The sequence below is a fragment of the Clostridium sulfidigenes genome (assembly GCF_000732635.1).
Classification (GTDB): domain Bacteria; phylum Bacillota; class Clostridia; order Clostridiales; family Clostridiaceae; genus Clostridium_J; species Clostridium_J sulfidigenes.
Genome location: NZ_JPMD01000023.1, coordinates 57,672 through 103,639, shown reverse-complemented (window position 1 = coordinate 103,639; position 45,968 = coordinate 57,672). Strand labels below are relative to the sequence as shown.

42 protein-coding genes (1 of these 42 only partly in view) are annotated in these 45,968 nt (G+C 31.5%); 1 reads left to right on the top strand and 41 read right to left on the bottom strand.

Annotation, left to right across the window (positions count from 1 at the left end; translation table 11 throughout):
- Nucleotides 1-39: 39 nt before the first annotated feature.
- The 30 genes from rimO to IO99_RS09495 form a co-directional block, all read right to left on the bottom strand.
- Nucleotides 40-1,359 carry a 30S ribosomal protein S12 methylthiotransferase RimO gene (rimO, locus tag IO99_RS09640; protein WP_035132820.1) on the bottom strand — a complete coding sequence of 440 codons (1,320 nt, stop codon included), beginning with the start codon at nt 1,357-1,359 and terminating at the stop codon, nt 40-42.
- A 75-nt stretch (nt 1,360-1,434) separates the two neighbouring features.
- Nucleotides 1,435-3,744 carry an FtsK/SpoIIIE family DNA translocase gene (locus IO99_RS09635; protein WP_035132819.1) on the bottom strand — a complete coding sequence of 770 codons (2,310 nt, stop codon included), beginning with the start codon at nt 3,742-3,744 and terminating at the stop codon, nt 1,435-1,437.
- A gap of 153 nt (nt 3,745-3,897) precedes the next feature.
- Nucleotides 3,898-4,740, bottom strand: a complete 843-nt coding sequence (locus IO99_RS09630) for a ClpP family protease (RefSeq protein WP_084178140.1) — start codon at nt 4,738-4,740, stop codon at nt 3,898-3,900.
- 53 nt (nt 4,741-4,793) lie between these two features.
- Nucleotides 4,794-5,981 carry an aspartate kinase gene (dapG, locus tag IO99_RS09625; RefSeq protein WP_035132818.1) on the bottom strand — a complete coding sequence of 396 codons (1,188 nt, stop codon included), beginning with the start codon at nt 5,979-5,981 and terminating at the stop codon, nt 4,794-4,796.
- 13 nt (nt 5,982-5,994) lie between these two features.
- The gene (locus IO99_RS09620; protein WP_035132817.1) at nt 5,995-6,270 is read right to left on the bottom strand and encodes a YlmC/YmxH family sporulation protein; all 276 of its coding nucleotides are present in this window, start codon (nt 6,268-6,270) and stop codon (nt 5,995-5,997) included.
- A gap of 188 nt (nt 6,271-6,458) precedes the next feature.
- On the bottom strand, nt 6,459-8,567 hold the full coding sequence (locus tag IO99_RS09615; RefSeq protein WP_035132816.1) for a polyribonucleotide nucleotidyltransferase: 2,109 nt from the start codon (nt 8,565-8,567) through the stop codon (nt 6,459-6,461).
- 109 nt (nt 8,568-8,676) lie between these two features.
- Entirely contained in the window at nt 8,677-8,940 is a 264-nt protein-coding gene (rpsO, locus tag IO99_RS09610) for a 30S ribosomal protein S15 (RefSeq protein WP_035132815.1), read from the bottom strand.
- Between the two features lie 146 nt (nt 8,941-9,086).
- Entirely contained in the window at nt 9,087-10,052 is a 966-nt protein-coding gene (locus tag IO99_RS09605) for a bifunctional riboflavin kinase/FAD synthetase (protein WP_035132814.1), read from the bottom strand.
- 11 nt (nt 10,053-10,063) lie between these two features.
- Complete coding sequence (gene truB / locus IO99_RS09600) at nt 10,064-10,951, bottom strand: tRNA pseudouridine(55) synthase TruB (RefSeq protein WP_035132813.1); 888 nt, start codon at nt 10,949-10,951, stop codon at nt 10,064-10,066.
- A complete protein-coding gene (locus tag IO99_RS09595) occupies nt 10,938-11,912 on the bottom strand; it encodes a DHH family phosphoesterase (RefSeq protein ID WP_035132811.1) in 975 nt (324 codons plus the stop codon). The genes truB and IO99_RS09595 overlap by 14 nt, the downstream gene beginning before the upstream one ends.
- Entirely contained in the window at nt 11,902-12,264 is a 363-nt protein-coding gene (gene rbfA, locus IO99_RS09590) for a 30S ribosome-binding factor RbfA (protein WP_035132809.1), read from the bottom strand. Before rbfA ends, IO99_RS09595 begins: the two co-directional genes overlap by 11 nt.
- A gap of 18 nt (nt 12,265-12,282) precedes the next feature.
- Nucleotides 12,283-14,367 carry a translation initiation factor IF-2 gene (gene infB, locus IO99_RS09585; protein ID WP_035132806.1) on the bottom strand — a complete coding sequence of 695 codons (2,085 nt, stop codon included), beginning with the start codon at nt 14,365-14,367 and terminating at the stop codon, nt 12,283-12,285.
- Between the two features lie 17 nt (nt 14,368-14,384).
- Nucleotides 14,385-14,699 carry a ribosomal L7Ae/L30e/S12e/Gadd45 family protein gene (locus IO99_RS09580; protein ID WP_035132804.1) on the bottom strand — a complete coding sequence of 105 codons (315 nt, stop codon included), beginning with the start codon at nt 14,697-14,699 and terminating at the stop codon, nt 14,385-14,387.
- Complete coding sequence (rnpM, locus tag IO99_RS09575) at nt 14,689-14,958, bottom strand: RNase P modulator RnpM (RefSeq protein WP_035132803.1); 270 nt, start codon at nt 14,956-14,958, stop codon at nt 14,689-14,691. Before rnpM ends, IO99_RS09580 begins: the two co-directional genes overlap by 11 nt.
- A gap of 16 nt (nt 14,959-14,974) precedes the next feature.
- Nucleotides 14,975-16,060, bottom strand: a complete 1,086-nt coding sequence (nusA, locus tag IO99_RS09570; RefSeq protein WP_035132801.1) for a transcription termination factor NusA — start codon at nt 16,058-16,060, stop codon at nt 14,975-14,977.
- 16 nt (nt 16,061-16,076) lie between these two features.
- The gene (gene rimP, locus IO99_RS09565; protein WP_035132799.1) at nt 16,077-16,538 is read right to left on the bottom strand and encodes a ribosome maturation factor RimP; all 462 of its coding nucleotides are present in this window, start codon (nt 16,536-16,538) and stop codon (nt 16,077-16,079) included.
- A 524-nt stretch (nt 16,539-17,062) separates the two neighbouring features.
- Complete coding sequence (locus IO99_RS09560) at nt 17,063-21,394, bottom strand: PolC-type DNA polymerase III (RefSeq protein ID WP_035132797.1); 4,332 nt, start codon at nt 21,392-21,394, stop codon at nt 17,063-17,065.
- A gap of 15 nt (nt 21,395-21,409) precedes the next feature.
- Nucleotides 21,410-22,459 (bottom strand): flavodoxin-dependent (E)-4-hydroxy-3-methylbut-2-enyl-diphosphate synthase, encoded by a 1,050-nt coding sequence (ispG, locus tag IO99_RS09555; RefSeq protein WP_035132795.1) that lies wholly within the window; start codon nt 22,457-22,459, stop codon nt 21,410-21,412.
- Nucleotides 22,460-22,468: 9 nt separating this feature from the next.
- Nucleotides 22,469-23,470, bottom strand: coding sequence for an RIP metalloprotease RseP (gene rseP, locus IO99_RS09550; RefSeq protein ID WP_035132841.1), 1,002 nt, complete (start codon nt 23,468-23,470; stop codon nt 22,469-22,471).
- A gap of 64 nt (nt 23,471-23,534) precedes the next feature.
- A complete protein-coding gene (locus tag IO99_RS09545; RefSeq protein WP_035132793.1) occupies nt 23,535-24,689 on the bottom strand; it encodes a 1-deoxy-D-xylulose-5-phosphate reductoisomerase in 1,155 nt (384 codons plus the stop codon).
- Between the two features lie 260 nt (nt 24,690-24,949).
- Nucleotides 24,950-25,744 (bottom strand): phosphatidate cytidylyltransferase, encoded by a 795-nt coding sequence (locus IO99_RS09540; RefSeq protein WP_035132790.1) that lies wholly within the window; start codon nt 25,742-25,744, stop codon nt 24,950-24,952.
- 15 nt (nt 25,745-25,759) lie between these two features.
- Nucleotides 25,760-26,518 carry an isoprenyl transferase gene (locus IO99_RS09535; protein ID WP_035132839.1) on the bottom strand — a complete coding sequence of 253 codons (759 nt, stop codon included), beginning with the start codon at nt 26,516-26,518 and terminating at the stop codon, nt 25,760-25,762.
- 90 nt (nt 26,519-26,608) lie between these two features.
- A complete protein-coding gene (frr, locus tag IO99_RS09530; RefSeq protein ID WP_035132788.1) occupies nt 26,609-27,166 on the bottom strand; it encodes a ribosome recycling factor in 558 nt (185 codons plus the stop codon).
- A gap of 17 nt (nt 27,167-27,183) precedes the next feature.
- Complete coding sequence (gene pyrH, locus IO99_RS09525) at nt 27,184-27,906, bottom strand: UMP kinase (RefSeq protein WP_035132786.1); 723 nt, start codon at nt 27,904-27,906, stop codon at nt 27,184-27,186.
- 192 nt (nt 27,907-28,098) lie between these two features.
- Nucleotides 28,099-29,019 (bottom strand): translation elongation factor Ts, encoded by a 921-nt coding sequence (gene tsf / locus IO99_RS09520; RefSeq protein WP_035132784.1) that lies wholly within the window; start codon nt 29,017-29,019, stop codon nt 28,099-28,101.
- A 128-nt stretch (nt 29,020-29,147) separates the two neighbouring features.
- Entirely contained in the window at nt 29,148-29,849 is a 702-nt protein-coding gene (gene rpsB, locus IO99_RS09515; protein WP_035132782.1) for a 30S ribosomal protein S2, read from the bottom strand.
- Nucleotides 29,850-30,460: 611 nt separating this feature from the next.
- Nucleotides 30,461-31,237, bottom strand: coding sequence for a GTP-sensing pleiotropic transcriptional regulator CodY (gene codY, locus IO99_RS09510; protein WP_035132780.1), 777 nt, complete (start codon nt 31,235-31,237; stop codon nt 30,461-30,463).
- Between the two features lie 232 nt (nt 31,238-31,469).
- Nucleotides 31,470-33,554, bottom strand: coding sequence for a type I DNA topoisomerase (topA, locus tag IO99_RS09505; protein WP_035132778.1), 2,085 nt, complete (start codon nt 33,552-33,554; stop codon nt 31,470-31,472).
- Nucleotides 33,555-33,735: 181 nt separating this feature from the next.
- A complete protein-coding gene (gene dprA, locus IO99_RS09500) occupies nt 33,736-34,815 on the bottom strand; it encodes a DNA-processing protein DprA (protein ID WP_035132775.1) in 1,080 nt (359 codons plus the stop codon).
- A gap of 18 nt (nt 34,816-34,833) precedes the next feature.
- Complete coding sequence (locus tag IO99_RS09495) at nt 34,834-36,357, bottom strand: YifB family Mg chelatase-like AAA ATPase (protein ID WP_035132773.1); 1,524 nt, start codon at nt 36,355-36,357, stop codon at nt 34,834-34,836.
- Between the two features lie 164 nt (nt 36,358-36,521).
- Between IO99_RS09495 and IO99_RS09490 the strand changes: the two genes are divergently transcribed.
- Nucleotides 36,522-36,884: a YraN family protein gene (locus tag IO99_RS09490; RefSeq protein ID WP_035132772.1), complete on the top strand. Its 363-nt coding sequence runs from the start codon at nt 36,522-36,524 to the stop codon at nt 36,882-36,884.
- A 67-nt stretch (nt 36,885-36,951) separates the two neighbouring features.
- Here IO99_RS09490 and IO99_RS09485 read toward each other — a convergent pair whose 3' ends face one another.
- The 11 genes from IO99_RS09485 to smc all read right to left on the bottom strand — a co-directional run.
- The gene (locus IO99_RS09485) at nt 36,952-37,698 is read right to left on the bottom strand and encodes a ribonuclease HII (protein WP_423219423.1); all 747 of its coding nucleotides are present in this window, start codon (nt 37,696-37,698) and stop codon (nt 36,952-36,954) included.
- Nucleotides 37,699-37,765: 67 nt separating this feature from the next.
- Complete coding sequence (gene ylqF, locus IO99_RS09480; RefSeq protein WP_035132769.1) at nt 37,766-38,629, bottom strand: ribosome biogenesis GTPase YlqF; 864 nt, start codon at nt 38,627-38,629, stop codon at nt 37,766-37,768.
- Nucleotides 38,630-38,751: 122 nt separating this feature from the next.
- Entirely contained in the window at nt 38,752-39,096 is a 345-nt protein-coding gene (rplS, locus tag IO99_RS09475; RefSeq protein WP_035132767.1) for a 50S ribosomal protein L19, read from the bottom strand.
- 112 nt (nt 39,097-39,208) lie between these two features.
- Nucleotides 39,209-39,934 carry a tRNA (guanosine(37)-N1)-methyltransferase TrmD gene (gene trmD / locus IO99_RS09470; protein ID WP_035132765.1) on the bottom strand — a complete coding sequence of 242 codons (726 nt, stop codon included), beginning with the start codon at nt 39,932-39,934 and terminating at the stop codon, nt 39,209-39,211.
- Nucleotides 39,934-40,431 carry a ribosome maturation factor RimM gene (gene rimM / locus IO99_RS09465; RefSeq protein WP_035132763.1) on the bottom strand — a complete coding sequence of 166 codons (498 nt, stop codon included), beginning with the start codon at nt 40,429-40,431 and terminating at the stop codon, nt 39,934-39,936. Before rimM ends, trmD begins: the two co-directional genes overlap by 1 nt.
- A gap of 259 nt (nt 40,432-40,690) precedes the next feature.
- Nucleotides 40,691-40,918, bottom strand: a complete 228-nt coding sequence (locus IO99_RS09460; RefSeq protein ID WP_035132761.1) for a KH domain-containing protein — start codon at nt 40,916-40,918, stop codon at nt 40,691-40,693.
- Between the two features lie 29 nt (nt 40,919-40,947).
- Nucleotides 40,948-41,190, bottom strand: a complete 243-nt coding sequence (rpsP, locus tag IO99_RS09455; RefSeq protein ID WP_035132758.1) for a 30S ribosomal protein S16 — start codon at nt 41,188-41,190, stop codon at nt 40,948-40,950.
- A 39-nt stretch (nt 41,191-41,229) separates the two neighbouring features.
- Nucleotides 41,230-42,591, bottom strand: a complete 1,362-nt coding sequence (gene ffh / locus IO99_RS09450) for a signal recognition particle protein (RefSeq protein WP_035132755.1) — start codon at nt 42,589-42,591, stop codon at nt 41,230-41,232.
- Between the two features lie 11 nt (nt 42,592-42,602).
- Nucleotides 42,603-42,950, bottom strand: a complete 348-nt coding sequence (locus tag IO99_RS09445) for a putative DNA-binding protein (RefSeq protein ID WP_035132753.1) — start codon at nt 42,948-42,950, stop codon at nt 42,603-42,605.
- Between the two features lie 70 nt (nt 42,951-43,020).
- The gene (gene ftsY / locus IO99_RS09440; protein WP_035132751.1) at nt 43,021-43,932 is read right to left on the bottom strand and encodes a signal recognition particle-docking protein FtsY; all 912 of its coding nucleotides are present in this window, start codon (nt 43,930-43,932) and stop codon (nt 43,021-43,023) included.
- Nucleotides 43,933-43,943: 11 nt separating this feature from the next.
- Nucleotides 43,944-45,968: the 3' portion of a chromosome segregation protein SMC gene (smc, locus tag IO99_RS09435; protein ID WP_035132749.1), read on the bottom strand. 1,533 nt of this gene lie beyond the right edge of the window; 2,025 of the gene's 3,558 nt are visible here — the last part of the coding sequence; the start codon falls outside the window, past its right edge; it ends in the stop codon at nt 43,944-43,946.

Below are 45,968 nucleotides of genomic sequence, written 5' to 3'. Positions count from 1 at the left end.
ATTAATATTTTTTTTATTATAAATATATAAATCTAAAAATTATTTAAGGATTTCTCCTATTAAATCATACTCTAGTGCATCTTTTATTTTTACCTTAACAAAATCACCTATACTTAATTTATTAGACTTTACATAAACTTCTCCGTCAATTTCTGGAGCCATTTCATAACTTCTTCCACAATATGTTCCTTTTTCTTTACTTTCAATCAACACATCATAGGTTCTGCCTATTTTATTTTTATTTATTTCTGTTGATATAGTTTGTTGAGCCATCATTATAGAGTGAAGTCTTTCTTCTTTAATATTTTCTTCTATTTGACCTTCCATTTCTGCAGCCAAAGTACCTTCCTCTTGAGAGTAAGTAAATACTCCTAACTTATCAAATTTAGTTTCTTTGACAAAATTTAATAATTCTAAGAAGTTCTCTTCTGTTTCTCCTGGAAATCCTACTATAAGAGTAGTTCTTATAGTTATATTAGGAACTGCATCTCTAAGCTTTTTAATATTTTCAGTGATTATTTTCTTTCTTCCTTTTCTTCTCATAGCCTTTAAAACATCATCACTGATATGTTGTATAGGAATATCTATATACTTACACACCTTATCATTGATAGCTATTTCATTTATAACTTCATCAGTTAGCTCTTCTGCATAACAATAAAGAAGTCTTATCCATTTTATACTTTTAATTTTACCTAGCTCTCTTAAAAGAATATGTAAAGTTTTTTCTCCATATATATCTACCCCATAATTAGTAGTATCTTGAGCTACTATAATTAACTCCTTATATCCATTTAAAGCTAACTCTTTAGCTTCTTTAAGGATATCTTCCATATCCCTACTTCTGTATCTTCCTCTTATTTTAGGAATTGCACAGTAGGCACAAATATTGTTACACCCTTCAGATATTCTTATATAAGCAGTACTTCCTCCTGTTGTAACCTGTCTCTTACCAATATTTATATTGGTATCACTATAAGTTGTAATACAGCTCTTTTCTCCAGTTTTCATAGATTTTTCAATACATTCATGCAATTTATCATAATCATTTACACCTAAAATTATATCTAGTTCCGGCATAAGTTCTAAAAGCTCACTACCATATCTCTGAGTTAAGCACCCAGTAGCTATGAGCACCTTGCATTTATCTTTCTTATATTTTGCCATTTCTAATATGGTATCAATAGATTCTTGCTTTGAAGTTTCTATAAATCCACAGGTGTTAACTAGCAATATGTCTGCCTGCCTTTCATCTGTCACCGCTTCATATCTACTCTTCAAACTACTTATTATAATTTCTGCATCTATTCTATTCTTGTCACAACCTAAATTTATTACTCCAAATTTTAATTTTTCCACCTTTATCCTCCTAAGTGATCTCTATATTATTTAAAACCTCTTCTTTTGTGTTGTAATGAAAGTTTCATTAAGAAGTTATTGTCTCATGGTATCATCTCTTCCAAAAACCTGTCTTGGCTTGCTTCCATTACGACCAGAGATAATCCCTTCAGCTTCCATTTCATCTATAATTCTAGCCGCTCTATTATACCCTATTTTTAGCCTTCTCTGCAACAAGGATGTTGAAGCTTGCCCTTCTTCTAATACAATTTTAATAGCTTCATCTATTAATTCATCACAATCTTCTCCACCCTTAGATTTTGAAACACTATTTTCTATTTCATCCATGATTTCTTTTTTATACTCTAATTCCTTTAATCCATTACGAATAAATTCTACTACAGTCTCTACTTCTTCCTCAGACACAAAGGCTCCTTGAATTCTAAGTGGCTTAGATTCACCTACAGGATAATATAGCATATCCCCTTTACCTAAAAGCTTCTCTGCTCCAGAAGAGTCTAGTATAGTTCTTGAGTCTATTTGACTTGAAACAGCAAAGGATATCCTAGATGGTATATTAGCTTTAATTACCCCTGTAATTACATCTACAGATGGTCTTTGTGTTGCTATTACTAAGTGCATTCCTGCCGCCCTAGCCATTTGAGCAAGTCTACCTATATATTCCTCAACATCATTTGGACATACCATCATTAAGTCTGCTAATTCATCGATTATGATTACAATCCATGGAAGCTTTTCTTCTATTATTCCCTTTTCTACAAAGTCGTTATATCCTTCAATATTTCTTACGTTATTATCTGCAAAGAGTTTATATCTTCTAGTCATTTCATTAACTGCCCAATTTAATGCTCCTGCAGCTTTTTTAGGTTCTGTAACTACTGGAATTAATAGGTGTGGTATTCCATTGTATATATTAAGTTCTACCACTTTAGGATCTATTAACAGTAATTTAACCTCTTGAGGTGTATATTTATATAATAAGCTTATTAAAAGAGTATTAATACATACACTTTTTCCTGAACCTGTAGCTCCTGCAATCAAAAGGTGAGGCATCTTAGATAAATCTCCCACTACACAATTACCTGCAATATCCTTTCCAAGGGCAAAGGCTAAATTTTTCTTAGCAAGTGTAAACTCGTCACTTTCTATTACCTCTCTTAAAAATACTGCTGATAAGTCTTTATTAGGTACTTCAATACCCACTGCTGCCTTTCCTGGGATTGGAGCCTCTATCCTAACTCCTGAAGCTGCTAAGTTTAGAGCTATATCATCTGCTAGATTAACTATCTTACTAACCTTAACTCCTACATGGGGTTGTAATTCAAACCTGGTTACAGATGGACCTTTTGTAACCTGTATTACCTTAGCTTCAACTCCAAAACTTTCTAAAGTTTCTTGAAGTTTATTAGCACTATTAAGAAGGTCTTTTTTATCACTATTTTTACCTAAACTACTTAAATTTTTATGAAGGAGTTCTGGTGCAGGATGCTCATAAGCATATATTTTATTTCCATCACCAAAGGAAATGTCAATATCTATATCATCTATATTATTTCTATTTTCCTTTGACTTATTAGGTTGTTCTATACTTGCTTCTGTTTTTCCTTCAAATCTATTCTCTTCTTCATCCATCTTCATAAAATCTATAATTTTAATCTTCGACTCTTCACTACTTCCATTATCTCTAGCATTCCCATCTGCTGATACATATTCCATAGCTTCATCAATTGCAATATTCGTTTGCTTCAAATCCTTTGACTTTTCTTTACTTTTTACTTTTTCAAAGGTAAATAACTCTTTTATAGTAATATTATTAATTAAAACTAAAGATATTATATATAAAGCAAATAAAACTATATAACTACCTACCTTTCCTAAAAGTGAACTTATAGGAACAGTAATTATTAAAGATATAATACCTCCATGAAGTACAGACTTAGATTTAAATTGATCTATAATAGCACTTGCCATATTTCCTTTTACATAGTAAGCAGGTAATACTATAAGCTCAACAAAAATCATGGTAGTAACTATAAATATTAAAATTCCAAGGGATTTTTTTGTTACCCTTAAATATTTATCTATTTTTATGTAACTTACTCCCATGTATATAAGCACAAAAGGTAAAACATAGGCACCAATTCCAAGAAGTCCTATAAAAATTCTATTAATAAATACTCCCATAGAACCTGCCAAAGATGTTGGGTCTGAAAACATAACTGATAGTAAAGCTAAAAATATTAAAACTCCTATGGTTATCAGTATAATTCCATTAAAATCAAAAAGTTTATCCTTTTTTGCTCTCTTAGCTTTTGAACTATTATTTTTAACAGTGCTCTTCTTACTACTGTTTTTCTTTTTTAAAGGCTCTTTTCCTTTAGTCATAGTATCTCCTCCAAAACTCTTCCTAAGATTCATGAAAATAATTTCCATTTATCCATCTCAATATATTGTACATTGAAATCCACCTATATTTCAAATTTTTTTACAAATAAAAAGTTGCCAACATGATTTTGCTGACAACTCAATGGTGAATTGTTAAATTTTATCTATTTCTTCACTAATATTTTCTTCTGAACTTATTTCTAGTTGATTTTTTTCACCTTCACTTATTAACTCTTCTAATTTATCTAAGGCTTCTCTAATTCCACCTACTTCATCAATAAGACCACATTCTACGGCTTGATCCCCTATCAATATAGTTCCTATATCATTTAGTAATTCATCTGTTTGACTCATAAGCCTTCTAAAATCGTCTGAATCAATTTTTGAAGTTCTAACTACAAACTCAACTATTCGCTCCTGCATCTTTCTAAAATATTCAAAGGTTTGAGGCACACCTATAACAAATCCATTCATTCTTACAGGGTGCACTATCATTGTAGCTGAAGGAGTTATAAAGGAATAATCTGATGCTGTAGCTAATGGAACTCCTATAGAGTGTCCTCCACCTATGACTATGGATACTGTAGGCTTACTAAGACTAGTTATCATTTCTGCAATGGCTAAGCCTGCTTCTACATCCCCTCCTGCAGTATTCAATACTATGAGTATACCTTTTACATTACTATCTCTCTCAATAGCTATTAACTGGGGAATAATTAACTCATATTTAGTAGACTTAGTTTGATTACCAGAAATATTATGACCTTCAACCTGACCTATTATAGGTATAACTTGAATCCTGTCATCAGCCTTTGCTACAGACATGACCCCTACTTCTTTTAAGTTTGCAACTTCCTTACTTACCCCTTTAGAATTGTCATCTTCATTTTGTTCATCATCATTTTCTTCATTTATTATAACTTTACTTTTATTATTTTTTTTGTGTTTAGTATCTTTATCTTCCTTATGTTTTTTATTTTCCGCTTCATTAATCATGGAAAAACACCTCCTAATGTTTCTTATTCTGTGCATTAAGAGGTGTTTATATACTATCCTAATTTAAATTCATTATGAAGTAAATTTATAGCATCTTTAACTTTATTACTTTCTACAAGACACCAAATAGTTGTATGTGAATCAGCAGTTTGAAGAATATCTATATTACCTTCTTCTAAAGCCTTTAGAATTCTAGACATAACTCCAGGTATTCCTCTCATCTTTGAACCTATTATAGATATTTTGCTACAATTTTCTGTATACTTATAATCAATTTCATAATTAGCTGCTATATTTTTAAACTTATCTAAGTCTACTTCACTTATAGTAAATATTTTATCATTTATAAATACACTTATCAAATCAATACTTATTTCATTTTCAGCTAAAATATGAAATATATTATTGCAGTGTTCCTTTGAGCCTCCATTAATTCTTATTTGAACTCTATTACTCATATGAGTAATTCCAGTGATAATTCTTTCAATGTCCTCCCCATAAGAAGAAATAGTAGTCCCTTCACAATCACTAAGAGTATTTTTAATTACTAATGGAATATTATATTTTCTAGATATTTCAACAGCTCTAGGATGTATTACTTTAGCTCCTTGATCAGCAAATTGGAATACTTCATCATAGCTTATACTCTCAATTAATGAAGCCTTAGAAACTATTCTTGGATCTGCTGTCATTATACCATCAACATCTGTATATATTTGAACTTCCTTTGCCTTTAGTGCTGCTCCTAAAATTGCCCCTGTAACGTCACTTCCACCTCTACCTATGGTAGTGATGCTACCCTCTTCACTTATACCTTGAAAACCTGCTACTACAGGTACTTTTCCCTGCTCTAATACCTTTAGTACATTTTTCGGATTAACATCTAAAATAGATGCATTATTAAAATTATTATCAGTCCTTATACCAGCTTCTCCACCCATAAGCGGAACTGCCTCTACACCTTCTCTTAATAAATCATTACACATTACCACTGTACTTAAAGTTTCACCACAGGACAAAAGTAAGTCTAAGGCCCTTGGATTATTTATCTTAAATTCTTCACTAACTAAAGATAATAATGTATCTGTTGCATAAGGAGATCCTTTTCTCCCCATAGCTGATACTACTACTACAGGTTTATATCCATCCTTTATAGCTTTTTTTATCTTTTTTGTAACTAATATTCTATTATTTTCACTAGATACTGATGTACCACCAAATTTCTGAACAACTATATCCATACTTACCTCCATATTATATATGGGATTTTCTTAGTGTTTCCCCATCAACATCGATGATTATAGTTTTAGAGCCTATCTTCTTTACATAATCCCATGAAACTTCCAGCATCTCATTATTTCTAAAAAACATCTTACTAGACTTTCCATCTCCAAGTAATAGTAGCTTTAGCTCACCATTTTCATTTATAACTATATCATTATTGCCCAGGACACTATACTTATCTCCATCATTAATGTTTATTATCTCATATCGTTCCATTTCACTTAAATATCTATATTTTTCTTCCATCACATATCACCTCATACATAATTATATAAATTACTATGATTAATATGTTTTCTATTATATATTTATGAGTAAATTAACGAAACTTAATACAATTATAATATAATTTATGAAATTATACACTAGTATGTTCTTATGTTTTATAATAAAAAAAATAAAAAGGTATTTTACCTTTTTATTTTAACTTCTATTTACTCTTCTGTTTTAGACTCTTCACTATCTTTTAATGCATCTTTTCTTGAAAGATTTACTCTTCCTTGAGAATCGATTTCTGTTACTTTTACAAGTATTTCATCACCTATAGCTACTACATCTTCCACTTTATTTACTCTTTCGTTAGCTAATTTAGATATGTGTACTAAACCTTCTTTACCTGGAAGTACCTCTACAAAAGCACCAAAAGCCATAATCTTAGTAACTTTACCTAAGTATATTTCTCCAACTTCTACTTCTTTAGTGATTTCCTTTATAATTCTTAATGCTTCATTAGCACTTTCACTATCAGTAGACATTATAACTATCTTACCATCATCATTAGTATCAATTTTAACACCTGTATCTGCTATTATTTTCTTAATAGTTTTTCCACCAGGTCCTATTATATCTCTAATTTTGTCTGGTTTTATATTTATAGTGTACATTCTTGGAGCATATTGAGATAGCTCTGCTCTTGGCTCAGCTATACATTCATTTATCTTATCTAAGATATATAATCTAGCTGTTCTAGCATCTTCTATAGCTGTTCTTATACAATACTTAGATAATCCTTTTATTTTTGTATCAACTTGAATTGAAGTTATTCCTTTTTCTGTACCAGCAACTTTAAAGTCCATGTCTCCAAAGAAGTCTTCGATTCCTTGAATATCTGTAATTACAGCCTCTTCACTTAAATCTTCACTAGTTATAAGTCCCATGGCAATTCCTGCTGCTGGTCTCTTTATTGGAACTCCAGCATCAAGTAATGCTAATGTACTTCCACATACACTGGCTTGAGATGTAGATCCGTTAGAGCTTAAAACTTCTGAAACAAGTCTTATAGCATATGGGAATTCCTCTATAGAAGGAATTAGTGGTTCTAAGGCTCTTTCAGCTAAAGCACCGTGTCCTATTTCTCTTCTTCCTGGTCCTCTAAGTGGTCTTACTTCTCCAACACTGTATGCTGGGAAATTGTAGTGATGCATATATCTCTTGAAGTCTTCTTCTCCAATACCATCTATGATTTGAACATCACCTAAAGCTCCCAATGTAGCTACAGTCATTACTTGAGTTAATCCTCTTGTAAATAATCCTGTACCATGAGTTCTTGGAAGGAGTCCAGTTTCACAAGATATAGATCTAATTTGATTAAATTCTCTTCCATCTGGTCTTCTCTTATCTCTAAGTAACATGTTTCTTACAATTTCCTTTTGAATATTGTAAACAACTTCTCCTATGTCACTTCCGCCCTCTGGATACTTCTCAGAAAATTCTTCATTTATTTTAGCTTTAATTTCACTTACTTTAAGATTTCTTTCATCTTTATCAGTGATATACATAGCTTCTTTTAACATATCAAAAGCAAAGTTTCTTACTTCACCTTGGATTTCTTCATTTACTTTGTATAGTACTGGCTCAGGTTTAACCTTTCCAAATTTAGCTCTAGCCTCTTCCTGGAACGCTATAATAGATTGACACTGATTAAATCCAAAGTCTATAGCTTCAATCATAGTTTCTTCTGGGATTTCATCTCCACCAGCTTCTATCATCATAACTCTGTCTTTAGTAGCACATACAGTTAATTGCATTGAGCTTAATTCTCTTTCTTTAGATGTAGGGTTAACTACAAACTTTCCATCGATTAATCCAATTGATACTGTAGCTACTGCATCAGTAAATGGTATACTTGATAAAAGTAATGCTATTGAAGCTGCATTCATAGCTAATATTTCTGGAGAATTATCTTGGTCTACAGATAATACCGTACAAACCACTTGAACATCATTTCTATATCCTTTTGGGAATAGAGGTCTTATAGGTCTATCTATAGCTCTACAATTTAGTATAGCTTTTTCTGATGGTCTTCCCTCTCTCTTTAAAAATCCCCCTGGAATTTTACCTACTGCATATAGTCTTTCTTCATATTCTACACTTAGTGGAAAAAAATCTATTCCTTGTCTTGGTTCTTCAGACGCATTTACATTTACAAGGATTACAGTCTCTCCATAACTAATAAACATAGCACAATCAGATAACTTTCCAATTTTACCAATTTCTATCTTCATTTCTCTTCCTGCTACAGAAGTACTTAACGTATTTGTCATTTAATCTCCTCCTTTCGGTTATTAAAAAAATATATATATAGATATATACTTATTATTATCTTTTTTTTGCTATTTAATTAAAATAATAGAGCGGCTTTGCCGCTCTTAATTATTTTCTAATTCCTAATTTAGCAATTATAGCACGGTATCTTTCGATATCTTGCTTCTTTAAGTAGCTTAAAAGTCCTTTTCTTTGTCCAACCATCATTAAAAGACCTCTTCTTGAGTGGTGGTCTTTTTTGTGAACTTTTAAATGCTCAGTTAATTCTTTAATTCTTTCTGTTAATAATGCTATTTGTACTTCTGGAGAACCTGTATCTCCTTCTGTTCTTGCAAATTGTTGCATTATTTCTTGTTTTCTTGCCTTTTCCATATTGTATGCACCTCCAATAGTTAAATCGCCATATGCCATGTACCCCGTTGGCATTCAGAATACATAGCATAAGGTTCATATGAAATTATATCAAACTAAATTTATTTTGTAAATAGAAAAACTAATTAAAAATTTGTAAAAATTAGTTATTTAGGAATTTTATCTATATATATAGAATAATTCTTGCCATTTACATAATTTTTATCCTTGGATAGTTGATTCTTCAGTTCATCAATGGATCCAAATCTTTTTTCTTCTCTTATTTTCTCTATAAAATATAGTTTAATTTCTTCTCCATATATATTTTTATCAAAATTTAAAATATTAGTTTCAATACTTAATTTACTACCTTCTAGGGTCGGATTGTATCCAATATTAGTTATGGCTTTATAAAAGCAGTTTTTATACTCTACAATAGTTCCATAAACTCCACCCTTAGGTACTACGAATTTTTTATCATAATTTAAGTTTACAGTAGGGAATCCCATAGTTCTACCTATCTGCTTACCCTTAATTATATTTCCACTTAACATAAATGGTCTACCAAGAAACTTATTAGCTCTTTCTATATTTCCTTCTTGAAGATTATGTCTAATGGCAGAGCTACTTACCACTTCTCCATCTGAAGTTATGGGCTCTACTACAAAAAGTTCATAGTCTAATATTTCACTATATTTTTTAAGAATCCCTACATCACCTAAATTTTTATATCCAAAACGATAATTAAAGCCAACTACTATACCTTTAGCATTATAATGCTTCTTTAAACTATTAATAAATTGTTCTGGTGAAATTGACATGAATTCCTTATTAAATTCCATAAAATTTAATATATTCACTTGAAGTTTTTCAAATAAAATAGCTTTCTCTTCATTGCTCATTATTAGTTTTGGACAAATCTCTTTATTAACAACAGACAAAGGATGATTTTTAAAGGTACATACCATGACCTCTACATCTTCTATCTTTTTAGTTAATTTAATCTTCTCTGCTAATTCCTTAGCACTATTAATTAATTCTCTATGACCACTATGTATACCATCAAAACTTCCCAGAACAATTATACTAGGAGTTTCAATGACTTCATTAAAATTATCTTGTATAATTTTCATAAATATATCCCCTAAAGAAAAAGTTTTATTAATTTAAATCCTGAATCGCTTTCTGCTCCAATTCCTATAAGCTTATTTGAATTGTTGTATACTGCATATTTGCAAAACTTTTCAATTCTATTTAAAAGAGTTCTATCATTTATGGTTACACCATTTAATATTAACCTTTCAAACTTTTCATTAACTACAAGTTTAGGAAACTTACTAAATACTTCATCTAAGGAAATAATATAATTATTTATATTATCCTCTGTTAAATCTTTTAGTTCCACACTCCTATCTATAGTAAAAGGACCAGTAGCTGTTCTCTCTAGCTCCCACATCATAGCTCCACAACCAAGTTCTTCTCCTATATCATAGCATAAACTTCTTATGTAAGTTCCTTTAGAACATCTAACTTTTATGTGGATTATAGGGCTATCTATGGATAATATATCAATACTATGGATAGTAACTGTCCTTGGCTCTCTATAGACTTCTTTTCCTTCTCTAGCTAACTCATAAAGTTTTTTGCCATTTTGTTTAAGAGCAGAATACATAGGTGGAACTTGAGCAATAGTTCCTACAAATTTATTTATAACCTTAGTAATTTCTTCTTCTGTAGAATCTACCTTACTCTCACGAAGTACTTTTCCTTCTCTATCGTAAGTATCTGTTACAACTCCTAACTTAACCTTTGCTATATATTCTTTCTCGCCTTCCATGATAAAGTCTATGGCCTTTGTTGCTCTTCCTATACATACTGGAAGCACACCACAAGCTTCGGGATCTAAGGTACCCCCATGTCCGACCTTTTTCTCTTTAGCTAGCTTTTTTATTTTTCTCACTACGTCAAAGGAACTAATGCCAAGAGGTTTATTTATATTTAAAACTCCAAAGGGTTTATTATTTTCTATCATAAGATATCAACTCTTCTTCTAATATTTTGTATATTTTATCCTTTACTTCAATGATGGAACCCTCACAAAAAAGACCAGAAGCTCTTTTATGACCTCCACCATTAAAATTTTCTGCTACTTTACTAACGTCAACTATTTCTTTAGACCTTAAGCTTACTTTTATTCCACCCTTACTTTCTTTAAATAAAGCTACTACTTCTACTCCACTTATCATAGTTCCAAAGTGAATAACCTCGGATGAATCCATGGATTCTAAGCCTACTTCATTAAGCATAGCATCATTAATCTCCATAAATACAACTTTATTATTAAGGTGTAATGTCAAAGTATCGATGACTTTCCCAAAGAACTTAACTTTATTAAATTCTTTATTTTCAAAGACTTGTCTTTGAATTTTATTAAAGTTAACTCCAGTTTTAATAATTTCCCCAGCTATCTCATGAGTTCTGCTTGTAGTATTAGAATGCTTAAAGGAACTTGTATCTGTTAAAATAGAAGTATAAATTGATTTACCTATATTCTTTGTAATATCTACTTTTAACTGATTTAATAGGTCATATATTATTTCTCCAACTGCTGAAGAATTTATATCCACATAATTAAAATCACCATACTTTTCATTACTTAGATGGTGATCTATATTTACAAGCTTATATTGCCTATTCTCCGCATCTAAATTAGCATTTATTCTCTTGAAATCTCCACAATCTAGTACAATTATTAAATCTGTACCATCCTTTACCTGTTGAAGTAATCCTGTGATTTCCTCACTACAAGGCAAATACTCAAAAGTATCTGAAATTTTCTCCTTTGAAAGTATATATGCTTCTTTATTAAGTGCCCTCAGCCCTTGAAGTAGGGCTGTGGCACTTCCTAGAGAATCACCATCTGGTGATTGATGAAAAGTAATTCCTATGGAATTACTTTTCTCTATGATATCTACTATATTCCTAGTTATCATTAGAATCATTCTCCTTTATCTTTCTAAATAAAGACTCTAAATGATTAGCTTTATCTAAAGTTGTGTCTAACTCTATGATAACTTCTGGAACATGTCTTAACTTAACATTTTTTCCTATCTCTTTTCTTATAAAGCCTGTTGAGCTTTTAAGAATTTTAAGAGCATCTGTCTTTTGATCCTCTGTACCAAATATACTAACAAATACTTTAGCATAGCTTAAGTCTCTTGTTACTTCTACATCTGTTACACTTACCATTGCTGTAAGTCTAGGATCCTTTATTTTGTTTTGAATAGTGTTGCTAACATCTTTTTTTATCTCTTCATTGATTCTGCCGCCTCTATAGTTAGCCATGGAGATCACTCCTTCCTATTACAATTGTTTTGGTTTAATTTCTTCCATGATATAGCCTTCTATAATGTCTCCTTCTTTTATATCATTGAATTTCTCAATGCTAAGTCCACATTCGTATCCAGCTGCTGCCTCTTTAACGTCATCTTTAAATCTCTTTAAAGATGCAAGAGTAGATTCTGTAATTACTATACCATCTCTTAGTACTCTAACTTTACAGTTTCTTGTTATCTTTCCATTAAGAACATAACATCCTGCTATAGTCCCAACGTTAGAAATTTTATATACCTGTCTTGCTTCACAACGTCCAGTGATAACTTCTTTGTATTCAGGTTCAAGCATACCAATCATTGCTGATTTAATATCATCCAAAGCATCATAGATAATTCTATAAGTTTTAATTTCTACATTATCTCTTTCTGCAACTGTAATAGCATTATTGTCTGGTCTTACGTTGAAACCAATAATAATAGCATTAGAAGCATAAGCTAGAGATACGTCTGTTTCAGTTATAGCTCCAACTGCTCCGTGGATAACTCTAACTTTTACGTTATCTGTAGAAAGCTTTTCTATGGATTGTTTAACAGCTTCTGCTGAACCTTGAACATCAGCCTTAACTATTACGCTTAATTCTTTAACCTTACCTTCTTGGATTTGGTTATATAGATTTTCCATAGACACTCTATTAGAGGTTTGGAAATGATCTTGTCTAATCTTTTCTTTTCTTGATTCTGCCATTATTCTAGCTGTCTTTTCATCTCTAACAACAGTAAATCTATCTCCTGCTGCTGGAACTTCTGAAAGTCCTAATATTTCTACTGGCATAGAAGGGCCAGCTGCTTTTGTAGTTTTACCTTTATCATCAATCATTGCTCTGATTCTACCATAAGTAGTTCCAACTATTATAGAATCTCCTGATTTTAAAGTTCCATTTTGAACTAGTATACTAGCTACAGGTCCTCTACCTTTATCTAATTTAGCTTCTATAACTGTTCCTTTAGCTCTTCTGTTAGCATCAGCTTTTAATTCTAACATTTCAGCATTTATTGTAATCATTTCAAGAAGATTATCTAAGCCTTCCTTAGTGTGAGCAGATACTGGTACACATATAGTATCTCCACCCCAATCTTCAGATACTAATCCATATTCTGTTAACTCTTGCTTAACCCTATCTGGATTTGCACTTTCTTTATCCATTTTATTTATAGCTATAATCATAGGTACTTCTGCAGCTTTACAGTGATTTATAGCTTCAACAGTTTGTGGCATAATTCCATCATCTGCTGCTACTACTAATATAACTATATCTGTAACTTGAGCTCCTCTAGCTCTCATAGAAGTAAAAGCTTCGTGACCTGGAGTATCAAGGAAGGTAATTCTCTCACCATTTACATCTACAGTATAAGCACCTATGTGTTGAGTAATTCCACCAGCTTCTGTTGCTGTAACTTTAGATTTCTTTATTGCATCTAGTAATGATGTCTTACCGTGGTCAACGTGACCCATTACTGTAACTATTGGTGGTCTTTTAGTTTCTTTTGCTTCTGATGCCTCGTCTTCTATCTCATCAATCTCATCCTCTTGTTCTTTAGCAATGTCACCAACATTTTGCTCTTTTAATACTGCAATAGATCCAAAGCTATCTACAAGCTTTTCAGCTGTGTTAAAGTCAATCTCTTGGTTTACACTTGCCATAACTCCTTGGAATATTAAAGCTCTTATAACTTCTACCACTGGTTTTTTTAGCTTATCAGCTAAGTCTTTTACAACGATAGTTTCTTCCATTTCGATTACTTCATCTGGAGTTTCATCAACTTTTTCTTCGTTTCTCTTATTTCCGCCTTTTCTCATTTTGCTATTTTTTCTTTGCTGCTTACTTATATCTTCATTGATTTTTGATTCATATTCCTCAATGATTTCTTTCTTTTCAGCTGCTTCTTTTTTCTGTTCTTCATATAGCTCTTTTATAAGATCAGCATCCTCTTCATCGATGACACTCATGTGATTCTTAGCTTCCACACCGAACTCTTCCATTAATACACTTATAAGTTCCTTGTTTGTAACTTCTAATTCTTTAGCTAACTCATATATTCTTATTTTCGACAAAACTTTCACCCCCGAATTTACATTCCGTAATTCTCTTTCCATAACTTTATTAAATTTTCACAAATTTTTTCATCTCTTACTGCTAACACATTGATTTCTTCTCTACCTATGGCCATACCCAATTCATTTTTAGGTATATTTCCTATTACAGGCACTCTTCTGTCATCACAGTATTTTTCAAATTTTTTCTTAGTGTTTTCTGAACACTCTAAGGATAAAATACATAGATGGATTTTATTTCTTTTTATCTCTTCTTCACATCCATTATATCCTTCTACTAAGTTTCTAGATTTTTTTGCAATTCCTAGAAAACTTAAAAATTTATTCTGCATTAACTATCTCTTCCTTTAGTTTATCATATATTTCATCATTTATCTTAGTTTCTAGATTTCTTTCTAGTCTTTTAGTCTTTACGGCTTTTTCTAAACATTGAATATTTCTGCAGATATAGGCTCCACGACCAGGTTTTTTACCATGTAAATCTATAGATATCTCATTTTCCTTATTTTTAACAACTCTTATAAGTTCCTTCTTAGGTTTCATTTCCATGCATCCTGTGCACATTCTTTGAGGTATCTTTTTTACCTTCATAAAATATCACCTACCTTTAAAGGTTACTTTCTTCGTTTTGTAAGCTTTCAGCTTGACTCTTACTCTTAATATCTATTTTCCATCCAGTAAGTCTTGCTGCTAATCTAACATTTTGACCTTCCTTACCTATGGCTAATGATAATTGATTATCATCTACTACAACCTTAGCACTCTTTCCATCCTCATCTACATCAACTGATAGAACTTTAGCTGGACTTAGCGCATGAGCAATATACTCTTCTGGTAACTTACTCCACTTTATTATATCAATCTTTTCATTTCTAAGTTCATTTACTATGTTTTGAACTCTAATTCCTTTAGGTCCAACACAAGCTCCCATAGGATCTACTTCTTCATCATTAGACCATACAGCTATTTTAGTTCTTGAACCTGCTTCTCTAGCTATACTTTTTATTTCTACAATTCCACTGTATATTTCCGGAACTTCTAACTCAAATAATCTTTTTACAAGGCCTGGGTGTGTTCTTGAAACTACAATTTGTGGTCCCTTAGAACTTTTCTTTACTTCTACTATATATAGCTTTAATTTCTCATTAAATATATAAGATTCTCCTGGCATTTGCTCATTTGGGCCTAATACAGCTTCTAGTTTACCTAGATCTATAAATACATTTCCTCTATCTTTTCTTAGAACTATACCTGTTATTATGTCAAATTCCTTAGTTATAAATTCATTATATATAAGAGTTCTTTCAGCTTCCTTAATTCTTTGAATAACAACTTGCTTCGCAGCTTGAGCGGCAACTCTTCCAAAATCTCTTGGAGTAACTTCAATTTCCGCAATATCTTCTAAGTTATATTTGGCACTGATTTCTCTAGCATCCTCTAAGGATATTTCTATTACATCATCATATACTTCTTCTACAACTTCTTTTAATGAGTATACATGAGTTTCTCCTGTATCTCTATTAACCCATACTCTTACGTTTTGCTCCTTGGCATGAGACTTTGCAAAATTTTTCTTATATGCTGCTACTAAAGCATCCTCTATAGTAGTAAAAAGCATTTCCTCACTAATTCCTTTTTCAACAACTAGTTGTTTTACAGCATCTATAAATTCTTCCTTAAATCCGGTGCTCATTATATTTATATCCTCCTTATAAAGTTGGGTTTAACGTAACTAAAGAAACCTTTGACATTGGTATTGCAACTTCATTGTCATTGATTTCTAACATTAAGTTTTCGCTATCAAACCCCTTCAATATCCCTTCATATTTTTTCTTTCCTTCAAATAATGCTGAAAGTTTTACAGCTACATCATGATTTATATACTTATTAAAATGTTCTTTTGTATATAAGGTTCTAAATATACCTGGAGATGATACTTCTAAATTATATTCTTCTGTTATAGGCTCTTCTTTATCTAGCATTTCTCCAACAGCCTTACTTACTTCTACACAGTTATCCAACGCAACGCCTTTTTCATTATCTATAAAAACTCTTAAAATATTTTGTCCGCCTTCACGTACATATTCTAAGTGATAAAGTTCAAATCCGAGTTTTTCTACTATATTAGTAATTTTACTATGGAGTTTTTCCACAACACCGCTACTGTTCATAATACATTTCCTCCTTTTTATTATATTTACTTTAAATCTTTAGTAATAAACTTAATATTTTTTATTGCTACACAACTTCCATCTTTTTATGAAGTTGAAAGTATTTGGTCAAATAGTCATGGGATAATATTTACATTACCACAGTACCCTTTAAGGTATGAGTTCAACTAGCTTTAGTGAGATGTAAAGCCTTAGTTCAAACTAAGGTTCACTTTATAATTAAAACGCAACTTGGGGTTGCGTTTTAATAAATAGAGAGTAGGCATAAATCCTACTCTCCCTCAAAGATTATCATAATAACTAGCTCATTAAGTACAATTATATCATAGCTATTTTCATTATGCAATGGTTTTAGCTCCTTTGAGGTATTTATACCGATGACTACCATCTCTAATACTCCCATTTTATTTAAAATTGGAGTAAAGAGCTGCTACGTCCCTGGATAACGATTTCTAAGCTTCAAAGAAGCTAAGAACTCTGTTAATGAAATGGCACCTAACTTAAATTATTTAAATAAACAGTTGTTAAAAAAGACTTAATTGATTTGTTTCTGGTAAATCCCCTATGGCTCCGTGATTTGCCAAAGCTTCTACTACAGTCTTTGTAGCTTTACTTCTTATACGAAGATCTTCCTTAGATATAAATTCTCCATGATTTCTAGCTTCTGCTATAGCCTTTGCTGCATTTTCCCCTACTCCAGTAAGTCCACTTAAAGGAATTCTTATATTATCTCCTTCTATTGTAAATTTTACAGCCTCTGATTTATATACATCTACGGGTAGAAATTTTATACCTCTTTTGTACATTTCATAACAAAGTTCTAAGGTGGTAAGAAGACCTTTTTCTTTCGTACCTATATTGTTCCCCAAAGCATTTAATTCATCCATAGTATCTTTCATTGCTTCTTCACCCTTTATAACTAAATCACCATCAAAATCGTCTGCTCTAACAGTAAAATAAGTTGCATAGTAAGCCTTTGGGTGATGAACCTTAAAATAAGCTATTCTCATAGCCATCATTACATAGGCAACGGCATGACCTTTAGGAAACATATATTTAATTTTTTTACAGGACTCTATATACCAATCTGGAACATTATGTTCTCTCATTATGGCTTCAAACTCTTCTGATACACCCTTTCCTTTCCTAACCTTCTCCATGATGGTAAACGCAGTCTTGGGCGGAAGTCCTTTATATATAAGATAAACCATAATATCATCTCTGGTAGATATACAATCTTTAAGGGTAGTATATCCTTCTTTTATATAATATTGAGCATTATTAAGCCATACGTCAGTACCATGAGAAAGACCAGAAATTCTAACTAGGTCAGAAAATGTTTGTGGTTTTGTATCTAATAGCATCTGTCTAACAAATTTAGTTCCAAACTCTGGAACACCATAACATCCAACTTCACAACCCAGCTCTTCAGGAGTTATGCCAAGAGCTTCTGTCCCTGTGAAAAGACTCAAAACCTTTGGGTCAGATAAAGGTACACTTTGAGGACTTATTCCAGTTAAATCTTGAAGCATCCTAAGCATAGTAGGATCGTCATGGCCTAGTATATCAAGTTTTAAAAGTCTACCACTAATAGAGTGATAATCAAAGTGAGTTGTTATTATATCTGATTTTGGATCATCTGCAGGATGTTGTATTGGGCAAAAATTAAATATTTCATTATCACTAGGTACAACCATAATTCCTCCTGGGTGTTGCCCTGAAGTTCTCTTTACCCCAGTACATCCAATAGTTAATCTTTCTATTTCTGCATTAGTAGTATTTATATCTCTTTCATCTAAATACTTTTTAACATATCCATAGGCAGTCTTATCTGCAATAGTTCCTATGGTTCCTGCTTTAAAGGTATGACCTTTTCCAAAAAGAACTTCTGTATATCTATGAATATCACCTTGGTTATCCCCTGAGAAATTTAAGTCTATATCTGGTTCCTTATCTCCCTCAAAGCCTAAGAAAGTTTCAAAAGGAATATCGTGACCATCTTTTATATACGGAGTTCCACATTTTTCGCAGTTTTTATCTGGTAAGTCAACTCCCGAACCTATGGATCCATCTAAAATGAATTCACTATTTTTACAATTAGGACATACATAATGGGGTGGAAGCCCATTAACCTCTGTTATATCTGACATGGTAGCTACAAAGGAAGATCCAACAGATCCCCTAGATCCAACTAGATATCCATCACTGATAGACTTTGCCACTAATTTTTGTGCTATAAGATAAAGCACCGCATATCCGTTATTTATAATAGAGTTTAATTCCTTATCAAGTCTTTTCTGAATAACTTCTGGAAGATTATCTCCATATATGGATTTTACTTTATTTAAAGTCATGTTTCTAATGTCATCCTCTGCACCCTCTATTTTAGGAGCATAGGTTTCATCTGGAATTGGTTTAACCTCCCCAACTAAGTTTTGTATATACTCAGGGTTTTCCACCACAATTTCCATGGCCTTTTCTTCACCTAAATATGAAAACTCTCTTAACATTTCTGTAGTGGTTTTGAAATATAGCGGAGGTTGATTATCAGCATCATCAAACCCTTTTCCAGCCATTAAAATTCTTCTAAAGACTTCATCTCGTGGTTCTAAAAAGTGTACATCACCTGTGGCAACTACTTTTTTATTATAGAAATCTCCAAGTTCACATACCCTTCTATTGAGATCCCTAAGTCCTTCTTCATCCTTAACCATGTTCTTCTTTATTAAAAATTCATTATTCCCAATAGGCTGTACTTCTAAATAATCATAAAACTCCACTATATGTTCCATGTCCTCTAGGGACCTTCCTGCTAGAACTCCCTTAAATATCTCTCCAGCCTCACAGGCAGAACCAATAATAAGTCCCTCTCTATATTCTTCTATTAGACTCTTAGGAAGCCTTGGTCGTCTTTGATAATAGTCTAAGTTAGAAAAGGAGATTAGCTTATATAGATTTTTTAATCCACTCTGGTTTTTGGCTAAAATTATTACATGGTATGTAGGAGCTTTTTTTACATCAAAGGATTTTAAATATTCCTTATTAACTCCATCTAAATTATTAAAACCCTTCTCTCTTAACATATCAAAGGATTTTAAAAGAATATCTCCAGTAGCCTTAGCATCATCCACAGCTCTATGATGGTTTTCTAAGGATATCTTTAAGTGTTCACATATTACATTAAGCTTATGCTTTTTAAGTTGTGGAAATAAAAATCTAGCTAAAGGTAATGTATCTATAATTCCATTTTTAAATTGCAACCCAAGATTCCTGCACTTAGACTTAATAAATCCTGTATCAAACTCCGCATTGTGAGCTACTACTACAGAACTCCCTACAAAGTCTAAAAACCTAGGAAGAACATCTTCTATGGTTTTACAGCCCTTCACCATATCATTACTTATACCTGTAAGCTCTGTTATTTTATATGGAATCCTCATCTCTGGATTTATAAGTTCATTAAAGCTATCAATAACATGTCCATTCTCTATTTTAACAGCTCCTATTTCTATAATGCGATCTTGGTGACTTGAAAATCCTGTAGTTTCAATATCAAATACTACAAAGGAACTATTAAAATCTATTCCTCTACACCCGGTAGCTATACCTACTCCATCATTAACTAAATATCCCTCTATTCCATATATAATTTTTATATTATGTTTCTTCCCTGCATCCATGGCCTCTGGAAAGGCTTGAGCTACTCCATGATCTGTTATAGCAATTGCCTTATGTCCCCATTTAGCAGCTTTAGCAATAAGATTTGAAGGTGTAACCACTGCATCCATGGAGCTCATGGTAGTATGAGCATGAAGCTCTATCCTCTTAACTTCACAACCATCCATTCTTTCACTAGGTTTCAACTTTACAATAGACTTTGCATTAAGCACTAAATCTTTAGAAAATCTATCAATTTCTACTTCCCCATAAACCTTGCAACATACCCCTGGTTTTAACTCTTCTAGTAGCTTCTCTACTTCTTCATTACTTCTTGGATATATTTTTATAGTTATAGAGCTAGTGTAGTCTGTAATATATAAAGAAGGATATATTTTTCCACTTTTAGCTTCAAATATATTCACCTTAAATACATCTCCAGCCACAGCTACTCTCCCAGAACCCATATTTAATTCACACATTTCTGTGGTTTCTTCATTTATATTTCTATTACCATATACCACATTGTCATCTAAAGGCTCTTTACTTTTCCTATAATTTTCTTTCCAAGGACTAGCTTTTTTATCCCCCTTAGTTTCTTTAGGCTTTTCTTTAGCTTTATCACTAGATCTACTAGAAATCTTAGGACTATTTGCTATAATATCACTTACTATTCTCTTTTCTTCAATTTGCTTTTCTAGAATATAATCTTCTTCAATAGCCGATTCATCATAGTATATTTTTACTTCTACTTTAATGTTGAACATATTATAAATTTCGCTTTGTATTAATCTATCTATATTCTTATGACAGAGCATCTTAGATATAAATTCATTGGATATACCTATATTAATTCTGTCATTTTCTAGCTTTTTAACTGCTTTTAGTAAACTAGTCTTAGCAGAAGGAAAAGATGAGGCAAGAGAGTTAATGACATCTATCCAATACTCCCCCACCACATCTTCTAAAGCAACATGTTCTACATCTCTATACCACAAGATATCTATAGTACCTAAATCACAAAGTTTATCCTTAATAAGATTACATATATTCTCCTTCATAGGATCATCTAAGGGACTCTTATGTTTTAATACTACCTTAACCATCTCGCTTTGTTTTAGATATTGAACTTTATTTATGATGATATCTTCATAAATAGGCAATCTACTATCATATCCTAGTAGTTCTGACAATGTCATTTAGATTCCTCCTATCTATAAACTTTCAATCTCCTTAATCAATTCATCCAGTAAATCTTCTTCTTTTACTTTTCTTACAATCTCACCTTTTCTAAAGATAAGACCTTCTCCATTACCACCAGCTATTCCTACATCTGCTTCTCTAGCTTCTCCTGGCCCATTAACTACGCATCCCATAATAGCTACTTTTATATTTTTATTTATGTGACTTAATCTTTTTTCGGCTTCTTCTGCTATACTAATAAGATCTATTTGAGTTCTTCCGCAGGTTGGGCAAGATACAAATTTTATTCCATCCTCTAACATGCCAAGGGATTTTAATATTTCTCTTCCCACCTTAACTTCTTCAACCACATCTCCTGTAAGGGAAATTCTTAATGTATCTCCTATGCCCTGTGCTAAAAGTGCTCCTACACCTACGCTGGATTTAACAGTGCCTCTCCATGTGGTACCTGCCTCTGTAACTCCAATATGCAACGGATAATTAACCTTACTAGAAACTATATTATAGGCCTCTATCATTTGAACTACGTCAGAAGATTTTATAGATATGATTATATCTTCAAAATTTACTGCTTCTAGAATTTTCACATGATTAAGAGCACTTTCTGCTAAAGCCTCACTACACACTCTACCGTATTTATTTAAAACTTCTTTTTCTAGAGATCCAGAGTTAACCCCAATCCTTATTGGTATATTTCTTTCTTTTGCAGCTTTCGCCACCATCTCAACTCTACTTATGTCGCCTATATTTCCTGGATTAATTCTAAGTTTAGAAACTCCATTTTCTATAGACTTTAATGCTAATCTATAATCAAAGTGTATATCTGCAACTAAAGGAATGTGAATTTGTTTTACGATTTCCTTTATAGCTTCTGCAGCCTCCATATCGGGAACTGCACATCTTACTATATCACAACCACTTTCTTCAAGTCTTAAAATTTGCTCTACTGTGGAGGATACATCTCTTGTATCTGTATTAGTCATGGATTGTACTGTAATTCTAGAATCTCCTCCAATGTATATATCTCCAACTTTAACTTTTCTTGTTTCTTTTCTCTCCATAATTTCCTCCTAAAACTGAATAGGATTTATAATATCTTTTAGCAATACCAAAACCATAAGAGACATCAATGCTAAAAATCCATAGTAATTAATTGTTGCAACCTTTTCTTTATTTACTTCCTTACCAGTTATGATCTGGAATAGTAATAGAAATATCCATCCACCGTCTAAGGCAGGGAAGGGAATTACATTAAATATTGCTAGTTGAACACTGAATAAAGCCATAATATTTAATAAGGTAAGAATTCCTTGCTGAGCAGCTCTTCCTGAAATTTTCATAATGCTTATAGGACCTCCTACATCATCAGCAGAAACATTTCCTTTAAACAGTTGACCAAAAAAACCAAAGGTCTGTCTTATGGTGCTTCCCGTTTGATTAAGTCCATATTTTATAGATTCAATAAAGTTAGGCTTTACAACCTTAGAATATATCCCAACTTGAAATCTTTCTTCTCCTTCATTATAGGATGGTACTAAATCAAATTTTATTTTTTGTCCAGCTCTCTCTATTTCCATATTAACGGGCTTTCCTTCTCCTGTAAAAATCTCAGTAAGAAATTCTTCCCAGGTAGTAACCATCTTACCATTGACTTCTGTAATCTTATCTCCAGCTTTTATTCCCACTTCCATGGCTGGTGAATTTTCTATTACTTTATCTACAACGTTAGTAGAATGTCCTTGAATACCTCCTACTAAACTAAAGAATAGTATAGCTATTATAAAATTCATTATAGGACCTGCTGCTACAATAGTTAACTTCTGAAAGGATGTCTTATTAGAAAAAGCCCTGTCATCCACTACAGTTACATCATCTTCTTCTCCATACATTTTTACATAACCACCAATTGGAAGTGCTTTAATAAGATACTCTGTCTCCTTCCCCTTAATAGAAAATAACTTTGGTCCCATACCTAAGGAAAATTCGAGGACCTTTACACCATTAACTCTAGCCATTATAAAATGTCCAAACTCATGACCTATAATTAATACACTAAATGCAAGTAAAGCCATTAAAAAATACGGTATATTACCTATAATACTTTGCAATATTTTTCTCCCCTTCCACTCTATTCACTTATACATATCTCTTTAAAACATATTCCCTAACCTGCTTATCTATGTCTAAAACTTGTTGTAAATCTGGATTTTTCACATGCGGAAACTTATTCATGGCATCTTCTATTATTTCTTCAATCTGTAGATACTTAATCCTTGCATCCAGGAATAATTCTACTGCAATTTCATTAGCTCCATTATAAATTGCCGGCATATTACCACCAAGTTTTCCTGCTTTAAATGCTAATTCTAAGCATCTAAAAGTGTTTATATCGGGCTGTTCAAAGGTTAGACTTGAAACGGTTTTAAAATCTAACTTATCTGCTATAGCTGTCCTTCTATCAGGATAGCTTAAGGCATATTGGATAGGTAACCTCATATCTGTGCTTCCTAATTGAGCAATAATTGAACCATCTTTATACTCTACCATGGAATGCACGATACTTTGTGGATGAACTATAACTTCAATTTCATCATAAGAAACTCCAAATAAAAAGTGTGCTTCTATAACTTCTAATCCCTTGTTTACCAAGGTTGATGAATCTATAGAAATCTTTCTTCCCATGTTCCATTTAGGATGTTTTAAAGCCTCTTTAGGGGTAATTTCCTTCAAATCATCTCTAGTTTTACCTCTAAATGGCCCACCTGAAGCAGTAAGTATTATCTTATTTATATCTTTTTTTTCATTACCCTGAATACATTGAAATATAGCTCCATGCTCTGAATCCACTGGAAGAATTTTAACACCATTTTCCTTTGCCTTTGCCATAACTATATCTCCAGCAACTACTAAGGTTTCTTTATTAGCTAATGCTATATTTTTCTTAGCTTCAATAGCCTTAATAGTTGGTTTCAATCCTGCAATTCCTACTACAGAAGTCAAAACTGTATCTATTTCTTTTAAAGTAGCAACTTTTTCTAGCGCTTCTTCTCCACCAAATAGGTTTACTTGTTTATTTTCTCTTTCACAGTACTCCTTTATAGCCTCATAACATTTCTTATCTGTTATACCTATATATTTTGGACTAAACTCTTCTATAATATCCACTAATCCTTTAAAGTTTCTATGAGCTGTAACCCCTATTAGGTTTACTTTATTTTCTTTATTTCTTATTATATCTAACGCCTGTGTTCCAATGGAACCAGTAACTCCAAGTATGCTTATGTTTTTCACTGTTAACGCTCCTTTAATTTTATCTAAACACATTATACCCTATAATATGTAATAATACAAAATACTAATAGTTAAATTACTTTTAATACTAATAGCTAAATTAATTTTAAAGAATCAAAAATTAAAAAGGGATTTCCCAAAACAAGCTACTCTTAAGTAAAAGTCGAGGATCACTTATCTTATTCCTGCTCAGTACTTAAAGACTTGTAAATTTTTCGAGAAATCCCTTAAATTAATAATACCTTAATAATTTCTTATAATTACGCTACAAAAATATTAATGTAATAATATACCACCACGGATACTAGCAATATACTATCGAACCTATCTAATATACCACCATGTCCAGGAATTAAATTTGAGTAATCCTTAACACCCGCATGTCTTTTTATTGAAGATGCCACTAAGTCTCCACACTGTCCAAAAATTCCACCTAATAGACCAATTATCATATAGTTGTATAGTGGGACTACTACTCCAAATTTAGTTATGATATATCCATAAATTGTACATCCTAAAATACTTCCTATAAGTCCGCCTATGGCTCCCTCTATGGTTTTTTTAGGGCTAACCCTTGGATTTAATTTGTGTTTTCCTAGATATCTACCAAAATAATAAGCTAAAGTATCACATCCCCATGAGGATATAAATATAAGCCATATGAAGAAGTTTCCATTATCCATATTATTAAGTAATAATATAAAACTAAAAAATATGCCTACATAAAAACAAGGTAATATGGTCAATGCTACATCAATGAAGTTTCTATCAGTATCAAATACCGGAACTATCATTAAAAGGAATACTACAAGGATAAATACACCCACAGCAACGTTTAAATTAAATCCATGTCCTAAATAGATATAATAAAGTAAACATAATAAATATCCTACTATAGATATAGGTTTATATCCATCCACTTTGCTTACCTTATAAAATTCATACATTCCACCAAGGGATAATAAAACTACAGAAATCTTTAAAAAATACCCCCCTAAAAATATAAATAGTAATAGAGGAGCTAATATCATTGCCCCTATATATCTTTTATTCATTTGCCTCACCTCTTACTATACTCCACCAAATCTTCTATCTCTCTTTTGAAAATCACTAATCGCTCTTCTCAAATCTTCTTTTGTAAAGTCAGGCCAATTTATATTGGAAAACCAAAATTCAGAATAAGCACTTTGCCATAATAAATAATTACTAAGTCTTAATTCTCCACTAGGCCTTATAATAATATCAGGATCTGGCATACCACTAGTATACAAATGGTCTGATATGATCTTATCATCTATGTTATCTATTTGTAACTTTCCTTCTAATACTTCCTTAGCTATTTCCTTAACACCTTTTACAATCTCATCTCTTCCTCCATAATTTAAGGCTATGTTAAGAGTTAAACCTGTATTATTTCTAGTTTTATACATTGCATCCTCTACGGCAGCCTTTGATTTTTCAGGAAGTTTACTTATATCTCCTATAGAATTAAGTTTCACATTATTTCTATGTAGTTCCTCAAATTCCTTATTTATAAACTCTACTACTAAGTCCATCAAAGCTCCTACTTCTTCTTTTGTTCTCTTCCAATTTTCTGTTGAAAAAGCATATAAGGTTAAATATTTAACTCCCAGATTACTAGACTCCTCCACCATCATTTTAATATTTTTCATACCAGCTCTATGCCCCATAGTTCTTGGAAGTTTTCTTTGTTTAGCCCAACGACCATTCCCATCCATAATTATAGCTATATGGGCAGGGATTCGTTCCATATCTAATTGTATTTTTTCTTTAATTGTGTCTTTTTTAAACTTAAATATATCCAAAATATACCTCTCCATTTCAAGTAATCATGATGCTATTATATCACAAATACATAATAATAAAACCTGCAATATTTGCAGGTTTTATCTTACATATTATACTGACATTATTGACTTTTCTTTTTCTTCTATAGCCTTATCAATTAATTTGATAAACTTATCAGTTTCTTTTTGAATCTGATCTTCAGCTTTTTTAGATTCATCTTCGCTGATTTCACTATTCTTCTTTAAGTTTTTAATCTTATCATTTGCATCACGTCTTATGGATCTGATAGCAACCTTAGCATCTTCACCACATTTTTTAACTGATTTAACTAAATTTTTTCTAGTCTCTTCAGTTAATTCTGGAACAATTAGTCTAATAACCTGACCATCATTACTAGGATTAATACCTAGATCTGATTTTAAAATTGCTTTTTCTATATCTTTCATGCAACTTTTGTCCCATGGTTGAATAAGAAGAACTCTTGGCTCTGGAGCAGATATGTTCCCTACTTGGTTAAGAGGTACCATTGTTCCATAACTTTCTACTAATATTCTATCAAGCATTGTAGGGTTTGCTCTTCCAGCTTTTAATGTACCAAGCTCATTTTGTAAGCTTAAAATAGTTTTGTTCATTTTCTCATCAGCATTTTTAATGATATCTTTTACCATAAAATTACCTCCATCAATTATTTACATATATTAGATGATACTAAAGTACCAATATTTTCACCTTTTACCGCTCTTATAATATTATGAGGCTCATCTAAACCAAATACTAGAATAGGTATTTGATTATCCATACATAGGGATGTAGCAGTAGAATCCATAACCTGCAATCCTTTTTCTAATACCTCAATATAAGATAAATTATTAAACTTAACTGCACCCTCATGTTTATGAGGATCTTTATCATATACCCCATCAACTTTTTTAGCAAGCAAAATAACTTCAGCTTCTATTTCTGCTGCTCTTAAAGCTGCTGTAGTGTCTGTGGAGAAATATGGATTTCCTGTTCCTGCTGCAAATATTACAACTCTTCCCTTTTCAAGATGTCTCATTGCTCTTCTTCTAATGTAAGGCTCTGCTATTTCTCTCATTTCAATAGCTGTTTGAACCCTTGTATTAACACCTATAGCTTCCAAGGAATCTTGTAATGCTAAAGCATTTATACATGTAGCAAGCATACCCATATAGTCCGCGGTAGTTCTATCCATGCCTTCGCCACTTCTACCTCTCCATATGTTGCCGCCACCAACAACTGCACCTACTTCAACACCCATTTCAACTAACTTCTTAATTTGTAAAGCAATAGTGTTCGCTGTATCAAAATCAATGCCGTACCCCTTCTCTGACGCTAATGCCTCTCCTGAAAGTTTAAGCATGACTCTTTTATATTTCGCAGTTTCCATATATATATTATACCTCCAACTCAATATATTTACACCATATTTTTGTATTTAATCAATTAATAACTAAAGTTAACCATAGAAATTACATTAGATGCTTCAATGTAAATATGACTTTCTCTAGTTACATAATTATTATAATACATGTAGATTTTAAAAAAAGAGAACCTAGGTTCTCTTTAATATTATCTTGTATTATTTTCCTTGCATTTGTCTTTGAACTTCTTCAGCAAAGTTTTCTTCTTTCTTTTCGATTCCTTCGCCTCTTTCAAATCTTGCAAATTTAACAACTTCCATAGTTGCTCCAAGTTTCTTTCCTTCTTCTTGAAGATACTTGCTTATAGTGTAATCTCCATTTTTAACCCATACTTGATCTACTAAGCAAACTTCTTTGTAGTATTTGCTTATTCTTCCCATAACCATTTTTTCAACTATGTTTTCTGGTTTTCCTTCGTTAAGAGCTTGAACTCTGTAAATTTCTTTTTCTTTTTCTAAAGATTCATTGTCTACTTGATCTTTGTTTAAGAATAATGGGTTAGCTGCTGCTACTTGCATTGCTACATCTTTAGCAACTGTTTTTAATACTTCATCTTGTTTTTCACAAGCTAATTGAACTAAAACACCTATTTTCCCATTTCCATGGATATAGCTTTGAATTATTCCATTGTCAACTACAAACTTTTCAAATCTTCTAACAGACATGTTTTCACCTAATTTTGCAATTAGAGCTGTAACAGCGTCTTGAAGAGTTATGCTTTCATCTCCAACATATTTCTCTGCTAATAATCCTTCTACAGTAGTTACATTAGTAGTTGCTGCCATTTTAGCTACATTTGCTGCTAATGCTTTAAAGTCATCGTTTGCTGCAACGAAGTCAGTTTCACAGTTAACTTCTACTACAGAACCTATTTTCATATCTTCTGATATATAAGTAGTAACTATACCTTCAGCTGCTATTCTTCCAGCTTTTTTAGTTGCTGCTGCTAATCCTTTTTCTCTTAAAACTTCTACTGCTTTTTCCATATCTCCATTTGTTTCGCTAAGAGCTTTTTTACAATCCATCATTCCTGATCCAGTTCTTTCTCTTAACTCTTTTACCATTGCTGCTGTTATCATCTTTATTCCTCCTTTAATTTCCTAACAAAAAGGTAAATGAAAGATTTCTCTCTCATCTACCTTTAAAATTTCATATGTTTTACAACCATAGATGAGGCTGTTTGAAATTTACTTAGAAAGTTGCTATATTATTCAGCTACTTCTTCACCTTGTCTTGCTTCAATTATAGCATCAGCTAATCTTTCAGTTATTAATTTAACTGCTCTTATAGCATCATCATTTCCTGGGATTACATAGTCAACATCATCTGGATCACAGTTTGTATCAACTATTGCTATTACAGGAATTCCCAATGTTTTAGCTTCAAGTATAGCATTTTTTTCTTTTCTTGGATCAACTATAAATAAAGCTCCAATATTCTTAGCATCCATGTTTCTAATTCCGCCAAGGTTCTTTTCTAATTTTTCTCTTTCATTTTTAAGTTGAATAACTTCTTTTTTAGGAAGAACATCAAATGTTCCATCTTCTTCCATTTTATCTAAAGCTTCAAGTCTACCTATTCTTGTTTTAATAGTTCTGAAGTTAGTTAACATTCCACCTAACCATCTGTTGTTTACAAAATGCATGCTTGATCTGATAGCTTCTTCTTGGATAGCTTCTTGAGCTTGCTTTTTAGTTCCAACAAATAATATATCTTTTCCTTCTTCTGATACTGATTTTATGAAATCATATGCTTCATCAATTTTCTTAACTGTTTTTTGTAAGTCAATGATATAGATACCATTTCTCTCAGTGAAGATGTATGGAGCCATTTTAGGGTTCCATCTTCTTGTTTGATGTCCAAAATGAACACCTGCTTCTAATAATTGTTTCATTGAAATAACTGCCATTTTAATATACCTCCTGGTTTTTTCCTCCACTACCATCATTTTTATTAAATACTTCTTAAAGCACCTTTTAATAAATTCAGTAGTGTGTGTATTTTCTTACCTTGTGTATTATATCACATAGAAAATCAATGTTCAACAAATTTATTTCTAAATAACAAGGTTAATTTTAAATTTTTATTATTTAAAATTCTGTTAATACAATAATTATAATTTTTCATAATTAATATATATTAATTCTAGAATTTTAAAAGATATATCCCTGAAACCCGCATGGATAGAACAAATAGTTAACTATTTAACTAGACAACTATTTACCTAGTTAAATAGTTTACATTATAACTGTTTAACTAGACAACTATTTATCCGATGACTACCAACTCTAATACTCCCATCTTCTTCAAAGTGGGAGTAAAGAGTTGGTACGTCCCTGGATAACAATTTCTAACCTTCTGAGGGAGTAAAAACTCCCTCAGAAGCAAAGAACTTTGTTTATATAGTTTCCTAGAAAACTTTTAAAATACATGTGAGTATTGAAAGAATCTTCTTTATTAAAAATAAAAATCCTTTATCAGGATTTTTATTTTTAATATTTTTCTACATATTGTATTAAATTATTTAAGCTTATTTAATTCATCTATTAATTTCTCATTTAGAATCTTTATGTGAGTACCCTTCATTCCTAAAGACCTAGATTCTATAACTCCAGCACTTTCAAACTTTCTAAGAGCATTTACTATAACAGATCTAGTTATTCCAACCTTATCTGCTATTTTAGATGCAACTAAAAGTCCCTCACTACCATCAAGTTCGTTAAATATATGTTCTACAGCTTCTAACTCTGAATAAGATAATGTTCCTATTGCTAATTGAACTATAGCTTTTTTTCTTGCTTCTTCTTCTATTTCATCAGTCTTAGCTCTTAACATTTCCATTCCTACAATAGTACCACTATATTCTGCAATAACTAAATCATCTTCAGTAAACTGGTTAGAAAATCTTGATAACAATAAAGTTCCCAATCTTTCTCTATTCCCATTAATAGGAACTATAGTTGATAGCATATCTTTGAAGTCACATTGAACTTCTCCATTAAATACACAAATACCACTGCTTGGCATATTTGCCTTTGTCTCATCTATATTTAGCAGTTTAGCATTATATTGCTCTGGAAATCTTTTATTTTCAACTACTTGTTCTTTAACTTTATCGCATTCAAATCCATAGGAAAGATTATATCCTAAAACTTTCCCCTTTCTACTAATAACATATACATTACAATCTAACACTTCACTTAGAAGTTCACATATATCATCAAAAACTACTGGTTCTGAACCTGACTTTTGTAAAATCTTATTTAACTTTCTTGTTTTTTCTAATAATGACATCACTATTCCTCCTTCTTCTTTTTTCATTTTTCATAATGCTATTCATCACTGCAACCTTTTAAATAATTCAAAATATTCTTTTCTTTCACAAATTTTAGAATTGTTTCGTTGCCATATACCATCATAACATATAGAATTTATTCTATCAACATGTTTTTTATTAATTTTCGACATATTTAACCTATTTTTAAATTAAATTTTACTTCAAGGTAATTTTTAACTAATATAACCCATTTTATTTATTATCTGTTAACTCCTTATGTTTACATTCTGAGTTAATACATTCTAAATAATCACCTTTTGCTTTGCTATATCTTTTAGCCATTACACTTCCACACTGAGGGCACTTCTTTTCTGTAGGTTCATGCCAACTTACAAAATCGCATTGTGGATAATTTCCACATCCATAAAATATCTTACCTTTTTTGCTTCTCTTTTCTAAAACATTTCCTCCACACTTAGGACACTTTACGTCTAATTCTCTAGCCATGGTCTTTGTATTTTTACACTCTGGATATCCTGGACATGCAAGAAACTCACCAAATCTTCCTTGTTTTATCACCATAAGTCTTCCACATTTATCACATGGTATGTCAGATACCTTATCTTCTATAGTTATCTTAGCTATTTCTTTTTCGGCTATTTCTATAGCTTCCTTTAGTGGTACGAAGAATTCTTCTACTACAGATTTCCAATTAGCATTTCCTTCTTCTATGCTGTCTAGTTTACTTTCCATTTCAGCAGTAAATTCTACATCAACTATTTGTTTAAAATATTCACTAACTATATTATTAACTATGAATCCTAATTCCGTAGGAAGTAATACCTTCTTTTCTCTATCTACATATTTCCTGCTTAATAAGGTGGTAATTGTAGGTGCATAAGTACTCGGTCTACCTATTCCATTTTCCTCTAAAGTTTTAACTAAGGATGCCTCTGAAAATCTTGCTGGAGGTTGAGTAAAATGTTGTTTTCCATCTACAGATTTTTCTATTAACTTTTCATCTGTATTTAAAGTTGGTAATTTTGCATTTCCATCCTCTTCTTCATTATCTGTAGCATAGATTTTAGTAAACCCATCGAATCTCACCTTAAATCCTGAAGCTTTAAATAAATACTCCCCATTGCTTATTGAAATTGATGTAGTATCAATTATTGCAGACTCCATTTGGCTAGCTACGAATCTATTCCAAATTAAAGTGTAGAGCTTTAATTGATCATTGCTTAAGGTTTCCTTAGCAATTTCTGGAGTAATCTCTACATTAGTGGGTCTTATAGCTTCGTGAGCATCTTGTGCTCCCTTCTTACCTTTGTAAGCTCTTTTAACCTTTGGTGCATATTTATCTCCATAGATATTTTTTATAAATTCAAGAGTAGCTCCCTGAGCCTCCTCTGATACTCTTACTGAGTCTGTTCTCATATAAGTAATAAGACCGATAGTTCCATGTCCTTTAATTTCTATACCCTCATACAACTGTTGTGCTGTTGCCATGGTTTTTTTAGTTGAAAAGTTTATTTTTCTATAGGCATCTTGTTGAAGAGTACTAGTAGTAAATGGTGGTAGTGGATTTTTAGATTTAGCTGTATCTTTTATATCTTTAACCACAAATTCACCTTGCTGTACAACTTTTATAATATTATTAGCTTCTTCTTCCTTATTTATAATAATTTTTTTTCCTTTTTTACTATGCAGTTTCACTGTAAAGGTTTTTGTTTCTGCTAATTTAGATACTTTTGCTTCCACAGTCCAATATTCTTCTGGTACAAAAGCTTGAATTTCCTTTTCTCTATCGCATATTATTCTAAGAGCTACAGATTGTACTCTTCCGGCACTTAATCCCCACTTTATTTTTCTCCAAAGTATAGGACTTATCTCATATCCTACTAATCTATCTAATACTCTTCTAGCCTGTTGAGCATCAAATACATTTTCATTTATCTTTCTTGGAGATTTTATGGCATTTTTTACAGCACTTTTTGTGACCTCATTGAACTCTATTCTACATGACTCTTCAGTGTCTATTTTTAATATGTTAGCTAAATGCCAAGATATAGCTTCCCCTTCTCTATCAGGGTCAGTAGCAAGATATATTTTTTCACTTTTTTTAGCTTGCTTCTTAATCTTATCTAAAAGTTCCCCTTTACCTCTAATAGTTATGTATTTTGGTTCATAATTTTTTTCTATATCTACCCCTAACTGACTTTTAGGTAAATCTCTTACATGACCCATAGATGCTTCTACTACATAATTTTTTCCTAAATACTTCTTTATGGTTTTCGCTTTTGCTGGCGACTCAACTATGACTAATTTTTGCCCCATTCTAACCCCTCCATTATAGCTTATAATTTTTTACTTTATTACATATTTATAAGCACCATGCAGATTTCTCATAATCTTTTTATTATATATAAAATTCTACATCCTACTATATTTTAAAATATTATTATCTCATTGCAAGTCATAATATACAAACCTTATTAAATATTTCATAAATTTTTAACTATTTATTAATTCTAACATAAAAGTTTCCACTTAAACATAAAATCTCCTCTTTTACTTGCAACTCAAATAATAACTTATATAATCGATTAATGTCAACATCAACTAATTTAATTATTTTATCAATGTGTATAGGATTATCATCTATAACCTGATATATTCTTTCCTCTAATTTGCTTTTTACAGTAGTTATATTTTTATTATCTATGGAAACCCTAGAAATATTCAATAAATTTAACACATCTTCTATGTCTGTATAAACATAGGCACCATCTTTTATTAATTTATTGGTCCCTTTACTTTCACTGGAGAATATACTCCCTGGCACAACAATTATATTTTTCCCTTGCTCTAAAGCTGCTCCTACAGTAATTAGCGTCCCACTTTTTTCTCCGCCTTCAGTGACAACCAACAATTCACACATACCACTAATAATTCTATTTCTCATTGGAAAATTTCTACTTAAAGGTGGTGTCCCCAAGGGAAACTCACTAATTATACAACCACCGTTTTCTAAAATTTCATGGTAGAGTCTATAGTTTTCTTTAGGATATATAACATCAATTCCACTACCTAAAACTGCAATTGTATTAATGTTGTTCTTTATTGCGGCCCTATGAGCTACAGAATCAATACCTTTAGCCATACCACTTACAATATTTATTTCATAAGGACTTAACTGTTCCACCATACTATTAGTTACGTCTATCCCATATCTAGTACACTTTCTAGAACCCACAATAGAGATATTCTTTTTTTCATTAACCGTTGAAATATTACCCTTGTAAAATATACCAAAAGGTGCATCCTCATACTGCAGTAAACTTATAGGATAATCTATATCATAAATAATACAAATATGTATATCCTTAATGGATTTACATTCTTCAGCAGCCAACTCTTCAATTTTTATATATGACTTTTGAAACTTTTCTACAATTTTTTTAGGCAATAGTGTCATATTATCATTAATCACCATTTTTCTCAAGGTATCAAAATCATGATATTCATCATAAATGTATTTTTTCATATTATTAGATACTTCCGTAGTAATAATCCATAATTTAAATAAATCGACCATCTATACTCTCCTAATTCTTTATATTATATCTTCCCTTATATACTTCCTATATTGAAGTGCTTCAATAATATGATTTTCTTCTATGGATTTATTACCATCTAAATCCGCAATAGTTCTAGCTACTTTTAAAATCCTATTATAAACTCTAGTACTAAGTCCGTATTTTTTGTAGGTATATTCAAGAATCCTATTAGAATCCCCATTAAGCTTACAATACTTTTTTATATGACTAGAAGACATATTGCTATTATATTTTATATGTTCATTCCTAAATCTTTCACTTTGTATCTCCCTTGCTCTTTCTATCCTAATGGCCATAACCTCTGATTTTTCTTCTTTTTTATCACTATTTATAGTCTCATAGGATATGGAATTTACTGGAGTGAAAATATCTATTCTCTCTAATAAAGGTCCAGATAATCTAGATAAATATCTTTTCACTTCACTATCACTACATTTACATAACCTTGTTTCACTTCCATACATCCCACAGTTGCAAGGATTCATAGCTGCCACAAGCATAAAATCCGCTGGATAAGTTATTGTTCCATTTACTCTTGAAATTCTTACCCTCTTATTCTCTAAAGGCTGTCTTAGAACTTGAAGAGCCCTTTTATCAAACTCTAATATTTCATCTATGAATAATACTCCATTGTGAGCTAAAGATACCTCTCCTGCTGAGGGGTTTCTGCCACCACCAATTAAAGCAGTACTAGTAATTGTATGATGAGGATTCCTAAAGGGTCTATTTCCCATTAATCCCTCTTCCTTAAGCTCTCCACTAATACTATATATCTTCGTAACCTCTAGAGCTTCGTCATCGGTAAGAGGCGGCATAATAGAAATAACCCGCTCTGCCAGCATAGTTTTTCCCGATCCTGGAGTTCCATACATAAGTACATTATGATTTCCTGCTACAGCAACCTCCAATGCTCTTTTAGCTGCTTGCTGTCCTATGACATCTTCAAAATCTAATGGACAATTATTATTTTTATACCTTTCTCTACTGGTAAATGTATAGGGTTTTACATCCTTATAAGTAAAAAGATGAATTACCTCACTCAAATTCTTAATAGGATATATATTGGCTTCTTCAATACAAGCACATTCATCTTTATTTTCCATAGGTACTATATAGTTCTTTACACCATGTTTTATACCTTCAATTACAATAGGAAGAGCACCTTTAATTTTATTTACATTTCCATTTAAGGACAACTCACCCATAAATATAAAATTATCTGGCTCTTCTAAGAAAAGTTGATTAGTTGCTAAAAGAATTCCTACAGCTATAGGTAAATCATAGTGTGAGCCTTCCTTGCGTATATGAGCCGGAGCTAAATTTATAGTTATTCTACTAATTGGAAAATCTAAAGAAGAATTGGTTATAGCTGATCTAACTCTATCCTTAGATTCTTTTACAGCAGTATCCCCTAAACCTACAATATTAAAATTAGGTAACCCATAGGTGATATCTACCTCTACATTAATTAATACACCTTCCACTCCAGAAAAGGCTGCAGTCTTTATTTGAATTGACATAATTTCACCCTCTAAATATAAATTTCCAACTTTACTAGTGTAAGTATTGACCATTGAATTTAGAATAAATCAACTTTGTAAAAATTTTAATTAAATCAAAGTTTAGCTTTGGATTATATTGTCTAAAATGTAGACAGAGTTCTTTGCATTAAAGGGAGTTTCAAATGAAGATTTTAAATAAAACTATAGGTAATTATGGAGAAAATCTAGCTAGAGAATATATTGAAAAAAATGGATATATAATATTAGAAGAAAACTTTTTATGTAAGTTAGGGGAAATTGATATTATAGCTAAGGATAATAATTATATTTGCTTTATAGAGGTAAAAACTCGATATAGCAAAAGATACGGTACCCCATTAGAAAGTATCACTAATACTAAGAAAAGAAAATTGTATAAAACTGCACAATATTATATTTGTTTAAAAAATATACATAAATCTTATTTTAGATTTGATGCCATAGAGGTAACACTGATTTCTTCTGGTGAAACCCCTAATATTACACTCATTAAAAATGCTTTCTAAAAAGTAAATACCTGAATAAAAAAGTAATTAGATAACTTTTTTATTCAGGTATTTTTTGTTTTATTAATTATTTGTTAAGTATATTTTTCAGAAAACTTTCTCTATGAATTGGACAGCTACCATGACAAATTATTGCATCTATATGTTCTTTGGTACCATATCCTACATTTTTATCAAAGTGATATTGTGTATATTTTTTACTATATTCTTCCATTAAATTATCTCTATATACTTTAGCTATTATAGAGGCACACGCAATGGCAGCACTTTTAGTGTCTCCTTTAATTACAGCTTCATTTCTAAGGTTAAATTCTCTTATAGTATATCCATCTGATAATACTATATCAGGAGTAACTTTTAGTTCCCCAACAGCCATCTTGAAAATTTCATTGTTACAAAATCCTATGCCTTCTTTATCTATTTCTCTGTTGGTTTTTAGGGCTATAGAATAACTTATTGCTTCTTTTTTTATTATATCACTTAACTCTTCTCTTACTTCTTTAGTTAACTTCTTAGAATCATTTATTCGTAATATTAAATCCCTTGAATTATTGTCAAGAACTACTGCAGCAGCAACTATAGGACCTGCTAAAGGGCCTCTTCCAACCTCATCTACACCAGCTACAATATCATATCCATAGCTTTTATCAAAATCATATAATTTTTCTACTCTAGCATATTCATTTTTATAATGCTCTACATATTTTCTTAGGGTTTCTCCTAAAGCTCTTACATTTTTCCTATGATCATTGTTTAATACTTGATATATAGCTTCATAATCTGCTTCATGGCTACTTACATCTTTTAAGGACATAAACCCACGGACAGAAGATTTTATATCGTTAAATCTCATAGTTTTAATTTCTTTTAAAAAATTTATACTACTCATATTTATTTTCTGTATCAGGTACCTCTAGTGAAATAGGACCTAACTTTCCCCCCCTAAATTCATCTAATAGCATTACAGCTACTCTATTATAATCTATGTTGCCCCCTGAAATTATAGCACCTCTTTTTTTACCTATGTTATCCATATTAGTAAGAGGATTTTCGTCTAATTCTTTAAGCTTATATCTCTCCACTAGCCTTGATCCATGGGTACTTTGAAGTCTTTCTATAAGCTTTAATGCCAATTCCTCAACATCCATTATTTCATCCTTTATAGCTCCAGTAAAGGCTAAATTAAGCCCTACTGTATCGTCTTCAAATTTAGGCCATAAAACTCCTGGAGTATCCATAAGTTCTATACCCATCTTTGTTTTTATCCATTGTTTACTCTTTGTAACACCAGGTCTATCTCCCGTTTTAGCAGCACTGTTTTTTGCCATCCTATTTATAAATGTAGATTTTCCTACGTTAGGGATTCCTACAACCATTACTCTGGTAATAATATTTACTACGCCTTTACTTTTAAGTCTGTCATGCTTCTCTTTTAAAAGCTCTTCTAGAGTGGGTTTAATTTTGTTAAGCCCTGATCCTGTAAGGCAGTTAACAGACAATACTCTAGTTTTATCGTCTGATAATTTATTTACCCACTTCTTTGTTACATATTCTTCACTAAGATCGCTTTTATTAAATAATATTATTCTAGGTTTCTCACTACAGATATCTTCAATATCTGGATTAGAACTTGAATAAGCTATTCTTGCATCACGAATTTCTATTATTGCATCTACTAACTTTAAATTTTCTTTTATTTCTCTTCTGGTCTTTGCCATATGTCCAGGAAACCAGTTTATACTCATTTATCTCACTCCTAAGAATTTTATAATTAGATATATTAAATTAACTATTTTAGTATTCACCACATTTACAATAAATACTTCTATATATGTAATAAAAAAAGGGACTATCTAGCCCCATTTTCTTACATTCTCTCTTTTACTTTAGCAGCCTTACCTACTCTATCTCTTAAGTAGAATAATTTAGCTCTTCTTACTTTTCCTCTTCTAACTACGTCGATTTTTTCTATAACAGGCGTATTTATTGGGAAAGTTTTTTCAACTCCAACTCCTGATGCAAATCTTCTTACTGTAAAAGTTTCTCTAGCTCCACCATTTTGTCTTTTAAGAACGGTACCTTCAAATATTTGAACTCTTTCTTTGTTACCTTCTTTGATTCTGATGTGAACTTTAACTGTATCTCCTACATTGAACTCAGGTAAGTCAGTTCTTAATTGTTCTGCTTCTATAGCTTTTATTATATCTAACATTGTGCATTCCCTCCTAAAATTTATTATGACGTTCTTACTCACATTTGGTGACAGAGGACCGCCCGTACTAGCACAATCCTCATTTTATCACATAATATTTCAATGTGCAATATTATTTATCCTTTTTATGATGATTCTCCAGCAGCTTTTTATCTTCTTTAGTCAGTTCTACATTTTTATATAAGTCCCTTCTTCTCTCCTTTGTAATCAGTAATGATTTAAGCCTTCGCCACTTTCTTACATTTTCGTGATGTCCAGATATTAATACCTCTGGAACTTCATCTCCTTCAAAGGAAAAAGGTCTTGTATATTGAGGATATTCTAATAATCCTTCATAAAAGGATTCTTCTTCATAACTCTCATTACAGGATAAAACTCCTGGTATCATTCTAGCAATACTATCAACTACAGGTATGCAAGCCATTTCTCCCCCTGTTAAAACAAAATCCCCTAGAGAAATTTCCATATCTATATATTTATATACTCGCTCATCTATACCTTCGTAATGACCACATAAAAATATTAACTCCTCCTCTTTGGCAAGTTCTTTACATAACTCTTGATTTAAAGTCTTACCTCTAGGACCTAAAAATATAACTTTTCCTTTATTATTTTCTCTTAGATGTTTTATGGAGTTCACAATGGGTTCTGGGGTCATCACCATGCCTGCTCCACCTCCATAAGGGTAATCATCAACCTTTTTATGTTTATTAGTAGAGAAGTCTCTTATATTAGTAGTATTTATAGATAATATTCCTTTTTCCATAGCATTTCCTATGATACTATGATTAAATACCTGAAACATCTCTGGAAATAAAGTTAATATATCTATCTTCATTATTCAGACCATACCTTCACTGGTTTTATTACAATTTTATTATTTTCTATATCTACTTCTTCTACAATTGTCTTTAAAGCAGGAACTAGCACGTCTTCTTTTCCTTCTGATTTAACCCAATATACATCATTACTTCCCGTTGCAATAACATCATATACTTTTCCTAATTCTTCTCCATCTGTATCATAAACATAACAATCCATTAAATCTGCAACATAGTAGCTACCCTCTGGTAATTTTATAGCATCTTCTCTTTTTACTTGAAGATATTTATTTCTATAAATTTCAGCTTCTTCAATAGAGTCAATTCCTTCTATTTTTAATATAGCTCTATCCTTTTGAAGCTTAACAGATGTAATTTTTATTTCTTTATCATCTATGTATACCTTATCTAAGTCTCTAAATCTTTCTAAGCTATCTGTTAGAGAAAGCACCTTAACTTCTCCTCTTACTCCATGGGGCTTAGTTATCTGCCCAACGCTCATCAATTCCCTCATCATATATCTCCTCACTATTTAATTACTTAATATTATTAACAAAAAAAAAATTTTCATAAACTCTGTTTACCCGATGACTATTAGCTCTAATACTCCCTCCTTATTCTTAAGTCGGCAGTTAAGAGCTACTACGTCCCTGGATAACGATTTCTAAGTATCGAAAATACTGATACTAAGAACTCTGTTTATTATAATAATTCTTTGTAATTCTTGTCAACTACAATATATAAAAAAAATAAGAGCTAGGTATTCCTAACTCTTATATTATTTCTACAACAACTCTTTTATTTTCTTTAATCGCTGCTGCTTTAACAACAGTTCTAATAGACTTAGCTATTCTTCCCTGTTTTCCAATTACTTTCCCCATATCTTCTTCAGCAACCTTTAATTCTAAAATTATAGAATGCTCTCCAGCAATTTCATTTACTTGCACTGAATCAGGGTTATCAACTAATGACCTTGCAATAATTGTAAGTAATTCTTTCATGGATTGCGCCTCCAATCAATTAAACTTTCCTATTTTATTCCTGCATTGTTGAAAAGTCTTTTAACTGTGTCTGTTGGTTGAGCTCCATTTTTTACCCATTTAACTGCTTTCTCTTCATCGATTTTAACAGTTACTGGCTCTGTAGTTGGATTGTAGTATCCAATCTCTTCAACAAATCTTCCATCTCTTGGAGATCTTGAATCAGCAACAACTATTCTGTAGAAAGGAGCTTTTTTAGCACCCATTCTTCTTAATCTTATTTTTACTGCCATTATATTTTCACCTCCTTCAAAGGTTATGTGTATTTGAACTTAGAAAGGTAATTTTCCAAACAAGCCTTTTTTACCAAATTTACCAGCCTTGCCTCCCATGCCCTTCATCTGTTTCATCATTTTTTTCATCATCTCGAAGTCTTTTAAAAGTTTATTCACTGCTTGAATGTTAGAACCTGAACCATCGGCTATTCTCTTCTTTCTAGATGGTGAAGAAGATACTATACTTGGATTTTTTCTTTCCTTGGCAGTCATGGAATGGATTATTGCTTCCATCTTTCCCATGGCCTTTTCACTTTGTGAAAAGTCTACGCCTTTTAATTCCTTTGCATTAAAGCCTGGAATCATTTCAACCAACTTGCCCATAGGTCCTAAATTTTTCATTTGATTCATAGTCTCTAAAAAGTCCTCAAGATTGAATTCTTGATTCATCATTCTGTTACCGAGTTCTGTAGCTTTCTTCTCATCGATAGCTGATTGAGCTTTCTCAATTAAAGAAAGTACATCTCCCATACCAAGTATTCTTGATGCCATTCTCTCTGGGTGGAAGATTTCCAAATCTGTCATCTTCTCTCCCATACCTACATATTTTATAGGTTTTTCAGTGATTGCCTTAATTGATAGTGCAGCACCACCTCTGGTATCACCATCCAACTTGGTAACGATAACTCCTGTAATATCTAGTGTATTATTAAAGGTTTCAGCTACATTTACTGCATCTTGACCTGTCATAGCATCTACAACTAATAAAATTTCTGACGGATTTATTGAAGCTTTTATATCTTCAAGTTCTCCCATCAGCGCTTCATCTATGTGAAGTCTTCCTGCTGTATCCACGATAACTACATTAGCTCCAATGCTCTTAGCATGTTCAATGGAAGCTTTTGAAATATCTACTGGGCTATTTTTATCTCCCATGGTGAATACAGGTACATCTATTGACTTTCCTACAACTTGTAGTTGTTTTATAGCTGCTGGTCTATAAACGTCACAGGCTACTAGTAATGGCTTTTTATTGCTTTTTCTAAGATTTAGAGCCAGCTTTCCTGCCATGGTTGTTTTACCTGCACCTTGGAGACCAACTAACATTATCATTGTTATTCCATTGTTGACAAATTCTATTTTCTTTTCAGTGGTTCCCATTAATTCAGTTAATTCTTCATTAACTATTTTAACTACTTGCTGACCTGGTGTTAAACTTTCCATAACTTGATCACCAAGACATTTTTCACTGACAGACTTTACAAAGTTTTTAACAACCTTATAATTTACATCGGCTTCTAAAAGAGCAAGTTTTACTTCTCTCATAGCCTCTTTAATATCTTTCTCTGAAAGCTTACCTTTACCCTTTAGCTTTTTTATGGTCTCTTGTAATTTGGAAGATAGTCCTTCAAAAGCCATATGAAAACCTCCTATACATTCTCTTCTATATCTTTAATTATATGGTCTATTTCTTTTTTTATATTTTCTTCAGAAGTAGTACCTTTTAATTCTTCTAATTTGTTAATAATTTCAGTCTTAGAGTTTTCTATAGCTAAGGTTTTTTTCATTAAGTGAAGTTTACTTTCATACTCTTCTAAAAGATTACCACATCTTTTAATTAAGTCATGAATTGCTTGCCTACTAGTATTATTAACTTCTGCTATTTCTGATAGAGATAAGTCATTATTATAATATAAATCCATAATATCTCTTTGTTTATCAGTAAGTAATGAGTTATAAAAATCTAGTAAAATTGATATTTCAACTCTTTTTTCCATATAATCACCCAACTCACAAAACTTATATTAACAAATTAATTTTAAGCTGTCAAGTATTTTTACTTAACAGTTAAAATAAAGCTTCTACAAAATCTCTAGAATTAAATTCTTGAAGATCATCTATACCTTCCCCTACTCCTATATATCTAACTGGAATATTTAAAGTATGTTTTATAGAGATAACTATACCACCCTTAGCTGTACCATCTAGCTTTGTTAGAATTATACCATCTATAGGACATACCTCCATAAATTGTTTTGCTTGAATAACTGCATTTTGTCCAGTAGTAGCATCTAAAACTAATAAAGTTTCCTTTTTAGCTTCTCCATACTCTCTATCGATAACTCTATTAATCTTTCCAAGTTCATCCATAAGATTTTTCTTATTATGAAGTCTACCTGCAGTATCACAAATTAACACATCAACTTTTCTAGCCTTTGCAGCCTGTACTGCATCGTATATAACAGCTGCTGGATCTGAACCTTCTTGATGTTTTATCATATCCACATTAGCTCTATTACTCCAAACTTCTAATTGATCTATAGCTGCTGCTCTAAAAGTATCTGCTGCTGCTAATAAAACCTTATAATTATTATTTTTTATTCTAGCAGCCATTTTTCCAATGGATGTAGTTTTTCCTACTCCATTAACACCAATGACTAATCTTACTTCTGGTGTTGATTCAGGTATTATTGAGGTTTCATAGTCTCCTAGCATATCCATAATTATAGATTTCATAGCTGGAAGTATCTCTTCAGTATCATTGATTCTTTCAGAAACAACCTTTTTCCTAAGCCTTTCAATAATTTCTACTGAGGTTTCTACCCCTATATCACTAGTTATTAATACTTCTTCTAGTTCTTCATATAAATCATCATCTATTGTAACTGCAAGTTTTAATACTTGAGTCACTGCATCATTTATAGTATTTCTAGTTTTGCTAAGCCCCTGTTTTAACTTATCAAAAAATCCTCCAAACATATTAAGCCTCCTTATTTCTTATTAAATTCCATGGATACTACCTTAGATACACCCTTTTCTTCCATAGTAACTCCATAAATCATATCACTGGTTTCCATGGTTCCTTTTCTGTGAGTTATTACTATGAATTGTATGTTCTCAGAGAATTTTTTTAAAAATTCTCCATATCTAAGTACATTAGCATCATCTAACGCTGCCTCAATCTCATCTAGTATACAGAATGGAGTTGGCTTCATCTTTAGTATTGCAAATAGTAGTGCAATGGCTGATAAAACCTTCTCTCCTCCTGAAAGTAGATTTATATTTTGAAGTTTTTTTCCTGGTGGCTCTACATCTATTTCAATCTTACAAGTTAGCTCATCATCACCTTGAAGACTTAAATCAGCACTTCCACCCTTAAATAACTCCTTAAAAGTCTCATTGAAGTAAATCCTGAGCTGCTTAAAATTCTCCATAAACACATCTCTCATCTTTTCAGTTATCTCGCCTATGAATTCAATTATTTCTTCCTTAGACTTAACTAAATCTTCCCTCTGTGTGCTCATAAAAGTATACTTTTCATTTACTTCTTTAAATTCTTCTATGGCTCCTAGGTTAACTACTCCAAGAGCAGTTATTCTCTTTTTCAATTCTGCAACTTCATTCTTTAATATAGCTATATCATAACCCTCTAGTTTAAAACTTAATCCTTCTGCAAAGGTAAGATTATACTCTTCATTAAGCTTCTTCAATAGAACTTCTTCTTCTGATTCAATTTTAGCCAAAGAAATCTGATTTTTATGAATTTCTTTTTCTAGTTTATCTAATTGTAAATCAATATCTTCAATTTTTGAAGTTATAACTGGAATTTTATCTTTTATCTTTAACTTTTCTACTTGGGTTTCTTCAAAAAACTGCTCTAACTCCTTAAGTAACTTAATAATTTCCTTAGTATTTTCAGTACTTTTAGATATGTTTATTCTATATTCTTCCTTAGCTAAAGTGGATGTTTCTATATTTTTCAAATTGCTTTCAATTAGCCTTTTCTCAATATCTACTGCCTGGGTCATCCTATCTAATTCTTGAATATTATTACTTATAACTTCTAAAAGCTTTGCTTTATTTATTTTTATAGAGGTTAATTCATCTTTAATGGCATCTATATATAAATTTTTGCCTTTAGTTTTATTGTTATGCTCATCATATTGACCTTCTAATTCAATTACTTTATCTTTAAGCTCAGTTAATTCCTGCTGTGAAAAAGTTAATTTAGCTTTTAAGGCTTTAATTTTCTCCTCTTCCTTACCCAGATTTTCGCTAGCTTTTTGAAGTTCTCTTTTGTTTCTTAGTTCCTCTTCTGTAACCCTGGATATTTCACCCTTAATCTTTGTTATATTAATACTCTCGTAATGTATTTCATCTCTTAAGTTAAGACCTCTATCATCTAGTTCTTTAATCTTAACATTAACTGATGTTATTTCTTCATTTTTAAGAGCAACTACTCCGTGACTTTCTTCTACTTCCTCAGTTAATTTTTCAATTTCTCTCTTTCTACCAATTACGTTAGCATTTTTAGAATAACTTCCTCCCGTTAGTGATCCCCCTGGATTAAAGACTTCTCCATCTAAGGTAACAATTCTATATTTATAGCCACAAACTTTAGATATATGTAGTCCATTATCCATAGTATCACATACAAGAGTTTTGCCTAAAACCTGATCGATTACACCCTTAAATTTATCTTCAAATTCTATAAGTTCACTAGCTATGCCTATATATCCCTTAGTATCCCTTACAGTTTTATCTACCACTAGGTTCTTACCCTTTACTATATTTATAGGCATAAAGGTTGCTCTTCCTATTTTACTACTTTTCAAGTAATTAATAAGATTTTTTGCTATGTGTTCATCCTTGGTGACAATATTAGATATGCTAGCTCCCATAGCAATCTCTATTGCTCTTTCAAACCGCTCTGGAACCTTTATTATATCTCCGAGTACATAGCAATCCTCATTTGCTTTATACTCTTTACTATTCTCTATGTGTTGCATTAAAAG

Coding starts and splice junctions, on each gene's coding strand:
- IO99_RS09635 (WP_035132819.1), bottom strand. CDS start 3,744: ATGACTAAAGGAAAAGAGCCTTTAAAAAAGAAAAACAGTAGTAAGAAG.
- IO99_RS09630 (WP_084178140.1), bottom strand. CDS start 4,740: ATGATTAATGAAGCGGAAAATAAAAAACATAAGGAAGATAAAGATACT.
- dapG (WP_035132818.1), bottom strand. CDS start 5,981: ATGGATATAGTTGTTCAGAAATTTGGTGGTACATCAGTATCTAGTGAA.
- IO99_RS09620 (WP_035132817.1), bottom strand. CDS start 6,270: ATGGAAGAAAAATATAGATATTTAAGTGAAATGGAACGATATGAGATA.
- IO99_RS09615 (WP_035132816.1), bottom strand. CDS start 8,567: ATGACAAATACGTTAAGTACTTCTGTAGCAGGAAGAGAAATGAAGATA.
- rpsO (WP_035132815.1), bottom strand. CDS start 8,940: ATGGAAAAGGCAAGAAAACAAGAAATAATGCAACAATTTGCAAGAACA.
- IO99_RS09605 (WP_035132814.1), bottom strand. CDS start 10,052: ATGAAAATTATACAAGATAATTTTAATGAAGTCATTGAAACTCCTAGT.
- truB (WP_035132813.1), bottom strand. CDS start 10,951: ATGATAGAAAATAATAAACCCTTTGGAGTTTTAAATATAAATAAACCT.
- IO99_RS09595 (WP_035132811.1), bottom strand. CDS start 11,912: ATGATAACTAGGAATATAGTAGATATCATAGAGAAAAGTAATTCCATA.
- rbfA (WP_035132809.1), bottom strand. CDS start 12,264: ATGGCTAACTATAGAGGCGGCAGAATCAATGAAGAGATAAAAAAAGAT.
- IO99_RS09580 (WP_035132804.1), bottom strand. CDS start 14,699: ATGCAGAATAAATTTTTAAGTTTTCTAGGAATTGCAAAAAAATCTAGA.
- rnpM (WP_035132803.1), bottom strand. CDS start 14,958: ATGAAGGTAAAAAAGATACCTCAAAGAATGTGCACAGGATGCATGGAA.
- nusA (WP_035132801.1), bottom strand. CDS start 16,060: ATGAGCACCGGATTTAAGGAAGAATTTATAGATGCTGTAAAACAACTA.
- rimP (WP_035132799.1), bottom strand. CDS start 16,538: ATGAACAGTAGCGGTGTTGTGGAAAAACTCCATAGTAAAATTACTAAT.
- IO99_RS09560 (WP_035132797.1), bottom strand. CDS start 21,394: ATGACATTGTCAGAACTACTAGGATATGATAGTAGATTGCCTATTTAT.
- ispG (WP_035132795.1), bottom strand. CDS start 22,459: ATGGAGAGAAAAGAAACAAGAAAAGTTAAAGTTGGAGATATATACATT.
- rseP (WP_035132841.1), bottom strand. CDS start 23,470: ATGGCTTTACTTGCATTTAGTGTATTAATTATAGGTCATGAGTTTGGA.
- IO99_RS09540 (WP_035132790.1), bottom strand. CDS start 25,744: ATGAATAAAAGATATATAGGGGCAATGATATTAGCTCCTCTATTACTA.
- frr (WP_035132788.1), bottom strand. CDS start 27,166: ATGGTAAAAGATATCATTAAAAATGCTGATGAGAAAATGAACAAAACT.
- pyrH (WP_035132786.1), bottom strand. CDS start 27,906: ATGGAAACTGCGAAATATAAAAGAGTCATGCTTAAACTTTCAGGAGAG.
- tsf (WP_035132784.1), bottom strand. CDS start 29,019: ATGATAACAGCAGCAATGGTAAAAGAGTTAAGAGAAAGAACTGGATCA.
- rpsB (WP_035132782.1), bottom strand. CDS start 29,849: ATGGCAGTTATTTCAATGAAACAATTATTAGAAGCAGGTGTTCATTTT.
- topA (WP_035132778.1), bottom strand. CDS start 33,554: ATGGGGCAAAAATTAGTCATAGTTGAGTCGCCAGCAAAAGCGAAAACC.
- dprA (WP_035132775.1), bottom strand. CDS start 34,815: ATGGTCGATTTATTTAAATTATGGATTATTACTACGGAAGTATCTAAT.
- IO99_RS09495 (WP_035132773.1), bottom strand. CDS start 36,357: ATGTCAATTCAAATAAAGACTGCAGCCTTTTCTGGAGTGGAAGGTGTA.
- IO99_RS09490 (WP_035132772.1), top strand. CDS start 36,522: ATGAAGATTTTAAATAAAACTATAGGTAATTATGGAGAAAATCTAGCT.
- IO99_RS09485 (WP_423219423.1), bottom strand. CDS start 37,698: ATGTCCTTAAAAGATGTAAGTAGCCATGAAGCAGATTATGAAGCTATA.
- ylqF (WP_035132769.1), bottom strand. CDS start 38,629: ATGAGTATAAACTGGTTTCCTGGACATATGGCAAAGACCAGAAGAGAA.
- rplS (WP_035132767.1), bottom strand. CDS start 39,096: ATGTTAGATATAATAAAAGCTATAGAAGCAGAACAATTAAGAACTGAC.
- trmD (WP_035132765.1), bottom strand. CDS start 39,934: ATGAAGATAGATATATTAACTTTATTTCCAGAGATGTTTCAGGTATTT.
- rimM (WP_035132763.1), bottom strand. CDS start 40,431: ATGAGGGAATTGATGAGCGTTGGGCAGATAACTAAGCCCCATGGAGTA.
- IO99_RS09460 (WP_035132761.1), bottom strand. CDS start 40,918: ATGAAAGAATTACTTACAATTATTGCAAGGTCATTAGTTGATAACCCT.
- rpsP (WP_035132758.1), bottom strand. CDS start 41,190: ATGGCAGTAAAAATAAGATTAAGAAGAATGGGTGCTAAAAAAGCTCCT.
- ffh (WP_035132755.1), bottom strand. CDS start 42,591: ATGGCTTTTGAAGGACTATCTTCCAAATTACAAGAGACCATAAAAAAG.
- IO99_RS09445 (WP_035132753.1), bottom strand. CDS start 42,950: ATGGAAAAAAGAGTTGAAATATCAATTTTACTAGATTTTTATAACTCA.
- ftsY (WP_035132751.1), bottom strand. CDS start 43,932: ATGTTTGGAGGATTTTTTGATAAGTTAAAACAGGGGCTTAGCAAAACT.